Annotated in this window: 55 protein-coding genes and 1 tRNA gene (2 of these 56 cut by a window edge); 31 read left to right on the forward strand and 25 right to left on the reverse strand. The window is 45.7% G+C overall.

What is annotated here, in order from left to right; translation table 11 throughout:
- On the reverse strand, positions 1–514 hold the 5' portion of the coding sequence (locus I5M27_RS17095) for an NUDIX hydrolase (RefSeq protein WP_200507602.1). 167 nt of this gene lie to the left of the window's left edge; only the first 514 of its 681 coding nucleotides appear in the window; the start codon lies at positions 512–514; the stop codon falls past the left edge of the window.
- A gap of 108 nt (positions 515–622) precedes the next feature.
- Between I5M27_RS17095 and pyrE the strand changes: the two genes are divergently transcribed.
- Positions 623–1,261, forward strand: a complete 639-nt coding sequence (gene pyrE, locus I5M27_RS17100; protein ID WP_200507604.1) for an orotate phosphoribosyltransferase — start codon at positions 623–625, stop codon at positions 1,259–1,261.
- A 140-nt stretch (positions 1,262–1,401) separates the two neighbouring features.
- Here pyrE and I5M27_RS17105 read toward each other — a convergent pair whose 3' ends face one another.
- Positions 1,402–2,067: an MCP four helix bundle domain-containing protein gene (locus I5M27_RS17105; protein WP_200507605.1), complete on the reverse strand. Its 666-nt coding sequence runs from the start codon at positions 2,065–2,067 to the stop codon at positions 1,402–1,404.
- 65 nt (positions 2,068–2,132) lie between these two features.
- A complete protein-coding gene (locus tag I5M27_RS17110) occupies positions 2,133–2,513 on the reverse strand; it encodes a hypothetical protein (RefSeq protein WP_200507606.1) in 381 nt (126 codons plus the stop codon).
- Positions 2,514–2,665: 152 nt separating this feature from the next.
- On the opposite strand from I5M27_RS17110, the gene I5M27_RS17115 reads away from it, so the two are divergent.
- Positions 2,666–3,163, forward strand: a complete 498-nt coding sequence (locus I5M27_RS17115; protein WP_200507607.1) for a metallophosphoesterase family protein — start codon at positions 2,666–2,668, stop codon at positions 3,161–3,163.
- A 290-nt stretch (positions 3,164–3,453) separates the two neighbouring features.
- On the opposite strand, the gene I5M27_RS17120 is transcribed toward I5M27_RS17115, so the two are convergent.
- A complete protein-coding gene (locus tag I5M27_RS17120; RefSeq protein ID WP_200507705.1) occupies positions 3,454–3,723 on the reverse strand; it encodes a hypothetical protein in 270 nt (89 codons plus the stop codon).
- Between the two features lie 77 nt (positions 3,724–3,800).
- On the opposite strand from I5M27_RS17120, the gene I5M27_RS17125 reads away from it, so the two are divergent.
- Positions 3,801–4,823, forward strand: coding sequence for a threonine aldolase family protein (locus I5M27_RS17125; protein WP_200507608.1), 1,023 nt, complete (start codon positions 3,801–3,803; stop codon positions 4,821–4,823).
- 77 nt (positions 4,824–4,900) lie between these two features.
- Complete coding sequence (locus I5M27_RS17130) at positions 4,901–5,515, forward strand: DNA-3-methyladenine glycosylase family protein (protein WP_200507609.1); 615 nt, start codon at positions 4,901–4,903, stop codon at positions 5,513–5,515.
- A 592-nt stretch (positions 5,516–6,107) separates the two neighbouring features.
- Here I5M27_RS17130 and I5M27_RS17135 read toward each other — a convergent pair.
- Complete coding sequence (locus I5M27_RS17135; RefSeq protein WP_200507610.1) at positions 6,108–7,022, reverse strand: DUF58 domain-containing protein; 915 nt, start codon at positions 7,020–7,022, stop codon at positions 6,108–6,110.
- A gap of 168 nt (positions 7,023–7,190) precedes the next feature.
- On the opposite strand from I5M27_RS17135, the gene I5M27_RS17140 reads away from it, so the two are divergent.
- From I5M27_RS17140 to I5M27_RS17150, 3 genes are all read left to right on the forward strand, one after another.
- Entirely contained in the window at positions 7,191–7,520 is a 330-nt protein-coding gene (locus tag I5M27_RS17140; RefSeq protein WP_200507611.1) for a DUF3276 family protein, read from the forward strand.
- Positions 7,521–8,039: 519 nt separating this feature from the next.
- Positions 8,040–9,137 carry a redox-regulated ATPase YchF gene (gene ychF, locus I5M27_RS17145; RefSeq protein ID WP_200507613.1) on the forward strand — a complete coding sequence of 366 codons (1,098 nt, stop codon included), beginning with the start codon at positions 8,040–8,042 and terminating at the stop codon, positions 9,135–9,137.
- A gap of 59 nt (positions 9,138–9,196) precedes the next feature.
- Positions 9,197–9,270: transfer RNA gene (locus tag I5M27_RS17150), tRNA-Pro, on the forward strand.
- Between the two features lie 193 nt (positions 9,271–9,463).
- On the opposite strand, the gene I5M27_RS17155 is transcribed toward I5M27_RS17150, so the two are convergent.
- Positions 9,464–10,804 (reverse strand): type IX secretion system plug protein, encoded by a 1,341-nt coding sequence (locus I5M27_RS17155; protein WP_200507615.1) that lies wholly within the window; start codon positions 10,802–10,804, stop codon positions 9,464–9,466.
- A gap of 217 nt (positions 10,805–11,021) precedes the next feature.
- Complete coding sequence (gene abc-f / locus I5M27_RS17160) at positions 11,022–12,962, reverse strand: ribosomal protection-like ABC-F family protein (protein WP_200507617.1); 1,941 nt, start codon at positions 12,960–12,962, stop codon at positions 11,022–11,024.
- Positions 12,963–13,225: 263 nt separating this feature from the next.
- Between abc-f and I5M27_RS17165 the strand changes: the two genes are divergently transcribed.
- Together I5M27_RS17165 and I5M27_RS17170 are read left to right on the forward strand one after the other, a co-directional pair.
- Positions 13,226–13,774 (forward strand): 2'-5' RNA ligase family protein, encoded by a 549-nt coding sequence (locus I5M27_RS17165; RefSeq protein WP_200507619.1) that lies wholly within the window; start codon positions 13,226–13,228, stop codon positions 13,772–13,774.
- Positions 13,775–13,904: 130 nt separating this feature from the next.
- Complete coding sequence (locus I5M27_RS17170; protein ID WP_200507621.1) at positions 13,905–14,258, forward strand: YciI family protein; 354 nt, start codon at positions 13,905–13,907, stop codon at positions 14,256–14,258.
- Positions 14,259–14,494: 236 nt separating this feature from the next.
- On the opposite strand, the gene I5M27_RS17175 is transcribed toward I5M27_RS17170, so the two are convergent.
- The 13 genes from I5M27_RS17175 to I5M27_RS17235 form a co-directional block, all read right to left on the reverse strand.
- On the reverse strand, positions 14,495–15,466 hold the full coding sequence (locus I5M27_RS17175) for a deoxyhypusine synthase family protein (protein ID WP_200507622.1): 972 nt from the start codon (positions 15,464–15,466) through the stop codon (positions 14,495–14,497).
- 223 nt (positions 15,467–15,689) lie between these two features.
- Complete coding sequence (hslV, locus tag I5M27_RS17180) at positions 15,690–16,235, reverse strand: ATP-dependent protease subunit HslV (RefSeq protein ID WP_200507623.1); 546 nt, start codon at positions 16,233–16,235, stop codon at positions 15,690–15,692.
- 223 nt (positions 16,236–16,458) lie between these two features.
- The gene (locus I5M27_RS17185) at positions 16,459–17,955 is read right to left on the reverse strand and encodes a carboxypeptidase regulatory-like domain-containing protein (RefSeq protein WP_200507624.1); all 1,497 of its coding nucleotides are present in this window, start codon (positions 17,953–17,955) and stop codon (positions 16,459–16,461) included.
- 117 nt (positions 17,956–18,072) lie between these two features.
- Positions 18,073–18,471 (reverse strand): curli-like amyloid fiber formation chaperone CsgH, encoded by a 399-nt coding sequence (gene csgH, locus I5M27_RS17190; RefSeq protein ID WP_200507625.1) that lies wholly within the window; start codon positions 18,469–18,471, stop codon positions 18,073–18,075.
- Between the two features lie 89 nt (positions 18,472–18,560).
- On the reverse strand, positions 18,561–19,139 hold the full coding sequence (locus I5M27_RS17195) for a hypothetical protein (protein ID WP_200507626.1): 579 nt from the start codon (positions 19,137–19,139) through the stop codon (positions 18,561–18,563).
- A gap of 613 nt (positions 19,140–19,752) precedes the next feature.
- Positions 19,753–20,574 carry a hypothetical protein gene (locus I5M27_RS17200; protein WP_200507627.1) on the reverse strand — a complete coding sequence of 274 codons (822 nt, stop codon included), beginning with the start codon at positions 20,572–20,574 and terminating at the stop codon, positions 19,753–19,755.
- A gap of 474 nt (positions 20,575–21,048) precedes the next feature.
- A complete protein-coding gene (locus I5M27_RS17205) occupies positions 21,049–22,524 on the reverse strand; it encodes a CsgG/HfaB family protein (RefSeq protein ID WP_200507628.1) in 1,476 nt (491 codons plus the stop codon).
- 62 nt (positions 22,525–22,586) lie between these two features.
- Positions 22,587–23,015, reverse strand: coding sequence for a curli production assembly/transport component CsgF (locus I5M27_RS17210; protein ID WP_200507629.1), 429 nt, complete (start codon positions 23,013–23,015; stop codon positions 22,587–22,589).
- Between the two features lie 79 nt (positions 23,016–23,094).
- Positions 23,095–23,712 carry a CsgE family curli-type amyloid fiber assembly protein gene (locus I5M27_RS17215; RefSeq protein WP_200507630.1) on the reverse strand — a complete coding sequence of 206 codons (618 nt, stop codon included), beginning with the start codon at positions 23,710–23,712 and terminating at the stop codon, positions 23,095–23,097.
- Positions 23,713–24,010: 298 nt separating this feature from the next.
- Positions 24,011–25,747, reverse strand: a complete 1,737-nt coding sequence (locus I5M27_RS17220; RefSeq protein WP_200507631.1) for a pyruvate dehydrogenase complex dihydrolipoamide acetyltransferase — start codon at positions 25,745–25,747, stop codon at positions 24,011–24,013.
- Positions 25,748–25,897: 150 nt separating this feature from the next.
- Positions 25,898–26,461 (reverse strand): hypothetical protein, encoded by a 564-nt coding sequence (locus I5M27_RS17225; protein ID WP_200507632.1) that lies wholly within the window; start codon positions 26,459–26,461, stop codon positions 25,898–25,900.
- 180 nt (positions 26,462–26,641) lie between these two features.
- Complete coding sequence (locus I5M27_RS17230; RefSeq protein WP_200507633.1) at positions 26,642–27,250, reverse strand: hypothetical protein; 609 nt, start codon at positions 27,248–27,250, stop codon at positions 26,642–26,644.
- A 146-nt stretch (positions 27,251–27,396) separates the two neighbouring features.
- Positions 27,397–28,017 carry a histidine phosphatase family protein gene (locus I5M27_RS17235; protein WP_317193619.1) on the reverse strand — a complete coding sequence of 207 codons (621 nt, stop codon included), beginning with the start codon at positions 28,015–28,017 and terminating at the stop codon, positions 27,397–27,399.
- Positions 28,018–28,077: 60 nt separating this feature from the next.
- Between I5M27_RS17235 and I5M27_RS17240 the strand changes: the two genes are divergently transcribed.
- The 9 genes from I5M27_RS17240 to I5M27_RS17280 all read left to right on the forward strand — a co-directional run bounded on the left by I5M27_RS17240 (position 28,078) and on the right by I5M27_RS17280 (position 38,447).
- Positions 28,078–28,497, forward strand: coding sequence for a hotdog fold thioesterase (locus I5M27_RS17240; RefSeq protein ID WP_200507637.1), 420 nt, complete (start codon positions 28,078–28,080; stop codon positions 28,495–28,497).
- Between the two features lie 5 nt (positions 28,498–28,502).
- Positions 28,503–29,756 carry a chorismate-binding protein gene (locus I5M27_RS17245; RefSeq protein WP_317193620.1) on the forward strand — a complete coding sequence of 418 codons (1,254 nt, stop codon included), beginning with the start codon at positions 28,503–28,505 and terminating at the stop codon, positions 29,754–29,756.
- Positions 29,734–31,425, forward strand: a complete 1,692-nt coding sequence (gene menD, locus I5M27_RS17250) for a 2-succinyl-5-enolpyruvyl-6-hydroxy-3-cyclohexene-1-carboxylic-acid synthase (protein WP_200507638.1) — start codon at positions 29,734–29,736, stop codon at positions 31,423–31,425. Before I5M27_RS17245 ends, menD begins: the two co-directional genes overlap by 23 nt.
- 234 nt (positions 31,426–31,659) lie before the next feature.
- Positions 31,660–32,127, forward strand: a complete 468-nt coding sequence (locus I5M27_RS17255; RefSeq protein WP_234462580.1) for a DoxX family protein — start codon at positions 31,660–31,662, stop codon at positions 32,125–32,127.
- A 194-nt stretch (positions 32,128–32,321) separates the two neighbouring features.
- Positions 32,322–33,146, forward strand: a complete 825-nt coding sequence (gene menB, locus I5M27_RS17260) for a 1,4-dihydroxy-2-naphthoyl-CoA synthase (RefSeq protein ID WP_200507639.1) — start codon at positions 32,322–32,324, stop codon at positions 33,144–33,146.
- A gap of 114 nt (positions 33,147–33,260) precedes the next feature.
- The gene (gene crcB / locus I5M27_RS17265; RefSeq protein WP_200507640.1) at positions 33,261–33,635 is read left to right on the forward strand and encodes a fluoride efflux transporter CrcB; all 375 of its coding nucleotides are present in this window, start codon (positions 33,261–33,263) and stop codon (positions 33,633–33,635) included.
- A gap of 126 nt (positions 33,636–33,761) precedes the next feature.
- Complete coding sequence (locus I5M27_RS17270; protein WP_234462581.1) at positions 33,762–34,934, forward strand: AMP-binding protein; 1,173 nt, start codon at positions 33,762–33,764, stop codon at positions 34,932–34,934.
- 501 nt (positions 34,935–35,435) lie between these two features.
- Positions 35,436–37,571, forward strand: a complete 2,136-nt coding sequence (locus I5M27_RS17275; RefSeq protein ID WP_234462582.1) for a dipeptidyl peptidase 3 — start codon at positions 35,436–35,438, stop codon at positions 37,569–37,571.
- Positions 37,572–38,105: 534 nt separating this feature from the next.
- A complete protein-coding gene (locus I5M27_RS17280; protein ID WP_200507641.1) occupies positions 38,106–38,447 on the forward strand; it encodes an STAS domain-containing protein in 342 nt (113 codons plus the stop codon).
- A 173-nt stretch (positions 38,448–38,620) separates the two neighbouring features.
- Here the strand turns inward: I5M27_RS17280 and cphA are convergent, their stop codons facing one another.
- The gene (gene cphA, locus I5M27_RS17285; protein ID WP_200507642.1) at positions 38,621–41,248 is read right to left on the reverse strand and encodes a cyanophycin synthetase; all 2,628 of its coding nucleotides are present in this window, start codon (positions 41,246–41,248) and stop codon (positions 38,621–38,623) included.
- Positions 41,249–41,613: 365 nt separating this feature from the next.
- Between cphA and I5M27_RS17290 the strand changes: the two genes are divergently transcribed.
- The 3 genes from I5M27_RS17290 to I5M27_RS17300 all read left to right on the forward strand — a co-directional run bounded on the left by I5M27_RS17290 (position 41,614) and on the right by I5M27_RS17300 (position 45,746).
- Complete coding sequence (locus I5M27_RS17290; protein WP_394369095.1) at positions 41,614–43,242, forward strand: CTP synthase; 1,629 nt, start codon at positions 41,614–41,616, stop codon at positions 43,240–43,242.
- A gap of 15 nt (positions 43,243–43,257) precedes the next feature.
- Positions 43,258–45,090, forward strand: coding sequence for a membrane protein insertase YidC (gene yidC, locus I5M27_RS17295; RefSeq protein WP_200507643.1), 1,833 nt, complete (start codon positions 43,258–43,260; stop codon positions 45,088–45,090).
- Positions 45,091–45,248: 158 nt separating this feature from the next.
- Positions 45,249–45,746 carry a DUF6438 domain-containing protein gene (locus I5M27_RS17300; protein WP_200507644.1) on the forward strand — a complete coding sequence of 166 codons (498 nt, stop codon included), beginning with the start codon at positions 45,249–45,251 and terminating at the stop codon, positions 45,744–45,746.
- 75 nt (positions 45,747–45,821) lie between these two features.
- Here I5M27_RS17300 and I5M27_RS17305 read toward each other — a convergent pair whose 3' ends face one another.
- A complete protein-coding gene (locus I5M27_RS17305; protein WP_317193621.1) occupies positions 45,822–47,378 on the reverse strand; it encodes an ABC transporter substrate-binding protein in 1,557 nt (518 codons plus the stop codon).
- 190 nt (positions 47,379–47,568) lie between these two features.
- On the opposite strand from I5M27_RS17305, the gene I5M27_RS17310 reads away from it, so the two are divergent.
- The 6 genes from I5M27_RS17310 (at position 47,569) to lepB (ending at position 52,522) form a co-directional block, all read left to right on the forward strand.
- On the forward strand, positions 47,569–48,249 hold the full coding sequence (locus I5M27_RS17310) for a metal-dependent hydrolase (RefSeq protein ID WP_200507645.1): 681 nt from the start codon (positions 47,569–47,571) through the stop codon (positions 48,247–48,249).
- A gap of 22 nt (positions 48,250–48,271) precedes the next feature.
- Positions 48,272–49,048: a ParA family protein gene (locus I5M27_RS17315; RefSeq protein WP_200507646.1), complete on the forward strand. Its 777-nt coding sequence runs from the start codon at positions 48,272–48,274 to the stop codon at positions 49,046–49,048.
- A gap of 91 nt (positions 49,049–49,139) precedes the next feature.
- On the forward strand, positions 49,140–50,048 hold the full coding sequence (locus I5M27_RS17320; protein ID WP_200507647.1) for a ParB/RepB/Spo0J family partition protein: 909 nt from the start codon (positions 49,140–49,142) through the stop codon (positions 50,046–50,048).
- A gap of 6 nt (positions 50,049–50,054) precedes the next feature.
- Positions 50,055–50,690: a DUF5683 domain-containing protein gene (locus tag I5M27_RS17325; RefSeq protein WP_200507648.1), complete on the forward strand. Its 636-nt coding sequence runs from the start codon at positions 50,055–50,057 to the stop codon at positions 50,688–50,690.
- Positions 50,690–51,406 carry a 4-hydroxy-tetrahydrodipicolinate reductase gene (gene dapB / locus I5M27_RS17330; protein ID WP_200507649.1) on the forward strand — a complete coding sequence of 239 codons (717 nt, stop codon included), beginning with the start codon at positions 50,690–50,692 and terminating at the stop codon, positions 51,404–51,406. Before I5M27_RS17325 ends, dapB begins: the two co-directional genes overlap by 1 nt.
- Positions 51,407–51,421: 15 nt before the next feature.
- A complete protein-coding gene (lepB, locus tag I5M27_RS17335) occupies positions 51,422–52,522 on the forward strand; it encodes a signal peptidase I (RefSeq protein ID WP_200507650.1) in 1,101 nt (366 codons plus the stop codon).
- A 292-nt stretch (positions 52,523–52,814) separates the two neighbouring features.
- On the opposite strand, the gene ung is transcribed toward lepB, so the two are convergent.
- A complete protein-coding gene (gene ung, locus I5M27_RS17340) occupies positions 52,815–53,477 on the reverse strand; it encodes a uracil-DNA glycosylase (RefSeq protein ID WP_200507651.1) in 663 nt (220 codons plus the stop codon).
- 119 nt (positions 53,478–53,596) lie between these two features.
- Between ung and apaG the strand changes: the two genes are divergently transcribed.
- Genes apaG through I5M27_RS17355 form a run of 3 tightly spaced genes read left to right on the forward strand, consistent with a single transcriptional unit; the run spans position 53,597 to position 55,491 of the window.
- Positions 53,597–53,983, forward strand: a complete 387-nt coding sequence (apaG, locus tag I5M27_RS17345) for a Co2+/Mg2+ efflux protein ApaG (RefSeq protein WP_200507652.1) — start codon at positions 53,597–53,599, stop codon at positions 53,981–53,983.
- 6 nt (positions 53,984–53,989) lie between these two features.
- Positions 53,990–54,775 carry an O-methyltransferase gene (locus I5M27_RS17350; RefSeq protein WP_200507653.1) on the forward strand — a complete coding sequence of 262 codons (786 nt, stop codon included), beginning with the start codon at positions 53,990–53,992 and terminating at the stop codon, positions 54,773–54,775.
- A gap of 8 nt (positions 54,776–54,783) precedes the next feature.
- A complete protein-coding gene (locus I5M27_RS17355; RefSeq protein WP_200507654.1) occupies positions 54,784–55,491 on the forward strand; it encodes a YqjF family protein in 708 nt (235 codons plus the stop codon).
- A 139-nt stretch (positions 55,492–55,630) separates the two neighbouring features.
- On the opposite strand, the gene kdsA is transcribed toward I5M27_RS17355, so the two are convergent.
- Positions 55,631–56,440 carry a 3-deoxy-8-phosphooctulonate synthase gene (gene kdsA, locus I5M27_RS17360; RefSeq protein WP_200507655.1) on the reverse strand — a complete coding sequence of 270 codons (810 nt, stop codon included), beginning with the start codon at positions 56,438–56,440 and terminating at the stop codon, positions 55,631–55,633.
- 162 nt (positions 56,441–56,602) lie between these two features.
- Positions 56,603–57,196, reverse strand: a complete 594-nt coding sequence (locus tag I5M27_RS17365) for a methyltransferase (RefSeq protein ID WP_200507656.1) — start codon at positions 57,194–57,196, stop codon at positions 56,603–56,605.
- 120 nt (positions 57,197–57,316) lie between these two features.
- Between I5M27_RS17365 and I5M27_RS17370 the strand changes: the two genes are divergently transcribed.
- A protein-coding gene (locus tag I5M27_RS17370) for a hypothetical protein (RefSeq protein WP_200507657.1) crosses the window boundary here: on the forward strand, positions 57,317–57,374 show its beginning. The gene runs 884 nt beyond the window's last position; only the first 58 of its 942 coding nucleotides appear in the window; it begins with the start codon at positions 57,317–57,319; its stop codon lies beyond the right edge, outside the window.

A 57,374-nucleotide genomic window follows, 5' to 3' on the forward strand; every position in this document is an offset into this window, starting at 1 on the left:
TTAAAAACCAGCTCGTTTTCTTTAGAATTTTGTTGCCTTTATAAGCGTAAGAGTGCCAGGTGTTGGGTAATTCATCTATTACCTGCACCTTTATGCCGCATTCCTCTTCCACTTCGCGGATGGCGCCTTCGCGCACGTCTTCCACTTTTTTCATTTTGCCTTTCGGAAGATCCCATTTACCCAAACGGTAAATCATCAGGATCTTGCCGTCTTTTATAACCAGGCCGCCGGCCGCTTTCACGATCTTGAACTGGTCTTTCAGGTGCTGAATGATGCGGCGTTTTTTGTCGGTAACCAGCGTTAGCGAATCGAGTTTTTTTAGTTTTTTTACTTCCAGCAACCGGATGATTCGGTCGATCAGGCTTTCGTTCACATCCCGGATCAGCACATCGCCAAGCAGGGTTTTAGAATTAAAATATTCGTCCGCATCTAAAACCAGGTCGTAGTGGTGCTTGTATACTTTATCACCAGCTTTCTTGAGAATTAACGGAATGTCGTTTATAAAGACGTTCATTGGGTAATGATTTTGCGGAGTTTGTAATTTTTACAAATCAATAAAAAAAAATGGAAACAAAAACGCTTCATGGTAAAAATACGGAAATAATATTTTCTAATTTTGGCCATGGAAAAAGACGAAACTGCCCGGAAAATTGCGGCTTACCTGCTCGAGACCGGCGCTGTAAAACTGCGCCCGGAACAACCTTTTAAATGGAGTTCCGGCTGGAACTCTCCGATCTATTGCGACAATCGTGTTACGCTTTCGCATCCCGCTATACGTACATTTATCAAAAAGGCTTTAGCTACGGCCATAAAAAATAATTTCCCGAAGGTGGAAGTGATTGCTGGCGTAGCCACAGCCGGCATTGCCCAGGGTGCTTTGGTAGCGGAAGAACTGGGTTTACCGTTCGTGTATGTGCGTCCGGAACCGAAAAGCCACGGCATGGGCAACCAGATTGAAGGCCACCTGGAAGCCGGAAAAAAAGTGGTGATGCTGGAAGACCTGATCTCTACCGGCGGAAGCTCCTTAAAATCGGCTAAAGCGGTGCAGGCTGCTAACGCTGAAGTTATTGGCATGGCCGCGATCTTCACTTACGGCTTCGCCAAAGCCGACCAGAATTTTGAAGAAGCCCATATTCCATTGGTGACGCTCAGCAATTACAACGTTTTAGCCGAAGTGGCCCAGGAAAAAGGAATCATCAAACCCGAATCATTCGAAAGCCTGAAAAGCTGGCGCGAAGCTCCGGAAGTTTGGGGAGTTTAGTTTTACTTTTAAAAACGCTACCATTTTTAATGCAAAAAGTGCAGCCTGAAAATTTTCGGGCTGCACTTTTTTAGTTTTAAGGCTAGTTTATTTTCTGAAGAATTAAAAATCAAAAACGCTATGATTTCAGGCCCAAAAAGTCAGTTCAAACTGAAATGCTGTTGCGGTTTTTTAGGTTTGGCCGATTTGGCCGCAAAGATCAGTCCCTGGATCAGCAAACCGACCCCGATCAGGATTGCCAGCTCAAATTGGGTTAAAAGCGAAGAACCCGCGATCATTTTCTTAGACTTTTCGCTCAGCAGTCTGCCCTCCGCTACCTGAATTCCGGAAAGTTCGTGCAGGTTTTCGGCAGCCGATACATAAGAAGCATCCAACGTAACTTTTTTTTCCGGCAGCGCCTGACCAACTCCGGCCATATATTGGCTTTCCAGTTTTTCGATCGTTGCCACGTTCTCCTTAAAATCCTGGAAGCTAACTGCTTCTTTTTCGGTGAGCCTGGTTTTTTCGTAATGCAGAATCAGTGAATGGATCGCGGAATTTTGCGCCCCGATCTTAGCCTGCAAATTCCCCAGATTCTCCTGGCTGCTGCAATTATCGAGCATGATCTTTTTCTGGTACAAATGGTCGGAAAGCTGATAAATGTAGCTTTCTACCACCAGGCGGTCTTCATAAACTGAAGCAAAAGAATTTCCCAGCTCCGCCACCTTGCGTTCGTCGTAGCAGTTCTTTGCGAATACCAGCAGAAAAACCACGCCCAAAATAAGCGCTGCCCGGGTTTTCTGCTGAATGGTGAATGCCCATTTCATGATAATTTATAAATTAATGTGAATCAGAGTAATATAAGCAATTTTTATTATAAAAAGAAGTTCAGTCAAGCAAAAATATCTTTGTCCTTCTTATTACTTTTATAATAGAAGATCATAGAAAGGGCAAAGCAAACTATCCATGCTAAGCCTTCAGTAGTCTTTTGATAATAATCATTATGCTTCCAATTATTAATGGCAAAATAAAATAAAGGTGTGGTAGAGGTTAGTAGAAAACCAGTTATAATTAATCTAACCCGCCGCTCTTTTTTTATCAACTTATTTGTAAAAAAAACGATGGGAAAATAAGTAATGATACTAACTGTCAGTGGAAACATATTATAAAAAAATGCCCCTCCAATCATTTCTATAAAGATTAGTTCGGGTGCCGCTGGGAAATATCTTATTGTATCAGGTAAATATGTTTCATTTGTTATGTTGTATTTCATGAGAATGAAATAAACTACCATGAAAGACAAATCCTTAATTAATATATGAATAACCGCTAATCGCATAGGAATAGTTTGATTAGAAATTTCAAACTAGTTTGAAATCTCCTGAAAGTAAAAACCTAACTTTACAATTCCAATAAGAACCACCAATGAAAATCGGCCTCCTCTCCGACACCCACTCCTACCTCGACGAACGCATTCTGCACCACCTCAGCACCTGCGATGAGATCTGGCACGCCGGCGATTTCGGCAACGTAGAAGTTTCGGATACGCTGGCCAATTTAAAGCCCTTACGCGGCGTTTACGGCAACATCGACGATCAACGCATCCGTCTGATCCATCCGAAGGTAAACCGCTTTAACGTAGCCGGTTTGGAAGTTCTCATCACCCACATCGGCGGCTACCCCGGCAAGTACCATCCCGATATCAGAACGGAAATCCAGCAGAACCCGCCCGGTCTGTTCATCACCGGCCATTCGCACATCCTAAAAGTGATACCCGATAAAAAACTAGGGTTACTGCATTTAAACCCGGGCGCGGCCGGCAAGCACGGGTTTCATACCATGCGCACCATGATGAAATTCGACATAAACGCCGGGAAAATTGAAAACCTGCAGGTTATAGAATTGGGTAAGAGGGCCGGATAAAAACGGTATCCTTTCGGGCCTGAAAACTATTTTAACCCTTCAGCTCAACACAAACTAAAAACCACAGGCAAAAACATAAGCATTGCCTGTAAACTCCGTTTCTGCCGTTACCCAAGCAGGTCCAGCCACAAAGCAATACTTAAAAAACTTTTAAATCACCGACAAAACAAAAAAGTGTGCCCGATAAACAGGCACACTTCTAATATTATGAAAACAGTATGGTAATTACACTAAAAACTGCTAAAGCTATATAATCAGACTAAAACGACCAGGAGCTTTAACAGTAAAAATTACTCAGCAGATTTTGCTTCGTCAGAATGCAGTGCGCTGTCAACTTTTTCTTTTACAGCTTCTACTACGTCTTCCACTTTGTGAGCTACTTCAGAGATGGCTTTTTTTACAGTGCCAACAACGCCTGGTTTGCCGAACTGGGCTTTCAGTTCTTCCGGATCAACGTTTTTAATAACCGGCACGCGCAGTAATTGTTTAATTACGGTCTGCTTGTTATTCGCTCTTGCTTTATTTTTGCGGTCTTTTCTTTTTAATCTTGTAATAGCCATCTTTCAATAGTTAAAATTGGAACGCAAAAGTAACAGAATATTTTTAATTTTAAAACAAATTCTCAGCTAAATATCGAATGAATACTATAGATCTCCGCTCCGACACCGTTACCAAACCCTCCAAAGCCATGCTGGAAGCCATGTTCCAGGCCCAAACCGGCGACGATGTATATGGCGAAGACCCAACCGTAAACATGCTGGAAAAGAGCTGTGCGCAGTTTTTTGGCAAAGAAGCTGGCCTTTTCTGCCCTTCCGGTACCATGACCAACCAGATCGCCATCAAACTGCACACCGAACCGCTATCGGAAGTGATCTGCGACCTTACGGCTCACATTTATAATTACGAAGGCGGCGGTATTGCATTTAATTCGGCGGCTTCGGTTTGCGTGATTCCGGGCGAGCGCGGCAAAATCAACGCAGATCAAATAGCCCAATGCATTCGCCCCGACAATATTCACTACCCCATCTCCAAATTGGTTTCGCTCGAAAACACCAGCAACAAAGGCGGCGGTTCTTATTATACTGCGGCGGAAATTGCCCCGATCGCTGAACTATGTCGCAGCCAGAATCTGGCGCTGCACTTAGACGGCGCCAGAGTTTTTAACGCCTTAGTTGCCGCGAAGGAAACCCCGGCGCAGCACGGCCAGTATTTCGATACCATTTCGGTTTGCTTATCGAAAGGCTTAGGCGCACCCGTAGGATCGGTTTTATTAGGCACCGAAGCCAACATTAAAAAAGCCCGCCGGATCAGGAAAGTTTTAGGCGGCGGTATGCGACAGGCGGGTTATCTGGCCGCAGCCGGCATATATGCCCTGCAAAACAACCTGGACCGCCTAACTCAGGACCACACCCGCGCCAAACAACTGGAAGAAAGCCTGAAAACCTGCGCTTTTATAGCCGAAGTGCTGCCCGTAGAAACCAACATTGTTATTTTCAAGCTTCAGAACGGCATCGATCCCGACACTTTCCTGGCTAAACTGGCCGAACAAAATATCCTGGCTTCCGGTTTTGGCCCGCAGCAGATCCGTTTTGTTACGCACTTAGATTTTACTGACGATATGCTGGAAAAAAGCATAAAGGTTCTGAAAGCAATCGCGTAAAACCAGTACTAACACATTACTGATTAACATAATTTTCAAACTGCAGCAAAACGCTATCTAATTTCTGCTCAAAACACATGCCCTATCAAAAAGCCATTGCCCATTTAAATTCCGATCCGGTTATTGCCGAACTTATAATTTCGCTTCCGCCAATCCCACCGAAACCGAAAGAACCGGATTTTTACCTGACTTTACTCCGCTCTGTTGTTGGCCAGCAACTTTCGGTTAAGGCAGCGGCTACGATCTATGCCCGCTTCATAAATCTGTTTCCCAGCACGTACCCGAACCCGGAAGAAGTGCTTTTGCTTTTAGATGAACAATTGCGCGGCGTAGGGTTATCGGGCCAGAAAAGCGGTTATGTGCGGGCAGTTGCGGAATTTAAGAAAAGCGGAAAACTGGAGCCGGAAGTGATCAGTCACCTGGATGATGAAGCGCTAATAAAGCATCTTACCAGCATAAAAGGCGTCGGTCGCTGGACCGCCGAAATGCTTTTAATGTTTGCCTTAGATCGTCCCGATGTTTTTCCGGCAGATGACCTCGGCATTCAAAACGCCATGAAAAAGCGCTATGGTTTAACTTCCGAAAAAAAAGTACTCCGCCAACAAATGTTCGAAATAGCCGAAAACTGGAAACCCTATCGCACACTGGCCAGCAAATATCTATGGAAGAGTTTGGATAATATGCCGGGATAAAATTTGCCCAAAGCCATGCCGCTTTTATCGGGTAATGTGATTAATCACCCCAACCCTCCCCTGAAAATCTCCAAGATCTGCGACTGTCCAGGTGGGGAGCTTAAAACCATCAGCAATGATTTGAACACGATTTTAGGGATTTATGAGATGGGCAGGATTATTTGTCTGAATTTGGATTTATCAGATTAGGGGATTTAAGGATTCTTGTCAGAGTCCGAATTTTCTGAATTCAAGAATTTTCAGAATCAACAAATAGAATTTACCGGTAGGGTTACCTCTCGTGAGTGCCTTTTTACATTCCAATATCACCCCTATCGCCAGCGCAGCGTACCTTGAAAATCACGTTATCCAGGAAACTAAAATAAAAAGAAGCTCACTACGAAGGGAAACAGACACCAGTTTCTGTGCGAGCGGCCTCCAAGACTTCCGGTGCCGAGGAACGAGGCAGCCCGCCAGGGCAGGAAGGGTTGCAGCCGCGAACGCAGAAACGAAGCCACCCGGCTTGAGGGAAAAAGTAAACTATGAAAGTAAACCATTATAGGTTAAAAGTAAAAAGCAGACTATGAAAACGGTATGCTTTTGACCTAAAAAACTAAACCCTCATTTTCCCCCGCTTCACCAGATACCCATAAAGCACCTTATCAAAAGGCTCGTTTATATCTACCGGAATAAAATCGATCTTGTATTGATGGCATTTCAATTCCAGGCTGTGTTTAAATTCTTCAATCGCTTTTTTATAACTTTCCCGTACCTGACTAGGCTGTAATTTCAATTGCTCACCGGTTTCCACATCCACAAACACATAAGGCCGTTCGGTAAATTCAAAGGCTGCTTCGGTTTTCTGATCCATTACGTGAAAAAGCAACACTTCGTGATTCTGATGTTTTAAATGCTGCAAGGCCGCAAAAATGGCATCGGCATCTTCCTGACGGCTGAACATATCGGAGAAAATAATAACCAAAGAGCGCTTCGGGATCTGCGCCGCGATCTGGTGCAGAACTTTGGCTACATCGGTTTGCCCGGTTGGTCGCGGCTGGTTAAGCAGATTCTGCAACGTCATCATTAATGTATGCACATGCGAACCCGTAGATTTTACCGGCGACTGCTCCAATATCTTATCCGCAAAAGTGATCAGCCCCACGGCATCGCGTTGCTTTTGCAGCATAGTAGTTAAAGCTGCCGCCGCCAAAGCACTGAAGGTTAGTTTGCCGTTCGTGGCTTCGGGGTAATACATACTCGGTGAAACATCGAGCAGAATATGGCAGCGCAGGTTGGTTTCCTCTTCGTAGCGTTTTACAAATAATTTATCGGTACGGGCAAAGACTTTCCAGTCGATGTGGCGCGTGCTTTCGCCGCTGTTATATAAGCGGTGCTCCGAAAATTCTACTGAAAAACCGTGGTACGGCGACTTATGAAGGCCGGTAATAAAGCCTTCCACCAGCTGCCGGGCCAGAAATTCCATGTTACCAAACTGCCTCACGGTTGCCAGATCTAACTGTTGTGCCATATTATCTTTTTGAAAACGAACCACTTAATCTAAAACGCTATGCTTCTAACGTTAAAAACTCAGATAAATTCTTGTTAAATAGTGTTTAAATTTCCGTTAAAAATTTTTATTGTTCAAACTAAACTTTTATTTTTAGCAGATAAAATAAATGTATCTAACTAAAGCCCTGTGGAAGAGAACAACGAAAAAGCAGAAATTTATTCGCAACGAATAAGAGCCGGCAAACGCACCTATTTTTTTGATGTAAAATCAACGCGTTCCAACGACTTCTATCTGACTATTACGGAGAGTAAGCGCAAGTTCAACAACGATACATACTCTTACGAGAAACACAAAATTTTCTTATACAAAGAAGATTTTGCCAAGTTCATGGAAGCCCTGCAAGGCACCATCGATCACGTAAAAACCAACCTCCTTTCCGAAGAAGACCTCGCCGAACTCGAACGTCTGGAAAATGAGCCCGTAGCCGTTCTGGACGAAGAACTGAAATGGGAATAAGTTGAAATAAAACTATGAAGTAAATTTTTGAAAGCCCCCGGAAAATTCCGGGGGCTTTTTTTTGATCAGGATTTTGATCAGGATTTGTTGGATGAAAGGATTTACTTAATAAATTGTCTAAACAAGATTTTTAGGATTTTTTGGGATGAACAGGATTTTTGTTTGAATTGGGATTTGCAGGATTAGGGGATTAAAGGATTCAAAAATTCTGAGTACTACCCTCGAACGCAAAAGCGGAGCACGATTAACGAAAGCGATGAAAAGCAAGTATAATTTGCGTTTACGGCAGCTAATTATGTGAGCTATAAAACAGCTTCAGAAACTGAACAAAGTGATAAAGCCAAAAATGGAAAATGGTATCCTTTTAAAGTAAAAAAGTATAATTGTCGGTAAAAAACCAAACAACGGCCAAAATACCTGCATAATTAACAATTAGCAATTATTAAATAAACCGTATCTTTGCGGCCGGTTTCAAAACCAACTAAAACCAATTCAGAAAACAATAAATAAATATACATTATGGGACTTCGCTGCGGAATTGTCGGGCTGCCGAACGTAGGAAAATCTACCTTATTCAACGCCATTTCCAGCGCCAAAGCTGAATCTGCCAATTATCCGTTCTGTACTATCGAACCGAACGTAGGCGTGGTAACCGTACCAGATGAGCGCCTGCAGATCCTGGAAGAACTCGTGCACCCCGAGCGCGTACTGCCAACCATTGTAGAGTTTGTGGACATTGCCGGTCTGGTAAAAGGGGCTTCCAAAGGCGAAGGCTTAGGCAATAAATTCCTGGCCAACATCCGCGAAGTAGACGCCATCATTCACGTGATCCGCTGCTTCGACGACCCCAATATTGTGCACGTAGCCGGCGGTGTAGACCCGGTTTTCGATAAAGATGTAATTGATACCGAGCTTCAGATCAAAGATTTGGAATCGGTAGATAAAAAGATCCAGAAAGTGGAGCGTACCGCCAAAGCCGGCGATGCCAAAGCCAAAAAAGAACTGGCCAGCCTGCTGAAATTCAAAGAAAATTTAACGGCCGGCAAAAACGCGCGTTCGCTGGAAGCCTCTGAAGAAGACCTGGAAGCCATAGACGACCTGAAACTGCTTACCATTAAACCGGTAATTTACGCCGCTAACGTAGACGAAGCTTCGATCAATTCGGGTAACAAATTTGTGGATGCGCTGAAAGAACACGTAAAAGACGAAAACGCTGAAGTAGTGGTAATTTCTGCCGCCATTGAAGCCCAGATCGCCGAAATTGAGGATCCGGATGACAAACAAATGTTCCTGGAAGAATATGGTTTAACCGAATCTGGTTTAAATAAACTGATCCGCGCCTCCTACTCTATCCTGAACCTGATCACGTATTTCACAGCCGGCGTAAAAGAAGTACGTGCCTGGACGATCGAAAAAGGCTGGAAAGCCCCTGCTGCCGCTGGCGTAATTCACACCGATTTCGAGAAAGGCTTTATCCGCGCCGAAGTAATTAAACTGAAAGATTACCAGGAATATAAATCGGAAGCGAAAATAAAAGAAGCCGGTAAAATGGCGGTGGAAGGTAAAGAATACGTGGTGCAGGACGGCGACATCATGCACTTCCGTTTCAACGTTTAATTTTCAAAAATGCTATTGTTCCGGAGCATAAAACTCATTTTATTTGCACCGGAAACCTTCGGGATGTAGCGTAGCCCGGTATCGCGCCAGCATGGGGTGCTGGAGGTCGTCGGTTCAAATCCGGCCATCCCGACTAACCAAAAACGGTAGCCTGTAAAGCTAAAAACTAAAAAGCCAGCTTCAGAAATGAGGCTGGCTTTTTAGTTTTAATAATTGAATGTGAGAATTAGTGATTGACTTTTCTGTCTGATGCAAGTGTTAAGCCGCAGTTGTCACTTGCACCTGGCAAATTTCTAATTCACGAATTCAAGCATTCAAGCATAACCTTACCGGTCTCCATTCACTTGCTGCGCCACGTAAGAGATCAGCAGATCAGCGCGGCTTCCCGGCGGGCGATAATACACCAGCAGATCGTAGAAATTTTCAGTATCGGCAAAAGAGTTTTCGAAATAACGTTCGTCGAGCGTGCCATCGGGCATTTTTACGGCCAGCATAAAATTATAATAGCCTTGTTTCAGTAAAGCCCGGCCGGTATACGCTTTTTCGGTGGGGTGATACGTGAGTTTGAAATTTTCCTGCGCTTTCCATTCGCTCAGCTGGCCTAAAACATAAACCGGTCCCGGCGCTTCCGTTTCGGCTTTCACCTGAAAATTTACCCATGCATAATCGCCTTCCGTATCGCCGTTTCCGTATTCGCGGTTATCAATTATGAACTTGCCATTCACATCCGGATAACGGGCATAAACATCTTTTCCGCGGCTTTGCTGCACAGTTAAAAGAACTTCGGTCGGGTTTACTTCGCGGTTTATAGAAGCCAGGTTGAAACCGGTGTAACGCAAGCTCCGGGTATCAAAAACGCGGAATTCATTCAGGCCTAAAAAATTATTGCGCGCATCGTAGAACGTATATTCCAGGCGCTGCTGCGCGTCGTGCACGTAGGTTGGCCGGATATTGAATTTGGCATTATCCCAGCGCTGGTTCTGGCGCAGAACGATCTTCACTTCCTGCATCGGATTAACCAGTTCGTATTTGCCGTACATGATATTGATGTTGAGTTGCTGCATGGAATACCGCTCGCCCACGCCCGCCGAAAAAGTGGGGATCAGGCTGGCCGCCACCACGTTCTCGTATACCATAAAGCGGCGCGTCATCACGTAATTGCCCTGTTCATCCGAAACCACCAGCAGATAATTACCCGAAATTTTTACCCTTGGCACCCGAAAAGCATAATGAAAAAACGGCACTTTCGTGTTTCCGTTCGGGCGGATATCGGTTATGTAATACTCGTTATAATCGTTGGCATACTGAATTTCCGAAAGCGTAGACGGGGCCCAGTTATAATCGCAATGCACCAGTTTTACCCGAAAGCGTTTCTGCACCTCGCTCAACTCATCGAACTCTAAAATAACCGGCACACTTTGCGCAAAAGAGATCACGGGCGCAGTCAGTACATCTTCGGCTGTGTTGGTTCCGGCATAGAACTGCACCGTTCTGATGGCATCGGAATAAATATGATCGGAGTATTGCAGGGTGCGTTGAGCGTAGTATTCAGGGGTTTTGGCAACAGTCGTATTTTCACCGGTAATGGGTTCGCCGAGCGGTACACATCCCAGCAAACTCAAACTCAGCAAAGCAAAAATGGTATGGTTTCGGAAGGAAAAAGTCATGCAGAAGGTTTAAGTGGCAGCAGTTTTAACGCAGGGAAATTACTCAATATTTTAAAAAGTTCGGGCGTAAATAAAACTTATATCAAAAAGAAAGCCCCCGGCAAAAACCAGGGGCTATTCAAAAACCTGATAAATTATAAATCAGACACTAATACTAAATGCTTTCAATTTAACAATTAAACAATTAAACAATTAAACAATTTAACAATTCAAGCATTTAACCTCTCAACTGACCCTCCAGGTTTTCTACCTGTTCTGCTACTGTTTCCCATTCGCTGTTTTTAGCGTCCAGTTCTTTTTTCGTTTTCTCGAATTTCAGGGTAAAATCGGTAAGCGAACTCACGTTGCCATATACTTCCGGCTCGGCCAGTTTTGCTTCGTAAGCGGCCAGTTCCTGTTCCAGTTCCTGCACTTTCATTTCTACTTCCTGCAATTGTTTGCCGGCTTTTTTCAAGTCATTCTGCAGCTGCTGGAAATTGTTCGGGTTTACTTCGGTTTTGGGTTTTGCTTCCGTTTTTATTACCGTTTTTTCCGGCTTCGGGGCGTTCTTCTTCGCTTCTTTTTCTTTGCTTTCCTGGAACATTTCGAACTCGTGGTACGTGCCCGGATATTCTTTCAGCTGATAATCTTCAATGTACCAGATCTTGTTCGCCACGTTCTCTACAAAATACCTGTCGTGGGAAATTACCACGAACGTGCCTTCGTATTGGTCCAGCGCCTGGATCAGAATATTTACCGATTGCATATCCAGGTGGTTCGTAGGCTCATCGAGCAGCAAAAAGTTGGCTTCCGAGATCAAAGTCTTGGCCAAAGCCACCCGGCTTTTTTCACCGCCGGAAAGCACTTTTATTTTCTTAAAAACCTGGTCGCCGGTAAAAAGGAATGAACCCAGAATGGTGCGCAATTCCATCTCGTTGCGCTTGCTGCCGGCTTCGGTGAGTTCCTGCAAAATTTCGTTCTCTACCGTTAAGCTTTCCAGCTGGTGCTGTGCGTAAAACGCCATGATCACGTTGTGGCCGAGCTGGTGTTTGCCTTCTACCGGTTCGGTACCGGCTACAATCCGCATGAGCGTAGATTTACCTTTTCCGTTCGCCCCGATCAAGGCAATTTTATCGCCGCGCTCAATGTGCACGTTCGTATCGCGGAAAATGATTTTGTCGCCGTATTTTTTGCTCATGTGCTCCAGGCGCAGAATGTGCCGGCCCGGCTCCACGCTGAACTGGAACTTGAAATTCACTTTCGGCGCATCGGAAGCTACATCCTCGATCCTATCCATGCGTTCCAGCGCTTTCATGCGGCTTTGAGCCTGCTTGGCTTTGGTGGCTTTAGCCTTGAAACGCTCAATAAAGCGCTCCGTTTGCCGGATCGCGGCCTGCTGGTTTTCGAAAGCACCTTTCTGAATTTCGTTTCGCAGCTCTTTTTCCTCTAAATAAAACGAGTAATTACCGGCGTAAATGTTGAGTTTCTGCTGCGCCACTTCCACGGTCATGTTCGTGGTTTTATCCAGGAATTCCCGGTCGTGCGATACGATAATAACCGCGCCTTCGTAGCCTTCCAGGTAGTTTTCCAGCCATTTAATGGAAGGTAAGTCCAGGTGGTTGGTTGGTTCATCGAGCAAAAGTAATGAAGGTTTCTGCAAGAGAATTTTGGCCAGCATCACGCGCATGCGCCATCCCCCGGAAAACGTTTTGAGCGGACGCTGCAATTCTTCGGTAGTAAAACCAAGGCCTTCCAGAATTTCTTCGGCTTTGCTTTGCATGTTGTAACCGTCCAGGGCATCGAATTGATCCTGTAGTTTGGCCAGTTTTTCTACCAGCGCATCCTCGTAATTGGTATCCATCTGGTGCAGCACTTCGTCTATTTCCTTCTGGATCTGCAAAGCCTGCTCAAATGCCTGCATGGCCACGCTCAGAATGCTCTCGTGCGTGTCGTAGCTGAGTAGATCCTGGTTCAAGAAACCGATGGTGGTATCTTTACTCATCTGAATGCTGCCGGCATCGGGTTTGTATTCGCCCACCAGCACGCGCAGCAAGGTAGATTTTCCGGTACCGTTCAGCCCGATCAGGCCGATCTTATCTTTGGGTTTTATATGTAAACTGGCATCCTCGTAAAGCGTGCGGCTGCCAAAATGAAAGCTAAGGTTATTAATGGAAATCATAATTGCCCTGAAATGAAACCGCAAAGGTACGGATTTTCGTCCGGATTGCCCGAAGCCGCTAAAACGCCGCCCAAAACGCTATGCTTTAGCACTAAAAAACCTGAAAACCGTAAAACTGCTTTTAAAACCAACCGAAATAAAGGAAAGAATCCGGCCGAAGAGGTTAATCCTACCTTTCAGGCCGTGAAACAAAAAAATAATCTGCTATTTAAAGCGGCGTTGAATCTTTATTGCTAACTTAAAGTTTTAAACCTAAAAAGAATATGTTAGCTGTTGCTTCCCTCCTCGACCAGGAACATACCGATAAAGTAAACGAGATCGTTTTTCAACTCGATCATATTTTCGGGCTGAAAGGGGTACAGCTTACTCCATATCCACACCTTACCTGGCTTACCACCGATGTGGCCAAGATGTCGGACCTGAAAGATTATCTGCAGAAAATTTCGGTGCAAACCCAGCCCATAACGGCGCGCACCATGGGTATCGGCATTTTTCCCGGCGATAAACCAGTCATTTATATTCCCATTCTGCGTACCCGCGAGATCAATCGTTTTCACGCGCGGCTTTTCCAGGAGATCAGCGAATTCAGCGAGCAAACGGGCCATTTCTACGACCCCAACCTCTGGATGCCGCATTTAACCCTGGCTTTAGGCGATACCAGTTCCTGGAGCCTGGCCCCGGTGCTGCACTACCTGAACCAATTCCGCTTCGACTGGAACATGACGCTTGACAATCTCTGCATTATTAAAAAATCGGGTGATAAATTCCTGAAAGAAGAAGTGTATAATTTTAAGGAGTTTGTGGAAGGGTAATCTTAATCTTTGCCGGCAGCAGCTTACTTTTCAATGATAAGCTATTCCGGTTTAATTAAAAAAAATCGGAAGGAAAGCGGTTGTAAAATCTCTATCTTTGAGATCTGTTTAATCAAAAAAATCTTATCTCATGGAAAACCCAAACTTCCAGTTTGTACCGCAGGATATATTGCCGCAAATGGCGAATATGAAACCTTACACCATTTTGTTGCTGAAAAAAGGTCCGGAATTTTCTTCGTCTGAGGCGCAAAAAATTATTCAGGCAGAGCATTTGCCGCATTTATTCAAGTTACGCGCCGAAGGCAAAATGCTGCTTTCTATGCCGGTAATGGATAATACCGATGTGGCTGCCGTTGGCATTTACAATTCCCTGGATAAAGCAGCATTAGCGAAATTAACGGAAACTGATCCGGCTGTGCAGAAAGGCGTTTTCACCTACGAGCTGCTGAATTCCGTAGGCATGAAAGGCGATACTTTGGTTTAGTTTTTAAGCCCAAAACCATACCGTTTTTAAACAAAAAAGCGCTGCAGTAATGCGGCGCTTTTTTATTCCTCTTTTGCCAGGATTTGCAAGTGTTTTCTTTCATCAATGAACTTTAAAACTATACAGCAGAAGGCGATGAAGAGAAAAAATTCAGAATCTGAAAAACAAAAAGGCACCGCAGATTTGCAGTGCCTTTTTGTTTAAAAATACCAGATACTTGTTACCTGATACCCAAATTACATATCCAATACCATCGCAAAGATCAATGGCGCTACGATCGTAGCATCACTTTCGATCACGTATTTCGGCGTATCGATTCCTAATTTGCCCCAGGTAATTTTCTCGTTTGGTACCGCGCCGGAGTAAGAACCGTAGCTGGTAGTAGAATCGGAGATCTGGCAGAAGTAACCCCAAAGCGGCACGCCAGTACGTTGTAAGTCCTGGTGCAGCATCGGCACTACGCAGATCGGGAAATCGCCGGCAATACCGCCACCAATCTGGAAGAAACCGATCGTAGATTCTTCCTTAGCGGTCTTGGTGTACCAATCTGCCAACTCGATCATGTACTGGATACCGGTTCTCATGGTATGTACATTCTTGATGTCGCCGGAAATTACGTGGCCGGCATAAATGTTACCGAGAGTAGAATCTTCCCAACCCGGGCAAATGATCGGCAGGTTTTTCTTGGCTGCTTCCAGCATCCAGCTGTTCTTCGGATCGATCTGGTAATATTGCTCCAGTTCGCCGGAAAGCAGGATCTGGTAGAAAAATTCGTGCGGGAAATAAGATTTGCCTTCCAGATCAGCTTTTTCCCAGAATTTCAACACTGTATTTTCCAAACGACGCATAGCTTCCATTTCCGGAATACAGGTATCGGTTACGCGGTTCATGTGGCGCTCCAGAAGGTCCTGCTCATCCTGCGGCGTTAAGTCGCGGTAATGCGGAATGCGCTCGTAAAAATCGTGAGCCACCAGGTTAAAAATATCTTCTTCCAGGTTGGCGCCGGTACAGGTAATGGCATGCACTTTATCCTGACGGATCATTTCGGCTAAAATAATGCCCAACTCAGCGGTACTCATGGCACCGGCCAGCGTGATCATCATTTTGTTGCCATCAGCTAAATGTTTTTTATATCCTTCAGCAGCATCTACTAACGAAGCTGCATTGAAATGTTTGAAATGTTTCTTTAAGAAATTACTTACTTCCATGCTTAATAAATTTGAAAAATTTAAGATTTGGAGATTTGAAAACGGATCTGCCGGAGCAGGTTGATTTTCAAATTTCCCACTGTTATTTACTTCCGGCTTTCAACCGAATCTAATAGATAAAAGTTTTATTTCCGACTGTTTTATAAACGCCTGACCAAACACTTTTAAGGCCCAAAACCCTGGCGTTTTTCCAATCAGCAATTAACAATCAGCAATTTAACAATTAAACCGGCTTTTCAACCATCAGGTTATGGTTGGTGAAAACGCAGATGTCGGCGGCAATGTTCAAACTTTCGCGCACCATTTCTTCGGCCGTTAAATGCGGCGCGTGTTGCTTTAAAGCCGTAGCGGCGGCCAGCGCATAATTGCTTCCCGAGCCTATGGCTGCGATCTGGTTATCTGGCTCCAGAACATCGCCGGTGCCGGAAATGATGAGCAGTTCGGTTTTATCGGCTACCACCATCATGGCTTCCAGTTTGCTCAGGTAACGGTCGGTGCGCCAGTCTTTGGCAAGTTCTATGGCGGCGCGTTTCATATTCTGGCCGTAAGCGTTCAGTTTGGCTTCAAAACGCTCCAGTAAGGTAAAAGCATCGGCGGTAGAACCGGCAAAGCCCGTTACAATTTTGCCGTCGAGCAGTTTACGGATCTTTTTTACGTTGCTTTTGGCAATGGTATTTCCCATACTGGCCTGCCCGTCGGCGCCCACGGCCATTTCGCCGTTATGGTAAATACCCACCACCGTGGTAGATCTTATTTTTACTTTGGTCATTTCTTCTTCAAAAAACGGTATGGTTTTACCCGGAAAAAGTCGGAAAGAACATGTTACCGGGTTGCCCAAAGTTAGCTTAAAATCACGAATTAGCCGAATATATTTCAAATCGCCAACTTGGGCCGAGCCGGCAGTTCTTTCAACTTAAAACCCTACCCTTTTAAGTTCCGGAAATAAAAAAAGCCTTCCGGTTAAGAAAGGCTTTTTAAAGTGAGAGTAAGTATTATTTCCAATCGGGCATTTCACCTTCGTTAAAGAGTTTCCTGCGGTTATTGCCATCCAAATCCATGATCCAGATCTCTCTCGGGCTACCCACGGCATTGCTGGCCTGTTCAAAAATTACCTGCGCACCGTTAGGCGAAAACCTTGGGTTGGTATCGTTAAAGCCTGCCGGTTTTTGTAGCGAAAGATCAATGGTATCGGATTTATTGAGCCGCATCAGGAAAATGTGAGAATTCAATTGTCTGCCGTTGGCGGCATTAAAACCTTCCACATCGCGGGTAAAAAGTACGTTCTGCCCGTTAATAGAAAAACTCGGGCTTTCGATCCGGCCCGGCATGTTTCCTAAAAACTGGGTCATGCCCGTTCCGTTGTCGTTCATCAGGTAAAGCTCCGAGTCGAAAATTTCGGTTCCCATGGTTTGGGCAATGATCTTGTTGCCCTGGTCAGTCCAGTCGAGCTGCCGAAAGTGGCGGTTGGCCGGGGCGGTAGCCAGTAATTGATTGCCGGTGCCGTTGCGGTTTATTTTGTAGATCTTATCGTAATGCGCATAAATGAGCTGCGAGCCGTCCGGCGACCAGGCATAGCCCAAACCGTCGTTGTGGTAACCGGTAACGGGAAACGACACAGTAACCCGTCTTTTATTCGAGCCGTCGCGGTTCATGGTAAAAATATGCCATTGCCCGTATTCATTTGTGGTAAAGGCAATTTTATCGCGCAGCGGACTCAGCAATGGCTGGTTTTCCTGGTAAGCAGTATTGGTAAGGCGCACCTGGCTGATAGAATCGGCAGTAAAAACTTCGCGCGAGCCGCTCATTTCTTTTACGAAAAGGTATTTGAAGTTCGGCATATCAAGGGTCCGGAAACTCCAGATATCGCTTTTGGTTTCCAGGCTGAAAGGATCCTGCGCAGTTACCTGCCAGTAATAAACCGTATTGTATTTTAAGCCGTCGGCTACAGCGCTGGTATCTTTGCTGTTTTGCGCAATCAGGCGTTTAGCAGCCATCCCCGATTCAAAAAGCTCAACCGTATAAGTTAAACTATCTTCTTCGTCCGGATCGCTGCCCGACCAAACCAGTCGTACCGAAACCGGTTGCTTTTCGCTTTGGTTACCAGGCAAGGCAAGCATTGGTTTATTTGGCGCTTTATTGGTACCATCGCTTTTTTCAAGAATAATCCGAATGTCGGAGATCTTATCGCGGGCAACCAGAATATTTACCGACGTGGTGCGGTAACCCACTTTTTTAGCCGTAACGCTGTAATTACCCACGGTAACTTCATTTATCTGGAAACGCCCGGTATTATCGGTAGCAATGGCACTGGAAGCGGGATTGGAAGTAATGCTTACATTTTCCAGCACCGCATTGGTTTCTGCTTCTACTACTACCCCGGTTATGGTGCCGGAAACATGAGGCTCTACGGTATCTTCTTTACACGAATACCAGAAAAGCGGCAATGCAGCAAGCAGCAGCAGCCTTAGGGAAACAAAATTTTTATACATGATTCGGAAGTATAGGATTGAGTTTAGGGCGGTGGCAATTTGCCGGGTAAGCGTAAGCGGTACTCAAAAACGGTATGGTAAAACGCACTAAAACCCTGACATCAGGGTGCTGCAATTTTAATTCTTCTTGCCATGATACGCCACCGAATCCTGCGATACCACTTCGCCATTCCGGTAGATCATCAATTTAATAGTATAAGCATCTTCGGGATTTACGCTGATGCGGGTTTGAGCCAGCAGTTCTTTTTCGCCGGCTTCCACTTCAAAACTTCCTCCCTGCATATTGCGGCTGCTGCCCGATCTTCCTCTTTTAGTCGTATAGAGCTTATAGCTCAGTTGCTGCGAACCGGTGCCGGCATTTTGGTAATAGCTCATAATTTGCAGCATATTTTCCTGCTGGTCGAGCACAATTTTAGCCTGGCCGTCCGGGCTTTTTTCATAAGGGGTATTTATAAAGGCCAATAAACCGAAAGCAGGCAGTAAGAGCAGGATCTTAGAGAAGTTCATAGGCTTCATTTTTTATTTTTATCAGGCAAAATAAAATGCTGTTGCTTGGTCACTAAAAAGTAAAAGGCGAAACCGCTATTGCCTGTTTCACCCGAAATTTAAAATCCGTTGGTAATGGTAATATTCATTCCGGAGCCTTGCTGAATTACTTCATAGCCCTTATTCTGAGTTCCATTCTCGTATTGATTGATCTGGTTATTATTGCCCTGCTGCGTAAGCCGGTAATTCATGCCCTCGCCCTCCAGGTTCTGGTTTATGCTATTGTTGTTTCCAAACTGGTTTATGGCAGTTTCGTTATTCCGGCCATTCATCCGTCCCTCATAATCGTTGCCTTCACCCAGCTGGCTTACCTTCGCTTTATTATTTTCACCGGTTTGTTCCAGGCTGGCATTATTCAGGTTACCAGATTGCATGATCACGACCACGTTCGGATTGCGGCTGCTTCCGGCATTAACCTGCTTTCCATCAAAAGTATTGCTGTTGCCATCCTGCGCTACCAGCGCCACATTTCGGGCATTTGCCGGCACATTTTCCTGTACAGAATTATTCAGAATATAGCGTTCGCTGGCTAGTTGCTGGCTCGTGAGGAGTTCTTCCTCGTATTTACCAGATTGCGCCACGCACAAAACCGGTATAATTGCCAGAAAAGCAATTATCAGGGTTATAAATTTTCTCATCTTGGTTCGGCAGCTTAATACTTTGGTAAAGGGATACGAATAAAATTCAATTTAATCTTACATAAAAGCAATTATTGCCTCATAATTTCAGTCAACAACATTGTATTACCCGCCAATTCACTTAAAAAAGCGGTAAAAGTGAATAATGTTTTCAAAGGAGCCTCGCTCTGCTCTCAACTTTAAAACGGTATCTTTTCCCAGGGTAAAACTCATATTTCCACTTGAGAACTTTATTAAAAAATGGAAATGAGAACAGTTTAAAATATTGTGAAAACAAATTCCCGGAAAGCATTATATTCATAAGTTACAACTGCACTAGTCTGGCAAACAAATTTTCCTCCGGGTTCCGCTGATTTTAATGTAAAACCTGAGAAGTTATCTCACCAGTTTTCATTTTAATTGCGCAGGGTTTTAAGGAAGGATCAGACAAGATCATAAAAACCGCCTGCCTAAAAACGCTATGGTTTAAGAGCTAAAAAGTCTTCTTAAAATAAAAATGCCTACCAAAAAATTCAGATCCGGAAGCAGCTTTGAATAAAAAAACACCGGCAAACATATGTCTGCCGGTGTTCTGAAATTATTCCATTAAAAGGTAGTTAGTCTTTGTGGATTCTTAGTTAGTCTGGTGAACCATGCTTGAGTTGTCATCGCCAACCTGCAGTACATTGCTAGAGTGGTAAGAACCAGTCTGAATTACAGAAGAAGTGTTGTCGTCGCCGTACTGGCTTACGCTTGACCAGTGGTCATGACCAACCTGTAAAACCAGAGAGCGGTTATCGTCGCCATCCTGCTCAACACGGGAGCCATTGTCGTCACCCAACTGAACCACTAAAGATCCATTGCGCTTACCTTCCTGGTCTACTCTTGACCAGTTATCTTCGCCTAACTGAGCAACCAGAGAGGAGTTATCACGGCCATCCTGGTATACAGCAGAGCGGTTGTCTTCGCCAACCTGGGCTACAAGAGAGCGGTTATCACGACCTTCCTGTTCTACCCGCGATACGTTGTCTTCGCCGAGTTGTAAAACCAGGGAGCTGTTTCTGCTTCCGCGTTGCTCCACGTCAGATCTGTTATCTACCCCTAACTGAGCAACCAGCGATTCGTTACCACTGCCGTACTGATCTACATCTGAATCATTGCTGTGCCCCACCTGGAACACCAGCGATCCGTTGCCTGTACCGACCTGGTCTACGTGAGATTCGTTTTTGTTACCGATCTGAACAACCGTAGATTCGTTGTATCTGCCATACTGGTCTACAGTAGATTCATTATCATCTCCGGCCTGAATAACCCGGGAGTCATTTCTCCGGCCATCCTGATCTACTTTGGAGGTGTTATCATCCCCAAATTGTATTACATCGCTGTCATTGGACTGTGCGAAGGAAGTTGTTACTGCGAAGAACGCAGCGGCGGCAGCTAGCATTACTTTTTTCATAATAGTTTTGGTTTTTGGTTAGAAATAAAGATTTATATGGACTTATACTTTAAAGAAGCACCAAGGTTATAATTATTTTTATATTTTTTTATGGTTTTGGACAATTATTAACCTAAATTTTTATACGTAACCAATTTTCTATAGAATAATTACCATTTTTCTATTAATTTTTACAATATATTTGCACTGAAATAACAATGATTTATTTGTATTTTATTTATTATAAAATATTGTTTTTTCAATTATTAATACAAAATAAGCTATATAGTATAATTTTTCTTTTTTATTGTTTAAATTATATTTATTAATAATAATTCGCATCGTGTTTAACGACTATTTTCTCCTGAAATTCAAAAGAAAGGCGAGAGCTAATACTGATCCGCTTTTTACATTTTGAGACTGGAAATTCTGTATTCCAGGATAAAAAAAATGGCCTTCGGAAGAGGCCATGAAAACAGGTGGAGCAAGAAATGATCAGCGGGGCGCAGATTTATTTTTATTTACAAACAGCGGCCCCAGGTACCAGTTAATACCCACTTTACCGCTCCAGTAATAATCATTATACCTTCCCTGTTCAACTCCGTCCAGGTTATCGCTGAAAAGGAAATGATTCTGCACGGACAGGTTCAGGCCAAGCCGGTCTTTTACCAGAAATTCCAGCCCCACCCCGACATTTACCGAAGGAAACAATTCATAATCCGTAGCCGAAAGCAGATCTTCCTGCGTTGCGATCACGCCAAGGCCTCCTATTGCGTAAGGCGTATAGCGGTCTTTCGGGAAAAGCCGGTAAAGCAAACCGGCTTCCGCAAAGGATAGATCTGCATTAAAGGCATTGGTAGCAAAGAGTTTCCCCCGCCCTACCTTCATGTAATACCCCAGATAATTCCGCGAATTTAAAGTCAGCATGATATCGCCAATGGGCCTGATCTGGGAATTCGCAAAATCGCCGCTGTAATCTACCCCGCCGGCATTAAAGCCAATGCTCAATAAACTTCGCCGGTCCACCAGTAAACGGCCCAGCTCATCGGTAAACCGGTTTTCGTTTTTCTCGGCTAAATATTTATTAACTACAGATTTATTAATTTCGGCGCGGATACTGGTGGCATCTATTGTATCGCTTCCCAAAGATTTGGAGCGTTCGCCGGCTTTAAATTGCCACATTCCTTCAATTACGCCTTCAATAATCAGGCTTTGTACGGCTTTCTCAATCGCTTCTTTCACCGCCATTTCCGAGGGTTCGTTATAGGTAAAACCGGTTTCGGTTTCGAGCAGGCGCTTGAATTTCACGAACCGGAACAAACCCACATCTACCTGTTGCGAAAGCACGGTTTTAGAAGTATAAACCGTTTTTAAAACCCGTCCGTTGCTGGTAGAAATAGCCCGCAGGTAAATGGTAACCCGGTCTTCACGGTACTGCCCCGAAGCCCCGGCCCCGAAATACCGCAAACCGGCCCCGCCCGTCATCATGTTGGCATCGTAAGAAATAATCCCCCCTTCCAGCACAATGCCCGCAAAAAGCAAAGGCGGCAGCATGGGTTCCTTGCGCCCGGTCTGCTCGGCATATTCGGCCCGGCTGGAGCGAATAATTTTGCGTTCGTTCAGTAAATTACCCAGGTTTTCTCGTTCAATAACAGTAAACCAGCCAGACTCTTCGAGCGCCCGCAGCAAAACCGAAGTGGCTCCCTGCGTAACGGCAGTAGAAAAACTGGAGCCTGCAACAGAAGGTTTGTACTGCCCGGTCTGGTCGCGGAATTTGTAAACGGCGGCCACTATTTTTTCTTCCGGAGCCGGCAGGTCGGTTAATTCGTCGTGACCGGGAGCTTCTGCCCCAAGCCGGGCTTTGGAAGTTTTCAGGGGCTGGTGGAAATAAGGCGCACAGCCATAATTTAATCCGGCCAATACCACAAAAATAAACAGTTGTCGGAAGTAATTTCTACTGGAGTTTTTCATCGGGCAGTTTCGGAAGTTTATCGGATCGGGTTTAGATTAGAAGCTTGCTTTCAGAAAATACGCTAAGGCATTTTAGGAATAGAAATCGTGGTCTGGTTGCCGGTCAGAACATCCTGCACCACCACATTTACCCCATCCGAAGCCGAACTGATATCGATCTCATAGTCCCCGATCGTGAATTTACCTTCTTTCAAACCCGATTCCCCGAATTGCTGCGCGATAAGCCTCCTCGATAATTCATTGAGGATCTGCTGGTTGAGCCGCTCCTGGAAACTTTTCAGCGGATCGTTGTTTAAGAGTTCTTTAAACTGGTCGTTTTCGTCTTCGAGCTTATTCTGCGACGTAGCCGAACTCAGCATCCACTGGTAATTAAAGGTATTGCCGCCGAAGGAAGGGTTTTTGGGTTCGTACACAAAATCCTGGGCAGAAACCTTTTGGGCGAGTAAAATTAAACTGATCAGGCCGATCAGGATACAGGCGAGCTTTTTCATAATTTCTTTTTTTCGGAAGATTGATTAACATATAAACAAGCGTGGTTTTTACAGTTTTCGGGCCTGAAACCAAAGCGTTTTAAAATATCCCGGTTCCCATCTGGTCGTCGCTTTCTATCTGGTGTTTCAGGTTTTCGTAATTTAAAAGGTATCCATGGGTTGTTTCTACAGCTCTTAAAGCAGCTTCTTCCAGCATGTCGTAGCGCGGTTGCAGATTTTCTTCAATAATTTCCACATCGTTTACCGATACGATGATCTGAAAACCCCTTCCGCGTAAAGGCCGCTCCAGGATCCGGACCGTGTAATTGGTTACCTGCTCCGGTGCATCCCAGCTGCTGTAAAAAATATCGTAGAAATCGTGGCCGGTTTTAGTAATCGTTTCGTCTATCAGCAAGCCGTCTATTTCAAAGCTGAGCGTATTTTCCGCTTTTTGCTGTCTGTCTTTTAACACATCGGCGAAGATCTTCTGGAGGGCTGCCGGAGCCGGCTGCGCTGTTTTTTTATTATTCTTATTTGTTGGCTGCGCTTTCTTATTTCCGGACTTTTGGGGGGGGGCGCCTTTGGCAGATTTACCGGCCGGCTTTTGCTGCACCTTAGTTTTAGGGGGATTTTTACTACCGTTTTGCTGGCTGAATACCCGGAACGGCAACAGCATAACCAGTAAAAGGCATACAACGGTAGCTTTAAAAGGAAACATAATAAAAATCTGGAAGTTGAAGCGCGTAATTCTAGAGCAAGTCAGGAGTATACGAACGGGTAGTAATATTATGTTTCCAACAATTTATTTAACTTAACAGGTAAAACTAAGTTTAAGTGGTAGTTGGCAGGCACATTCCGGACGTTCACCTGCGCCGACAGGTTCTATACAAAAAATCCAGTTTTTTTATTTATTTGAAAGCAGATTGGTCCAGTTCGGAGTTAAGCTCTGGGTATAAAAAACAAAAAAGCCTTTCCGTGGCAGGAAAGGCTTTTTTATTATAAAACAATAGCGTTTTTTAAACGAGCATCCGGATCGGATCTTCGAGCAGGTTTTTGAAGGTTTGCAGGAAAGCTGAACCCACGGCGCCATCTACCACGCGGTGATCGCAGCTCAGGGTTATTTTCATCACGTTGCCAACTACAATCTGGCCGTTTCTTACCACCGGCTTTTGCGCGATCGCGCCCACAGCCATGATGCAGGCATCCGGCGGATTGATGATGGCGGTAAACTCCTCGATGCCAAACATACCCAGGTTGGAAATGGTAAAGGTATTGCCTTCCCAATCGCTTGGCTGCAGCTTTTTCGATTTGGCTTTACCACCCAGATCTTTCACTTCCGCGGCGATCTGGCTCATGGATTTAACGTCGGCGTTGCGCACAACCGGTACCAGTAAACCTTCTTCTACCGCTACGGCTACCCCAATGTTGATCTGCTTGTTTAAACGGATCTTATCGCCGAGCCACGAAGAATTTACGTATGGATGTTGCTTTAAAGCGGCAGCAGCAGCTTTAATTACCATATCGTTGAATGATATTTTAACCGGCGAAATCTCGTTCAGGCTGGTGCGCGCAGCTACTGCCTTATCCATGTCAATTTCCATGGTGAGGTAGAAATGCGGCGCAGAGAATTTGCTTTCGGCTAAACGCTTGGCAATGATCTTGCGCATCTGGCTTACCGGAATTTCCTGGCCCGGTTCGCCGGCCGGCGCAACTCCAGCAGGCGCTTGTGCCGGAGCTGCCTGTGGCGATTTGGCAGCCGATGGCTGGAAGTTTTCTACGTCGCGGAGCACAATGCGGCCATTATCGCCGGAACCTTTGATCTCGGTTAAGTTGTAGCCTTTATCTTTCGCTACTTTTTTAGCTAACGGCGAAGCTTTCACGCGGCCGCCTTCTTCAGTAGCGGCAGTTTGCGGTGCATTTCCGGTTGGAACGGAAGTTTGGGTTTCCTGCGTTTCAGCGCCTTTCTGGGCTTTGTTGTCGGTCTGTGCGTTTTCTACTTCGGCTTCAGATTTTACAGGTCTGGTTTCCGTTTTTTCTTCCGAAGCACTGGCATTACCGCCGTCTAATAATTGTTTATAATCAGCCCCGGCTTCACCAATAATAGCTAAAATGCTGTCGATTGGTGCAGCACTGCCGGCTTCAACGCCAATGTATAATAACGTACCGTCTTCGTAGCTTTCCAGGTCCATGGTGGCTTTGTCGGTTTGCACCTCGGCCAGCACATCGCCCGATTTCACTTTATCACCTACTTTCTTGTTCCAGCGCTCGATCACGCCTTCCGTCATGGTGTCGCTCATTTTCGGCATCCGGATCACGGTGGCATTTACGTTGGCAGCCGGTTTCTTTTCAGCAGCAGGCTTGCTTTCGGTTTTGTCTTCTTGTTTCGGTGCTTCTTCTTCAGCAGTATCGGCTTTGGGAGTCTCTTCTTTCGGGGTTTCGGTTTTAGGTGCTTCTTCAGCTTTTACTTCTGCTTTAGCATTGCCGCCTTCTTGCAGCAAACCGGAAATATCTTCCCCTTTTTTACCTACAATTGCCAGAATACCGTCTACGGCAACGGCCTCGCCTTCTTTGGGGCCAATGTATAACAGGGTGCCGTCTTCGTAATTTTCTAGTTCCATGGTGGCTTTGTCGGTTTGCACCTCTGCCAGAATATCGCCAGATTTTACGGTATCTCCCTCTTTTTTCAGCCAGGAAGAGATAACACCTTCAGTCATGGTGTCACTCATCTTAGGCATTCTTATTATTTCGGCCATAAGTTTTGTATCGCTTTTAAATTGCCCCAAAAATAGGCCGAAAATTAGTTTATTCAAACTTCCGGCCCGCTTTTGTTCAGGTTTAACTATTAGGTCCCGTTTAAAACAGTTTTTTGGATTAAAAGGATAGCGTTTTTTGATAAAGAAAAATCATTTCTTTGGTTTATCCTGATGCCGCTTCACAATGTTTAAATAATATTTTCCTACTTTTTCAGGAATAATTAAGATTTCCGGTTTGGAACCGGGTTTCTTTCCCAAACTAACTTCTAAATATTTGGCGTCAGCAGTTGAGGGTGTAATTTTCAAACAATGTTGATCAGTACCATTCAGGCAAATTTTAACTTCAGAAACCGGGTATTTAAAATTCAATTCCTGATAAGTTAAAGGAAAAATTTCAGCATAAAGACTATCATTCACATACAGCGAAAGCTTTTCACGCGCCTGTTTGCTGGCTTTCCGGTAAACAAAGATTTTTGCAGCTTTATTAATGTCGGCCTGCGGATTATAATCCTGAATTCTGACAGGCTTTCCAGTAATCATATTTATGGCAAAATCCACTTCTTCATGATTTGCAGTCAAAGCATGGGCAACCAGTCCGCCAGCCAGGCCACCAACTACGCTTCCTGCGGCAATGGCACTTTTATTAATGGTGGGCAAATAAGCTTTAAAGGTATAATAATCGTCTTTTTTGGTTAAAGGAAAATAACTTTCCATAAACAAAACATAAGCAGTTTCACCGTCTGAAAAGCCCCATAAACCATCCAGGTTGTTTCCTAATTTCAATAATTCCAGGGCTTCTTCCGCACTTAACTTAGGACCTTCTGTAGAACCGGGTGCATTGTTTATGAATTCACTAAAAGAATTATAAACTCCTTTTTTTAAGTTTTCTTCTTTTTAAATGGGAAGGTTAAATTGCGAAAGCTGGTAATAGCTGTTCACTCTCAGATGATCAGCACTTATAATTTCTGCTGTTCTAATCTTTTCCGGGATATTAACTGCAGCAAATTTCAGCAGGCATTCTTCCAGCGCCTTAACAATATTTTCTTCGTGGTGGTTGGTTACATCTACACCGGATGAAGTCTGAACATAGCTGCTGACTTCGGCCAGTTTAACGTAGCCTGAATCTTTTTTGGCGAGAAACTCTAATGCGATACTGGCAGTTGCATATTGCTTGGTAGTTTCGATTCTTTCCGAAATTATGAACTTATTCACTTTCAGAATTACCGGTAAAGGTTCTTGCTTTAAAACAGTATTATGGGTTAGAAAAGTATCGAAAGCCTCAAAGAAATTACTTTCAAAATCAGCCGGCATTTTCTTGCTCCTTATTCCGGCCTGAACCATACCAATACAGCTCTGATCAAACCGTAGATCAATAAACTCGTGAATTTTAAAATCCCTGATTGGCTGCTTTAACGAATAATCTTCTAAGCTGATCGCATAATATTGGGCGTTGGCCTTAAAGCTGAAAAGTATAACGAGCAACGTAATAACTCTGGTGCGCATATTCAATTTTTGCGCAAAGGTAGACTATAATCATTATTCCAACATAAAACCACCATGAATTGCCTAAAAAAAATCTACAGTTTTCAAAAACCTTGAGGGTTAAAATAGCCTCTCCCCGACTTTTTAAGCCCCAAACCCTACCGTTTTCAGGCTTCGTTTTCCTTTAAATGCTCCAGGTTCAGGTAATCGGCCACCCGGAAAAAGCTTCCGGTATAATGCAGCACGTACAGGCCCAGGTTTTTATGTTCAAAGGTATCCATGCAGCGGAGCGGATAATTCAGGATCTGGCACAGGAAAACCCGCATGGCGCGGCCGTGCATGCAAACGAGCACGTTTTTTTCTTCAGGCCGGGTTTTGAGCATTTCCAGCACCGGTAACTGGCACCGCGCAACATCTTCCGGACTTTCGCCGCCCGCAATAGGTACGTGGGTGTTGCCGGCCTGCCAGGTAGCGATCATGTTGTGGTAATACAGGTCTTCTTCCAGGGTAATTTTGGTGCCTTCGCGGCTGCCCCAGTTTATTTCGTTCAAACCTTCATAAGCTTCGTGCGGAATTCCATCCTGAATAAAACCGGAAACCGATTGCTGCGCGCGTTGCAAAACGGAGGTATACACTTTATCGAAAGGAAGATGGCGGTAATGGTTATAAAATTGTTCGGCCTGCCAGTGCCCGGTGGCGTTTAGTGGCGCATCTACCCCGCTGCCCTGCACAATATTCTGCAGGTTGTAGTCGGTCTGGCCGTGGCGGATGAGGTAAACTTTTTTCACAGGCAATTTTCTTCTACTTTTGTCTTGAATTACAATATTACGGTTTTTACGGCCCTACCCATGGAAAAAGCAGCAAATACCCTGGAAAAAATTAACGCCTGGCGCAAAAATACCATGGTAGAACACTTGGGCATTGAGCTTACCGAAGTGGGCGAAGGTTATTTGTGCGGCAAAATGCCCGTAGATCACCGCACGCACCAACCCATGGGTCTGCTGCACGGCGGCGCTTCCGTAGCGCTGGCCGAAACGCTGGGCAGTATTGGTGCGCAACTTCAGGTAGACCAAAGCAAATACGCCTGCGTAGGTCTGGAAATTAATGCGAACCATATTAAAGGCGTGCGTTCCGGGTTTGTTTACGGCAAAGCTACCGCGCAACATTTAGGCAGAACGACCCAGGTTTGGGAAATCCGCATTACCAACGAAGCCGAGGAACTGGTTTGCCTGAGCCGCATTACCATGGCCGTAATCGAGAAAAAATAAATACTGTGCCCAAGCTTTTAATCGAATCTTTTTATACGGAATTTTCTGTTTCAGAAATTATTGCGGCGCTGTTCAAAACGGCCGTTTCGAAACAGTTTTCATTTTCCGCCTGGCGCTTGCCCTTACAAGACACCCTGCAGCTCAGCGTTACTTTTGAAAAGGAAATTATCCCGGAAAATTTCCCTCTTGAAAACGCGCCGGCCGGTTTTATCATGCATCCGTTTTCAGTTTCCGGAAAGAATTTAGCTTATTTTTTAAAAGCAGACCTTTTATTTGAAGCCGATCTGAAGGCCGAGGAAATTTCCGGAGATAACCTGACGGATTCTAAATTTGCTGAAGAATTTTTGTCGACATTAAAGACTGAATTACTAACGCCGGAAACAGATTCCAATTGGCACGTTGCTGATTCGGATATCCAGGCAACTTCCCGTTCTGATTTCGAAGCTCTGGTCGAAAACGCTATCCTTTTCATTAAAAAAAGTGAGGCCGAAAAAATTGTTCCTTCGCGCACGGCGCAGCAGCCCTTACCGCCGCATTTTTCGCCGGTAGCCGGTTTTATTAATCTTACGCAGCAGTATCCGCTGGCTTTTGTTTCACTGGTTTCGGCTTCGAAAATCGGCACCTGGCTGGGCGCTTCGCCGGAAATTCTGGTGCAGAAAGACCGCCATAATATTTTTAAAACCATGGCCCTGGCCGGCACGCAAAAACTGGTGTCGGGGCAAAACGCGGCCGATGCGATCTGGCGGCAAAAGGAAATTGAAGAGCAAAGCATGGTGGTGCGTTACATCATCAGTTGCTTTAAAAAGATCCGCCTGCGCGAATACGTAGAAACCGGCCCCAGAACGGCGGTTGCCGGCAACCTGCTGCACCTGCGCTCCGACTTCTGCGTGAACCTGAACGAACAACCCGATTTCCCGACGCTGACTTCCGACATGCTGCATTTGCTCCACCCCACTTCGGCGGTTTGCGGGCAACCAAAAGCGGCGGCTTTAGATTTTTTACACGAACACGAAAACTACGACCGGAAATACTACAGCGGTTATCTGGGTCCGGTAAATGTGAACGCCGAAACAGCCATTTTCGTAAACCTGCGCTGCCTGGAACTGCAAAAGAACGAAGCCATTTTATATGCCGGTGCCGGCGTAACGCAAGATTCCGATCCGCAGAAAGAATGGCTGGAAACTGAATTGAAAATGCAAACTGTAGCCAAAGCGCTGCAAATTTTACCCCTGCCCGATGATACTGCAACCGGTTACTGATATTGCCGAAATCTGCGCCCGCCTGGGTTTGAAAAACGTAGTGCTTTCGCCGGGTTCGCGTTGCGCGCCGCTTACCATAGCCTTTGCCCGCCACCCTGAAATGCTGGTAAAAACCGTTTCCGACGAACGCGCCGCCGCTTTTACTGGTCTGGGAATGGCGCAGATCTCGAATAAAGCTACCGTGTTGGTTTGCACTTCCGGCACGGCGGCTTACAATTACGCCCCGGCCATAGCCGAAGCTTTTTACCAGCAAATTCCGCTGTTGATTTTAACTGCCGACCGTCCGAATGAATGGGTGGACCAGCAGGACGGCCAGACGATACGGCAAACGAATATTTACCAGAACCACATCAAGCAAAGCTTTACTTTTCCGGCCGACTTTACGCACCCCGATGCCGTCTGGCACGCGCACCGGCTGGTTTCGGAAGCCATTAACCTGGCGCATACCTTTCCATTCGGGCCGGTGCACATCAATATTCCCTTGCGCGAACCTTTTTACCCGAATCCGGACGAAGTTTTTAGCTACACCAAGAACCTGAAAATCATCCGGGAAACGGAACCTGCCTTGGAACTTTCAGATAAACAATCGGAGGTTTTGAAAGCGGAACTGCAGCAGTTTAATAAGATCCTGATCGTGGCTGGGCAGCAAATGCCGGATGAGGAATTACAGGAAGCAGTTACGAGTTTTTGTGCCGGAAACCATAGCGTTTTGGTAAGCGATGTGATCTCGAATTTCAACGCTGAAAACACTATTAAGCACCAGGATGTTTTCCTGAACGCCAAAAACCCTGCCGCGCAAAACCTGCACCCGGACCTATTGATCACATTCGGCAAATCGGTTATTTCTAAAAACCTGAAATTATTTCTACGGAAGTCGCCGAACTTGCAGCACTGGCATATTCAGCCCGCCGGACAAGTGGCCGATACGTTTCAGGCGCTAACCAAAATTATCCGCTGCGAACCTGTAAGTTTTTTCCGGAAAATCGCTACCGTTTCAGGCATAAAAACTACTCCGGAATTTGCCAAAAACTGGCAGCAACAGGACGCGCGCGCGGCAAACCATTTAACCAATTTCTTTCAGAATAAACCTTTTAACGAATTTTCGGCTTACTGGCTGGCCCTCCAACATTTGCCGGAAAACAGCATTTTGCACGTAGCCAACAGCATGGCGGTGCGTTACGCTAATTTAATTGGATTACCGTCAGGAAAGAAGATTCTGGTAACGGCTAACCGCGGCACCAGCGGGATAGATGGCTGCACCAGCACAACGGTGGGAAATGCCTGGGAAAGCAGAAAATTAACGACCATTTTCACCGGCGACCTGGCTTTCTTCTACGACCGTAACGGCTTATGGCACAATTACCTGCCAGCCAATTTACGCATCATCGTTTTCAATAACCAGGGGGGCGGCATTTTCCGCTTAATCGACGGCCCGAGCAATCAACCGGAGTTAGACGAATACTTCGAAACGCGGCAAGTGCTGCAGGCTGAAAATACGGCCCGGGATTTCGGGATGAAGTATTTTAAGTCTGCAACCGAAGCGGAATTGGTAAAGATCCTTCCGGAGTTTTATGAGCAAAACGGCGCTGCAATTCTGGAAATAATGACCGAGAATTTAGCCAACGCCACCGTTTTCAAGGAATTTAAAAACAGTTTCGAAACGAACTAAGCGTAATCCGGAAGCATAAAACGCGATTTTCCCCAACCCTTATTTACATTTCCTGAATAGCAAGCTTCCCGGTTTTAACATCCATGGAGCTTGCTGTTTTTATTTAAAAGCATTTCCCTTCGCCGGTTCAAAAACCCTTTTTACTAAAAAAACACTTTTATTCCGGAAGTTTTTCTGCATAACCCGTACATAATAATCAGTGAATCATGGTGTTAAACTTAAATTTTATTGGTTATGCATGTTACCGACGATATCAACCACATGACCCGGAATATTGACCGGTGGGCGGTTAAACATCACCCATACGTGCTCGAATATTTACGCATTGCGCTTGGGATTTTTATTTTTATTAAAGGCGTTATGTTCATATCAGATTACCGCAGCCTGCAGCACATGATCGAGATCAGCCACTTCCAGGGTTATGCTATGGGAATTGCGCACCTGGTTGCTTTCGCTCATTTGGCCGGCGGACCGATGATCGCCCTGGGTTTGAAAACGCGTTTTGCCTGTCTGCTTCAAATTCCGATCCTGATCGGGGCTGTACTGTTTACCAGCTTTGGCAAAGGCATTTACGCCGAAAATTATTACCTGGTAGAAGCTTCCATTACCCTTATGCTACTGATCTTTTACGCTTTTTACGGCTCCGGTTATATATCTTTAGACCGTAAACTCCGCGACAATACCAAAGACATTTTATATTGAGCGCAAAAGGTGCTCTTCCCCGATAGCCCGGCCCCCTAGGAACCGGGCTATTTTTTTTCCCTTTCCGGCGTAGTTGTGAATTTCCGTAGCAGTTGTGAAAGCGCAGCAGAATTGCTTACTTTTGAGGCTGAAATTTTCGCTTGCAAAATGGTAGGGTTTTGCAGCTAAAAACTCCAAACTTCAAAAAAAAGAGCATGGAAAGTAAATACAACTGGCAACCGCTGAAAGAGTACAAAGAAATTCTGTTTTCTTATTACGAAGGCATTGCCAAGATCAGCATCAACCGTCCGGAGGTGCATAATGCCTTTACCCCGCGCACCGTTTCTGAAATGATAGATGCCATGGAACTGGCGCGTCAGAACCCGGATGTGGGCGTAATCATTTTAACCGGCGAAGGTGGCAAAGCATTCTGCAGCGGCGGCGACCAGAGCGTGCGCGGCCACGGTGGCTACATCGGCGAAGATACCGTTCCGCGTTTAAACGTGCTGGATTTGCAAATGCAGATCCGTCGCATTCCGAAACCCGTAGTTGCCATGGTTGCCGGCTGGGCTATTGGCGGCGGCCACGTTTTGCACGTAGTTTGCGACTTAAGCATTGCCGCTGAAAATGCCCGTTTCGGCCAGACAGGACCTAAAGTTGGTTCCTTTGATGGCGGTTTTGGTGCTTCTTATTTAGCCCGGATCGTAGGTCAGAAAAAAGCCCGCGAGATCTGGTATTTATGCGACCAATATAACGCCGAAGAAGCCCTGAATATGGGCTTGGTAAACAAAGTAGTTCCGCTGGTAGACCTGGAAGAAACAACCATGGAATGGTGCCGTAAAATGCTGGCTAAAAGCCCGCTGGCGCTACGCATGCTAAAATCTTCTTTCAACGCCGAGCTCGACGGTCAGGCCGGCATTCAGCAATTAGCCGGCGATGCCACGCTGCTTTATTATCTATCGGATGAAGCCAAAGAAGGCAAGAACTCCTTCCTGGAAAAACGTCAGCCAGACTTCTCGAAATACCCGAAATTCCCTTAATGGTTGTGGGTTGTTCGTTTTTGGTTCTTAACTGAAGAACGGAAGGGAAAATGTTTTTCAAAAGCTAAAAACAAATAAAAAAGCCTTGCGCAAACCTGAATTTCAAAGCTATTTATGAAAGAAATAGTAGCCGTTTTTATTGGCGGCGGTTTAGGCAGCCTTGCGCGCTATGGCTTGGCTCGGTCGCTGAACACGGTTGCCGGGCTCGGATTTCCGGCTGGTACCTTTCTCGCCAATGTGCTCGCCTGCCTTATATTAGGTTTCGTGGTCGGTTTGGCAGAGCAGCGATTGGTTTTTTCGCCGGTTATGCGCATTTTCTGGGCAGTTGGTTTTTGCGGCGGTTTCAGCACGTTTTCTACTTTCAGTTACGAAAACCTGTTGCTGTTTCAAAACGGGCAAAACGGCACAATGCTTATCTACCTGGTACTGAGCCTGGTGCTTTGCGTGATTGCCGTTTTTAGCGGGCAGTTTTTAGCTGCAAAACTATAGCCTTTTTTAGCAAAGAAATTCCGGAAAGAGCCGCTGACATTTTCAGCGGCTCTTTTTATTTCAGTTAAACTGCTTTTTAAAATTTAGCTTAAACCCACTGCCGCCGTAACTTTACCGGTTAAAAACTTGTACCAACAACCAACAACCAACAACCAACAACCAACAACCAACAACCAACCAATGCAAAGCCTGCTGCTGAACGGAAAAGTTTTTTATTACGATGAAATTGCGGCCTATTCTTTCCGCAATAGCATTCCGCTGAATGGTTACGAAGCCAAAACCCTGGAACTTTGCCGCGACTGGCTGAACGGGGTGCAGGAATTTTCGATCCAGACTTCCGGTTCTACGGGGGCGCCTAAAGTCATTACGCTCACGCGCCAGCAACTGGAAGCCAGCGCTCAGGCAACCATCAAAGCCTTAAACGTTCAGCAAAAAGACCGCGCCTTAGTTTGTTTAAATACCGAGACGGTGGGTGGCTTAATGCTGCTCGTACGCGGTTTTTTAGGCGACATGCAACTAACGATCATCGAACCAACCGCCAATCCGCTTGCTGTTTTACCTCCTGAATGTTCGTTTGAATACGCTTCTTTCGTACCGATGCAAATGCAGGAAATGCTGGTTTTTAGCACCGAAAGCATAGCGTTTTTTAACCGGATGAAAGCCATATTAGTCGGCGGTGCGCCAGTTTCGTATAATTTACAGCAGCAGATTTCCCAGCTTTCCGTGCCGGTTTCCCATACCTATGGCATGACAGAAACGGCCTCGCACGTTGCGCTGAAACGCCTGAATGGCCCGGATGCCTCGCCTTATTTTAAAACCCTGCCGGGCGTAGAAATTTCTACCGACGATCGCGGCTGCCTAATTTTAAAAGGCGCGCAAACCAATTTTGAAACGATCATTACCAACGACTTGGTAAATATTATTGATTCTGAAACCTTCGAATGGCTGGGCCGTGCGGATTTTGTGATCAATTCCGGGGGCGTAAAAATCCAGGCCGAAAAAGTGGAAATGACCCTGGAAACAACCCTGGCCCAACTCGGAATTACCACCAACAGCTTTATTACTTCCCTTCCGGACGAAAAATTAGGCGAAAAAGTAGTGGCCGTGCTGGAGCATCATTTCCTGGATCAGGTGCGGGAGGCGCAACTCCGGGAAAAACTGCAAAGTGTGCTTTCCCGCTACGAAATTCCTAAAATCTTTCTTTTCCTGCCGGAATTCAAAAAAACCACTTCCGGAAAACTCGACCGCCGCCAAACCCTGCAAGCTGCCTTAACCTTCAGCAAAACCCACCGGTTTTAAGATTTGAAGATTTGAAGATTTGAAGATTTGGAAATTGGAAAAATGGAAGGTTTAGAATCTTTTGAAAATTTCAAAAGGCAGAATCGAACGCTTTTAAAATAAATAAGGAAGCATTTTTACCTTCAATTTTCCCTCAACTCATCAACCTCATTCTGTGGTGCAAAGGCCAAGCAGTGGCGTTTCCATTCAGCTCTTTAGCATAGCGGCTTTTCCCGCAAAGCAAAATCAATAAGAATCCTTCAGCTTTAATAAAACGCTAAGGTTTCAGCGCTACAAAGTCAGAAGAACAAAAGCAATCTTTTCCACCATTTCATAAATTCCCTCATTTTCTAATTCAATCACTCAATCATTCTCTCATTCAACCATTCCTCCGCCTAAAAACCTTTAAAAACGGTATCATTTCCGGGCTAAAAAGTCAGAAATTAAAGATGGCTTTGTATAATAAATTGCAAAGTGTTTCATTTGTATAGTTAATAGAATTCTTCTGACTTAAAACAAATTATGAAGTTCACCAAAAATTCTGCCTCCGCGCTCATTATTGCAGGAATGCTTTTAGCCGGTTGCACCAAAGCTACGGCCCCAACGGCTTCCGATAACCAGCGTGTTTCCAAAGACATGCGCGTTGAAATAGCAGATAAACCCGGAAACCGTGCTCTTACCCTTGATCAGGTCCCCAACTTCGAATACATTACCGATCAGTTTGCCGACGTGCGCATTTTGCGTTACCAGGTTCCGGGTTTTGAGCAACTTGAACCGCAGCAGAAAGAATTGCTGTATTATTTATACGAAGCCGCCCTTTCCGGCCGCGACATTATTTACGATCAGAATTTCAAGCATAACCTGCGCATCCGTCGCACCTTAGATGCCATTGCCGAAAATTATAAAGGCGACCGCAATTCCGAAGATTTCAAAAAATTCATGACCTATACCAAACGGGTATGGTTCTCGAACGGAATTCACCACCACTACTCTACTGCTAAGTTTTTACCGGAATTCAGCCAGGCGTACTTTGCGGAGCTGGTAAAAAATTCACCGAATGCTAAATTCCCTTTGCAGCAAGGCGAAACGACCGACCAGCTGGTAAAAACCCTTACGCCGATCATGTTCGATCCGAAAGTAGCTGCTAAACGTGTTAACCAAGCTTCCGGCCAGGATCTGGTTGCTACTTCGGCAAACAATTTTTATGAAGGCGTAACGCAGAAAGAAGTAGAAGCTTTTTATACGAAAAAAGAGAACAAGAACGATCCAACCCCGGTTTCGCACGGCCTGAACTCCAAGCTGGTAAAAGAAGGCGGCGTGGTAAAAGAAAAGGTTTGGAAAGTGGGCGGCATGTACGATCCGGCCATTGTAAAAATAGTTTACTGGCTGGAAAAAGCGCAGGCAGTAGCAACCGATCCGGCTCAAAAAGAATCCTTGGCGAAATTAATTCAGTACTACAAAACCGGCGACCTGAAAACCTGGGACGAATACAATATTGCCTGGGTGAACGACGTAAACTCTCCAATTGACGTGGTAAACGGCTTTATTGAAGTGTACGGCGACCCGCTGGGCATGAAAGCTTCTTACGAATCGGTAGTTTCTTTCAAAGATATGGAAGCCACCAAACGCATTAAAGCCATCGGCGATCAGGCGCAGTGGTTCGAAGATAACTCTACTTTGTTGCCGCAGCACAAAAAGAAGAACGTAAAAGGCATTACCGCCAAAGTTATTACCGTGGTTGTAGAAGCCGGCGATGCCGCCCCCACTACCCCGATCGGTATTAACCTGCCAAACGCCAACTGGATCCGCAAAGATCATGGTTCCAAATCGGTTAACTTAGGCAACATTGTAAATGCCTATAACCAGGCTGGCTCTAAAGGCAGCGCCTTAAGCGAGTTTGCCTGGAGCCCGGAAGAAATTGAGCGTTCTAAAAAATACGGCGGTTTAGCCGGCGATCTGCATACCGACATGCATGAGGTTATCGGCCACGCTTCCGGACAAATTAACCCCGGAGTTGGTACGCCAAAACAAACCCTGAAAAGCTACGCCTCTACCATAGAAGAAGGCCGCGCTGACCTGGTAGCGTTGTATTATGTAATGGACCCGAAACTGGTTGAGATTGGCGTAATGCCAAGCCTGGAAGTAGGTAAAACCGAATACGACGGGTACATCCGCAACGGCCTGATGACGCAGCTATCGCGTTTAGCGCCGGGCGAAGACGTAGAAGAAGCGCACATGCGTAACCGCCAGATGGTTGCAAAATGGGCTTATGAACTTGGTAAAAAAGAAAACGTGATCGAGAAAAAAGTACGCGATGGCAAAACCTATTTCGTAGTGAACGATTACAACAAACTGCGTGGCATTTTTGGTCAGCAGCTCCAGGAATTACAGCGCTTAACTTCCGAAGGCGATTACAAGGCGGCTGAAAAGCTGGTAGAAACCTACGGCGTGAAAGTGGACCAGGAACTGCACAAAGAAGTGTTGGCCCGTTACGCAAAACTGAATATTCCGCCTTATTCCGGTTTCATTCAGCCTAAATTAACGCCGGTAATGCAAAACGGTAAAATGGTAGATGTTAAGATCGAATATCCGGCCGACTTCACCCAGCAAATGCTTGAGTTTGGTAAAAATTATTCGCACCTGCCCCACGTAAACTAAAAAACGCTATCGTTTTCAGCTAAAAAAGTAAAGCCCTGAAAGACTTCTTTCAGGGCTTTTTCATTTTTAATACCCGAAGAGCCTGCACCACAACAGAAAATCTGAAACCCGCCTGTTCTGGAAGCTGCATCCTAATTACCGGCACCTAAAATTATGCGCTTTATGTTAATATTCAATTAATACAATACAAGTTTCCTGGAAACAATCCGTAATAAAGTCGGATCAAACTAAATCTTCCATTTTCATAACGCGGGGAATTAAAAACACCCCGGTACAAATGCCTGATAGTAAAACAGTATAAATTGATTTTCCATTAAATATTAGGATTTACCATATAACGAAATAGGCAAAATTATTCCTTTAACACCCAAATTTATTCAGTTGGCGGAAAAAATTTCCCGGTAAAATATAATACTGTCATCTTTGTATCAGTAAAGTATCCGAGTAAACCAAGATCGCCTGAAATATTCTGAAACGATCTGTTGCACGTTACTACTTTGAAAATGGATCTTAATTTTTTTGAATTCGATGAGTATGGATATCAAGACCCAAAATCAAGCGGAAGTAAGCATCATAAAGTTATGCGGCGAATTAGATGCCAGCAATGCTGTGCTGGTAGATCACGAATTAGTTCGCCTTACCCAGAAGCACCCAAAACAGATTTGGATAGATGGTTCCGAGATCAGCTACATTTCATCGGCTGGCCTGGGCGTGTTTCTTTCGCATTTAAACAATTTTAAACTTTTAAATATAAACCTGCTTTTCTTTGGATTAAATTCAAAGATCAGAAATGTTTTTACCATTCTGGGCCTCGATGACTTGGTACGGATAGTGCCTAATTTAGAAACCGCCCTGGATCAGAATTCGCAGGTCTAAGCCCGGTAAAGAAATATTTAAACTAAAAAACGCTAGGCTTTTCAGGCAAAAAAGTATCGCGCTTAATTAAAATAAAGATTTGCGACAGCTGCCTTCCGGTTATTAGTGTAATGAAATAAAAAAGCTGCTCCAGGTTTCTGAAGCAGCTTTTTTATCGGTTTATATCCTGAATCTTAATCTACCAGCACCCGCCGGTCCTGGATGGTTTTAAAATTCTCTACCATTTTTACCGCTTCGGTTACGTCGTCTGTAAATATGGAAATGAACGATCCGCGGCGGGCATGTTCCAGGCTGAAAGCAATGGCGCGCATTTCGTTATCAATTTCGATCACTTTTTTGTTCGGATCCACGCTAAAAATGCCTTCTTTCAGTAAGCCATTTATTTCTTCGCCGGTCCGGCCCCGCAGATCACGGTCCTGCCGGATGATGATCTCATCGAAATATTCAGCCGCAAGTCTGCCAAGTTCGCGGGTATCTTCGTCGCGGCGGTCACCAATTCCAGATATAACGCCTATTTTTTTATTGGCTTCGGTCCTTTTCAGGAATTCCCCTACGGCTTGCAAACCAGCCGCATTGTGCGCGTAATCTACCAGCACTTCAAAGGTAGGGAACTGGAATAAATTCATCCGGCCCGGCGTTTTGCTGGAAGACGGAATAAACGTGCGCAAAGCCATTTTTATATCGTCTACGCTGAACTTGTTTACGTAACCTGCCAGCACAGCTGCCAGCACATTCTGGATATTGAACGTAGCGCGGCCGCCAAAAGTAAGCGGAATATCGGCTGCCCGGTCTATGCGGATCTTGTAAGTATTTTTGTAGATACTGATGTAGCCATTTTCATAAACAGCCGCCAAACCGCCTTTGGCAATGTGGCGCAGTATCCGCGGATTCACGTCGTCCATACTGAAATAGGCAACTTTGCATTCCAGTCCTTCGGCCATTTTGTAGGTAAAATCATCGTCGGCATTCAGAATAGCGTACCCATCTTTGTGCACCGTGCGCGGTATAACCGATTTCACCAAGGCCATTTCTTCTACCGAATTAATGCCGCCCAATCCTAAATGATCGGCGGCAACATTCGTTACAATACCCACATCGCAGGTCCGGAATCCTAAACCGGAACGCAGCATACCGCCCCGGGCGCATTCCAGCACGGCAAAATTCACGCTCGGGTCGCTGAGCACAAATTCGGTGCTTTTCGGGCCCGTAGTATCGCCTTTAACCAAACGTTTCTCCTGGATATAAATGCCATCGGTAGTGGTAAAACCAACCCTGAAACCCATGTATTTTACCATGTGTGCAATTAAGCGGGAGGTGGTGGTTTTGCCGTTCGTACCCGTTATAGCCACGATCGGAATACTCGGTTTACTTCCCGGCGGGAAAAGCATATCCACAACCGGTTCGGCCACATTGCGGGCCAAGCCGTCAGTCGGTGATATATGCATCCGGAAACCAGGCGCAGCATTTACTTCAATTACGGCACCGCCGGCTTCATCTAAAGGAATGGCAATATCGGAAGTCATCACATCGATGCCGCAAATATTGAGGCCAATAATGCCCGCGATCCGCTCGGCCATTAAAATATTGTATTCGTCGCACAGATCCGTCACATCGGTGGCTGTTCCGCCGGTGCTCAGGTTGGCCGTGGTTTTAAGATACAGAATTTCGTCCTTCCGGAGTACGCTTTCGAGCGTCAGGTTTTTATTTTCCAGAATGGTGTAAGTATCCTTATCTAAGTGTATCTGGGTCAGCGCTTTTTCGTGGCCTACCCCTCGACGCGGATCTTTATTAACTTCATCTATCAGTTCTTTGATCGTCGATTTTCCGTTGCCGGTAATGGCGGCCGGAGTGCGTTTGGCAGCCGCTACAAATTTGCCGTTTATAACCAGCAACCGGTAATCGAAACCCTTGATGTATTTCTCCACGATTACCGCTTCCGAAATTTTTCGGGCTTCCTGAAAACCTGTTAACACATCCTTCCACTGCGTAACGTTAATGCTGGCGCCTTTTCCCTGATTTCCGTCTAAAGGCTTAATAACTAATGGGTAACCTATCTCTTCTACGGCTTCTTTCAGTTCTTCTTCAGAATGAATGATTACGCCTTTCGGGACCGGAACGCCGGCATTGTCGAGCATCCGTTTGGTCAGGTCTTTGTCGCCGGCAATGGCCACGGCAAATTCGCCGGTGCTGCAGGTCATGGTGCCTTTTATGCGTTTCTGGTTTACGCCATAACCCAGCTGAATAATGGAAGTATTAGGAACGGTAAGATAAGGAATCCCGCGGCTAACCGCTTCGTCTACAATAGATTGGGTGCTTGGCCCGAAATGTTCCGATTCGCGGATCTGGTGCAATTCGTGTATGTCCTGGCTTACGTCGTAAACCTGGTTGTGGTACAGAGCCTCGGTAATGCGCATGGCCGCCTTGGCCGCATATTCGCCCGCACGTTCTTCCTGGTACGAAAAAATGACGGTATAAACGCCCGGAATATCGGTTTTGCAGGAACGGCCGAAACCGCTATCCATTCCGGCCATGGTTTGCAATTCCAGGGCAACGTGCTGAATTACTTTGCTGAAATCGGTGCCTTCGCGCACTTTTTTAAAGAAACCGCCTACCATTTCTTCGCTGGAGCGGTGCTTGTACATGGCCGGGAACCAGGCCTCCAGGCGCTCGGCAAATCCAGGAACTTCGTTGGTTTTTACTTCTGCTAATTCCTCCAGATCAACTTTAAGAACAATAATTTTAGGGTGTTTAACCGACCAGTAGTTCGGCCCGCGCATAATGCGCAATTCTGCAACTTTCATGAAAGAGCGTTATGTAGTTTTTTAAGATGTGATGCGTTTGTAAGTACGTTTGCACCGCCGTACGGCAGCGTGGCATTTCAGGTTTCAGGTTTTCAGCGCGAAAATGATAGCGTTTTTGGAAAAATCGGGGACGTTGCTAAACTGCGTAAGATGAATAGGCGGCCTTTCTTTTAAGTTTGAAATTCAGATAAACCCAGTTATTGCCTATACGCAATACCGAGGCCTTTAAGTTATTCTTATTTCATGTAAGGTCTGTTTATGTTAGCAGACGGTAAAAACGGTAGGTTTAACGAAGAAAAAAGTATTTCGGGGGTTTTTCCAATATAAACGTTACCTTTGCAGTCCATAAGACTAACAGCAAACTTGTGGCTTCAAAATTCATCTTCGTAACCGGCGGCGTTACCTCCTCTTTAGGAAAAGGCATCATTTCAGCATCCCTGGCTAAACTTCTGCAAGCCAGAGGCTTTTCCGTAACCATCCAGAAATTCGATCCTTATATCAACATCGATCCGGGAACCCTGAACCCGTATGAACACGGCGAATGCTTTGTGACCGACGATGGCGCGGAGACAGACCTGGACCTGGGACATTACGAGCGTTTCCTGAATACGGCTACTTCGCAGGCCAATAACGTTACTACCGGCAAAATTTACCACCACGTAATAACCCAGGAACGCCAGGGCGCTTACCTGGGCAAAACCGTGCAGGTGGTTCCGCATATCACCGATGAGATCAAGCGCCGCATGCTGCTTTTAGGTGAAAGCGGCGAATTCGACGTGGTAATTACCGAAATTGGCGGTTGCGTGGGCGATATCGAGTCTTTGCCGTTCATTGAATCGGTACGGCAGTTGCGCTGGGACCTTCCTCCTTCCGATTCGCTGGTAATTCACTTAACGCTTCTGCCTTACCTGAAAGCGGCCGGCGAACTGAAAACCAAACCCACCCAGCATTCCGTGAAAGCACTTTCGGAAGCCGGCGTGCAGCCCGATATCCTGGTTTGCCGTTCCGAATACCCAATCCCGATGGAAATGCGCAAGAAAATTGCCTTGTTCTGTAATGTGCAGATCAACTCGGTGATTGAAAGCTTAGACGCTGAGACCATTTACGACGTGCCGCTGCTCATGAAAAAAGAAAAGCTGGACGAACGCGTAATTAAAAAACTAAAACTGACCGGTGGCACTACCGATCCGGATCTGGATGCCTGGAAAGAATTCCTGGGCCGCCTGAAAAACCCGACCGAAGAAGTTACCATTGGTTTAGTTGGTAAGTATGTGGAACTGCCCGATGCCTATAAATCCATCATCGAGGCATTTATCCATGCCGGCGCGCAAAACGAATGCAAGGTTAAACTTAAGACCTTCCAATCGGAACACATTGACCGCGAAACGGTAGCTTCGCAGCTTAAAAATCTGGATGGTATTCTGGTTGCACCGGGCTTTGGCCAGCGTGGTTTCGACGGTAAAATAGAAACCATCCGCTATGCCCGCGAAAACAACATTCCTTTCTTCGGGATCTGTCTGGGCATGCAGTGCGCCGCCATTGAATTTGCCCGTAACGTACTGAATATCAAAGATGCAACTTCCACCGAAATGGAACCGGAAACCAAAAATCCGGTTATAGATATGATGGAAGACCAGAAAGAAATTACCCAGATGGGCGGCACCATGCGTTTAGGCGCTTACGTTTGTGAACTGAAGAAAGGCTCCAAAGCGTTTGCTGCGTATGGCAAGCCAAAAATTACCGAACGCCACCGCCACCGTTACGAATTCAACAACAAGTACTTAAAGGCTTTTGAAGAAAACGGCATGATAGCATCGGGAATTAACCCGGATACCGGACTGGTAGAGGTGATCGAGTTGCAGAACCATCCGTGGTTTGTGGCGGCACAATACCACCCGGAGTTGAAAAGTACGGTGCAGAATCCGCACCCGCTGTTCGTGAAATTTGTTCGGGCGGCCATACAATACGCCAAATCGAAAAAGAATATTGCTTAATTTTAAATTTAACTAATGGATCGTAACCAGGCAGTCGGATTATTTCTGATATCCGCGCTCTTACTTATTTACCTTTTTGTTTTTCCGCCTGAAAAGGAGGTGAAACCAAAAACTGATACCAAAGCTCAGCCAACCGCCAGTACTACTGCTTCTACGGTGCAGGAAACCGGGGCGCCGCTCGATTCCGCTACCATGGCGCAGCAACGGGCCGCTTTAGGATCTTTCGGCGCCGCAGCAACCGGCGAAGCCAAAACGGTATTGCTTCAGAACGAAAATCTGAAAGTTACTTTTACCACCAAAGGCGGCGCGGTAGAAGAAGTATTGCTGAAGAACTACAAAACCTTCGATAAGAAGCCGCTGATCCTGTTCGACAGAGTTAGCAGCCACACCGACATTGCGTTTAAAACCCGTGAAGGCAAGGAAATAAAACTATCGGACCTTTATTTTTCTCCGGGCCCGGTAAATACCATTTCGGCAAAATCCGGCAAAACCCAGGTACAGACCTTCCGTGCTACCTTGGGTGAAGGCCAATATGTGGAGCAAACCTACAGCCTGACCGACGGCACTTTCCTGTTGGGTTACGAGCTGACCTTTAAAGGCGTGGAACAATTGCTGGCAGCCAACCAGCCGTTAACCTTTACCTGGAAAGACCGCCTGAAAAAGCTGGAAATGGACCTGAGCCAGAACCGTAACCATTCTTCCCTGAACTTTATGACCATGGACGAAGACGTTACCAAACTGACCGGGAACAGCACGGAAGAAGAGGAATTGCAGGAGCCGGTAAAATGGATCGGCAATAAGCAGAACTTCTTTACCGCCGGTATTATTGCCAAAAACCAGTTCGAGAATGGTAAATTTACCAGCTCCCTGAATGAGGCCGATTCTACCGAAGTAAAAACGTTTGCTACTGCGCTTACTATCCCGCAGAAAGATGTGTTGAGCGGTGCAGAGTTCACGTATTATTTCGGTCCGAACGATTTTTCTGTTCTGAAACACGTTTCCGATAAATTTGAGCAAAACCTGGAGTTAGGATGGGGTGTATTTGGTTACATAAACCGTTTTGTGGTAATTCCGGTGTTCCATTTACTGGAAAATCACATTGCCAGCTATGGCATTATCATCGTGATCCTGGTATTGCTGATCAAACTGATCCTGACGCCGCTTACCTACAAGTCTTATCTTTCGATGGCGAAAATGAAGGTGATGAAGCCGGAAATTGATGCCATTAAAGAAAAATATCCGGACGACATGCAGAAAACGCAGTCGGAAACCATGAAGCTTTACTCAAGCGTGGGCGTAAACCCGATGAGTGGCTGTATCCCGATGCTGTTGCAGATCCCGATCCTGTTTGCCATGTTCAGTTTCTTCCCGAACTCGATCGAACTCCGCCAGGAAGCATTCTTATGGGCGCATGACCTTTCTACCTACGATGTATTTGCCAAACTGCCATTCACCATTCCTTTTTATGGCAGCCACGTAAGTATGTTCACCCTGCTGATGACGGCTTCTACCATTCTCTATACCTGGGGAAATAACCAGATCAGCACCATGCAGGGCCCGATGAAATTCTACAGTTATTTGATGCCGTTCATTTTCATGTTCATCATCAATACCATGCCGGCTGGTCTGAGTTTCTATTACTTTGTTTCCAACCTGGTAACCTTCGGTCAGCAGGCCGTGATCCGTAAGTTTGTAGACGACGATAAGATCCGGATGAAACTGGAAGAAAACAAAACGAAGCTGAAAGATAAGAAGCCCGGTGGTTTTGCCGCCCGGATGCAGGATGCCATGCGCCTGGCCGCTGAAAAAGAAGCAGAGAAAAACAAGCAGAAGAAAGCAAAAAAATAGTTTTGCATTATTCCAACCAAAAAAAGCCTTCCTGGAAGTTCGGGAAGGCTTTTTTATTGATTTACTGTTTTAAGGTATAGTTTTTGTGCCTGAAAGTATAGCGTTTTGCTAATAAATGATTTTATTTGTAATCTCACTCTTGCTAAAAACCTAACACTATGAAACAGTTCCGGACCGGATTGGTAATGTTCACATTACTGTTCACCCTGCTCATCATCGGAAAAAACGGCAATACCAGCGCCCAGGCTTCCCGAAAACAAAGCCCGGCTAAAACACTCCTCATTTTCGAAAAGAAACAGTGTTTCGGCTTCTGCCCCGTTTACCGGGCTGAATTCAAAACCGATGGCAATGTGCTGGTAACCGCGCAGCCGCCCGCCAAACCGAAGGTGCAACGAACCTTCCGGATCTCCCGCAAAGAAGCGCAGGAACTCTGGAAACGCGGCGAACAGCTGGGCTTTTTCCAACTAAAAGACAACTATGAATCACTTATTCCCGATTATCCGGCAAGAGAAATTACGCTCTACAAAAACAATAAACCCAAAAAAGTAACCTATACCGAAGGCGGGCCGCAGGCGCTGGATGCTTATCTGAACGATCTTGCGCAACTCGTAGAAAAGAACCTGGACGTAAATTTCGGTCCGCCGAAAGAAGAGTAAGAATATAGACATAATAAAAAAAGCCGCTCAGATCTGAGCGGCTTTTTTTATTGCTGAGTTTTCCGGGCTCAAACCCTAGCGTTTTTTAACGGCTTCCAGCTTCAGGGTATTCATCGGGTTAGCGGTTAAGCCTTCAATATTATTCTGAGTCAGCATCAGCACTTCGTCGTAGAAGAGCACAATTACCGGGCATTCTTCAACCACGATCTTATCCATTTCCTGGTAAAGTTTCCAGCGGGTCTGCAGGTTTTGCTCCAGTTTGGCTTTTTCATAAAATTCGTCGTAGCGGGCGTTTTTGAAGTGTGTTTTATTGGGCCCGGCCGGCGAAAAGTTCTTGCTGTAAAAAAGTGCCAGGTAGTTTTCCGCATCCGGGTAATCGCCGAGCCACGATTTCATAAAGAAAGTGGAGCGGCCGTTATCAACTTGTTCCTGGTGCGCCGGCGCCTGATTAATCTCGATTTCGCATTTCACGCCCACGTCGCTCCATTTCTTCTGAAAATACTCGGCCAGTTCTTTGTGCTCGGCCACGGTACTCAGTTTTATTTCAAACGGATTCTTAGAATCGTAACCGGCAGCTTTCAATAATTCCCGCGACTTTTTCGGATCAAAACCATAGCCTTTTACCAGGCTGTCGTTAAAACTGGGCAGCGAAGGCGGCACCATGCCCGAATTGCCCGGAATTCCCAAACCATTGCGGTAATACCGGATCATCTCCTTTTTATTGATGGCATAATTCAAAGCCTGCCGCACGCGTTTATCCGAAACCGGCTTGGTTTTAAGGTTTTGCGGATCGAGCTGAAAACCGATGTATTCGGTATTTAAATAAGGGGCTTTCTGAACCGTGAATTTCCCTGAAAAATCGGGCTGTAAACTGCCGTCAGGTTGCAGAATAATATCGCGGGTACCTTCTTTAATCCCGGAAAGGAAATCGAGCTTCTTTTGCTGGAAATTGATGAACTCCATTTTTTTATCGGTAATAAAGGAAATATGCACCGCGTCGAGGTATGGTAATTGGTTTCCGGCTTTATCTTTTTTCCAGTAGTTCGGGTTTTTATGAAAGACCAGCGCATTGCCTTCGTCCCAGAGTTTAAACCGGAAAGGCCCCGTGCCTACCGGATGCTCCCGAAAATCTTTGCCGTATTGCTGTACTGCCTCCTGTGGCACCACAAAGGCATAAGGCATGCTCAGAATCTCAGTAAAGGCAATAAAAGGCTCGGTCAGATAAACCAATAAGGTGCTGTCGTTTAACGCCTTAAAAGCGGTATCCGAAACTATTCCTTTAGCACTTTCCAGCACCTTTCCGTTAAAGATCCAGGCGCCGGTACTGGCCGTGGCCGGGTTTAATATACGGTTAAAGCTATATACAAAGTCTGGAGCAATAACCCGGCGCCCTTTGCCGTTGGGGAAAACAGGACTGTCGTGAAAATAGACATCCGACCGCAGATGAAACGTATACCGTAAACCATCCGGCGAAATGTCCCAGCTTCGGGCAATGGCCGGAGCGGGCTTCAGGCTATCGTCGAGTTCTACCAGGCCGTTATAGAGTTGCGTGATGGCGCGGATGTTAGCCTGGTTCCGGGCAAAAGCCGGGTCGAGCGAACTCAGGGCTTCGGGTTGGTTGTAGCGAAACACGCGTTTATCATTTTCAGCCTCCTTTTGGCTGTTACAGGCCGAAAAAGCGAGGAAAAGGGCGCCACTTAACAAGGCACTTATACCCCGTTTGTTGAAAACTTTTGTTGAAAACTTTACTTTCAATTGTCTTAACTTTGTGCAAGTTTAAAGCATATTCCCGTAATAACGGTGGAGCAACGCTAAAATTTTTATGGAACTAACGTACTACGGCCATTCCTGCTTTTTATTGAAAACCGGCGACACCGGGATTCTCTTCGACCCATTCATTTCCCAGAATCCGCTGGCAAAAGACATCGACCTGAAAAGCATTAAAGCCGATTTTATTCTGCTTTCACATGCCCACGGCGACCATCTGGCCGATGCTGCAGCGCTGGCCAATCAAAACAACGCCAAAATTGTAGCCCAGCCCGAAATTACCGGTTGGTATGCAAAACAGGGCATTACGGAAGCCATCGAGATGAACATCGGCGGCACGGTAAAACTGCATTCAGCCACGGCTAAAATGGTAGTAGCCATTCATTCCAGTTCCCTGCCCGATGGTACGTATGGCGGTCATCCGGCGGGCTATGTGGTGCAAGCCGAAGGAAAAACGGTTTACTTTGCCGGCGATACGGCGCTAACCTACGATATGAAAATAATCGGGGAACAGTTTGCCATAGACTACGCATTGTTGCCAGTGGGTGGCCATTATACCATGGATGCTTCGGATGCGATGGTCGCGGCACATTGGGTAAAAGCCAAAAATGTGATTGCCATGCATTTCGATACCTTCCCGCCCATTAAAGTTGAAAAGGAAACGGTATCAGAAACGGCGAAAAAGTCGGGCAAAGCTCTGCAGTTTATGGAGATCGGCCAGACCATTACTTTATAATTAAAGCGAGTAGAAGATTAAGATGGGAAAAATAATTGCTGTAGCGAACCAGAAAGGCGGTGTTGGCAAGACAACTTCAGCTATCAACTTAGCAGCCAGCCTGGCCGCTTTAGAATACAAAACGCTGCTGGTTGATGCCGACCCGCAGGCGAACGCAACTTCCGGTATTGGTTACGACCCCGGCGACATATCCAAAAGCATTTACGAATGCATGGTAGACGGCGTAAACATCGACGACATCATCGTTCATTCCAATATCGATTACCTGGACCTGGTGCCTTCGCACATAGACCTGGTAGGTGCTGAAGTGGAAATGATCAATCTGCCGAACCGCGAGGAAAAAATGCGGGAAGTTTTGCGTGCCGTAGCCGACCGTTACGATTACGTGATCATTGACTGCTCTCCTTCCCTGGGTCTGATCACGGTAAATGCTTTAACGGCAGCCAATTCGGTAATTATTCCGGTGCAGTGCGAGTATTTTGCGCTCGAAGGCCTGGGTAAATTACTGAACACCATCAAGATCATTCAGTCGCGTTTAAACCCGCAGCTGGAAATTGAGGGCATTCTGTTGACCATGTACGATGTGCGCCTGCGCCTGAGCAACCAGGTGGTGGAAGAAGTAAAACTGCATTTCCAGCAAATGGTGTTCGATACCATCATTCCCCGGAACGTAAAGCTAAGCGAATCGCCGAGCTTTGGTTTGCCGGCCATCATGCACGATGCCGACAGCAAAGGCGCAATCAGCTACCTGAACCTGGCCCGCGAAATAGCCGAGAAAAACGCCGTGTTGGCGAAGTAATTTTAATGGTTAAATGGTTGAATTGTTGAATGGTTAAAATTTGTTAACCTAAAAACAGTTAAGCCATTTAGCCATTTAACCATTTAATTCAATGTCTGAGAATAAAGTAGTACCAGTTAAGAAAAAAGGCGGCCTGGGCCGGGGTTTGAATGCCCTGATCGAAGGCAGTTACGATAAAAAAGTAGATCCGCAAATCCTTCACGAAGTAAATACCATCGCAGAGATCAAATTATCCCAGATCGAAACGAACCCGTTTCAGCCCCGCTCCCACTTCGACCAGACTGCTTTAGAAGAACTGGCCGAATCTATTAAGGTTCAGGGCATTATCCAGCCGATCACGGTCCGTCAGTTAGACGCCAACACCTTCCAGCTTATTTCCGGGGAACGCCGTTATCAGGCTTCCAAGCTGGCTGGTCTGGAAACCATTCCGGCTTATATACGCAAGGCCGATGACCAGCAGATGCTGGAAATGGCCCTGATCGAGAACATTCAGCGCGAACAATTAAACGCCATTGAAATTGCGTTAAGCTACCAGCGTTTGCTTTCGGAATGTAACCTGAAACAGGAAGAACTCGGTGACCGCGTAGGCAAAAAACGTACGACGGTAACCAATTACCTCCGTCTGTTAAAGCTTCCGCCGGATATTCAGATCGGTTTGCGCGACCAGCAGATCTCTATGGGGCACGCCCGCGCCTTGATCAACATCGATAATATTGAATTGCAGCTGGAAGTTTACAACAAAACGGTAGCCGAAGAACTTTCGGTGCGAAAAGTGGAAGAACTAGTTCGTAACCTTTCCAAGCCGAAAAAAGAAACTGTTGACCGCGCCGATATTCCGGCGGAGCACCAGGCAGAATTAAAAAAGGTAGAATCGCGGCTTTCGAGTCACTTCGGAACCAAAATTTACGTTAAAACCTCTAACGCCGGCAAAGGCGAAATTAAAATCCCGTTCGTATCTACCGACGACCTGAACCGGATCCTGGAGCTTTTAAACTACTAAGAATCTATGCGGCTGAAAGCAGTACTGTTTGGTTTTATTACTTTTTGCGGCTTAAACCATAGCGTTTTTGTTTCCGCGCAAACGGTTACTGCCCGCACTGATTCTGCCATTGTAGCTACTCCTAAACCAGATCCGGATAAAGACCGCATTATAAAAACCGAAAAAGACAAAGGCTTGAGCAAACCCGGCCGGGCAGCTTTGTTTTCGGCAGTACTTCCGGGCTTAGGTCAGGTATATAACGGACATTACTGGAAAGTGCCGGTAATTTATGCTGTGGGCGGCACGCTGGGTTATCTAATTGTCTGGAACAATGACAGGTACCAGGATTATAGCCAAGCCTATCTTTATTCAATAGATAATAACACGGAAACTGAACCTACCATTAAGGACGAAGCAACTTCTTTAAGTACGAATGCTTTGCGTAATGGCCGTGATCTTTATCGCCGCAACCGCGACCTTTCCGTTATTTTACTGGTGCTTGCTTACGGGCTGAATATTATGGAAGCTAATGTTGGTGCGCATTTAAATGAATTCGATATTTCCGATGACCTGAGCATGAACTGGCAGCCTTCCATTCAATACGCTGCTTTCGGCACGCAACCAACTCCCGGCCTTTCCCTTCACTTCAGACTAAAAAAATAATGAAAATATTGCTTATCGGCTATGGCAAAATGGGCAAAACCATTGAGCAATTAGCTTTAGCCAAAGGCCACGAAATTGTAGGCAAAATAGATCATGCATCAATTGCCCAACTTTCCGATTTCAATGCTCAAAACACCGAGGTAGCCATTGAATTTACCCATCCCGAAGCGGCGTTTGGCAATATTGCTTATTGTCTGGAAAACGGCATTCCGGTAGTTTCGGGCTCTACGGGATGGCAGGAGCGGATGCCGGAAGCCAAAGAACTTTGCGAAAAACACGCCGGAAGTTTCATGTATGCTTCAAATTTCAGCATTGGAGTTAACCTTTTTTTTCATTTTAATGAATATATTGCTTCCCGAATGCAGCAATACCCGGAATATGCGATTGGGATCCGGGAAATTCATCACACTCAGAAAGTGGATCACCCAAGCGGCACGGCTATTACCACGGCCGAAGGAATTCTGAAAAGCTATCGGAACCTGGATGGTTGGGTGAATGAAGAAACGGAAACCGAAGGCAAATTACCGATCGTTTCGGAACGCACCGACGACGTAATAGGAACGCATATTGTGCGTTATGCTTCTGCAATAGATGAAATTGAGCTGAGCCATGTGGCGCATTCGCGGACCGGTTTTGCGGCCGGGGCTTTAATGGCTGCCGAATGGCTTCCGGGTAAAAAAGGGGTTTTCGGTATGAAAGACCTGATGAACTTATAACAAACTACTGAAACTATGAGCGTAACTTTTTGGAAGAAAAAAGAAACCAAACCACAGGAAAAAAAAGGCTTCTTCCGGGAATGGGGCGATGCCATCTTGTTTGCCGTGGTGGCCGCTACGCTTATTCGCTGGGCTACTTTTGAAGCCTATACCATTCCCACCCCTTCCATGGAAAGTTCGCTTTTAGTGGGCGATTACCTGTTTGTAAGCAAACTCCATTATGGTCCGCGTACGCCAATAACGCCTTTACAGGTTCCGCTTACCCACCAGACCATCTGGGGCACCAGCATTCCTTCTTACTCCGACATTATTCAGCTGAAACAATACCGGTTACCAGGTTTTACCAGCGTGAAGAACAACGATGTAGTAGTATTTAATGTGCCTTTCGAAGACCATCATCCGCCCGATCTGAGAACCAACTACATTAAGCGCTGCGTAGGCATTGCCGGCGATGTGCTGGAAGTACGGGATATGCAGGTTTATATTAACGGCAAACCGGCCGAAAACCCGGAAGGAATGCAGAACCGTTACCTGCTGGAAACCACTACCATGCTGGACGCTGATTTTTTCCGGAACCTGGGCATTAGCCTGGCCGGTATTCAGCCGATACAAGGTGGCTACGTGGTAGATTGCACGCCGGAACAGGCCGAAAAATTCAAGGGTATGAATTTTATTAAGACCGTTCATTTAGATAAAGATGTACCCGGCCGTGCCGATGCAGAAGTTTACCCGCATACCCCGAGCGTGCTGAAATGGAACCGCGATAACTACGGCCCGATCATGATCCCGAAAGAAGGCCAGACCATTAAACTTACCCCGGAAAATGCGGCCATATACGAAACGGTGATCCGGAAATATGAAGGTAATAAAAATGTAGGTTTTGAAAACGGAGTTATTTCTGTAGAAGGAAAGCCACTCTCGGAATATACTTTCAAGCAGGATTATTACTTTATGATGGGTGATAACCGCCATAACTCCGCTGACTCCCGTTACTGGGGTTTTGTACCGGAAGATCACGTGGTTGGCAAAGCCGTTTTAGTCTGGATGTCGATGGATCCGAATGGCGGCGTTTCCGGTAAAATCCGCTGGAACCGTCTTTTTAATCTGATAGACTAATTAAATTGTTAATTGTTAAATGGTTTTATGGTTAAATGGTTTAATTGTTAAATCGTATAATAGAACCTAAAAAAAGCGCTGAATTTCTTCAGCGCTTTTTTTATTGAGTTTTTGGGGCTAAAAGCATACCGTTTTAAAATTTCCATTCTAAAATATTCAAATAAGAATCTATTTAAAATAAAAGGGTACCGAAGACGCTATGGTCGCTGATGTTGATCTTATTAAGAGCAATCAACCATTTAACCATAAAACAATTTAACAATCAAACCATTTAACAATTTAACCAGTAAACCTACCAATCGATTTCTTTTTTGCCGTGGGCTTTTAAATAAGCATTTGCTTTGCTGAAGTGATGCGTACCGAAGAAGCCTTTATCGGCAGCGAAAGGCGACGGATGGGCGGCTTTTAGAACCAGGTGTTTTGTATCGTCAATAATAACGCCTTTCTTTTGCGCGTAGGCACCCCAAAGCATGAATACCAGGTTCTTTTTCCCGTCCGACAATTTTTTAATAACAGCATCGGTAAACGTTTCCCAGCCTTTATTCTGGTGCGAACCAGCCGTATTAGCTCTAACCGTTAATGTGGCATTCAGCAATAAAACACCTTGTTCAGCCCAGCGTTCCAGGTTGCCGCTGGCCGGAATTTCTTTTCCCAGGTCATCTTTAATTTCTTTGAAGATATTGCGGAGCGATGGCGGCGTTCTGATTCCTTCGTTCACAGAAAAGGCTAACCCGTTGGCTTGCCCGGGACCGTGATATGGGTCCTGGCCCAGTATTACCACTTCTACTTTATCGAACGGACATTCTTCAAAAGCGTGAAAGATCTGCTTACCCGGCGGAAAAATCTGCTGCGAAGCGTATTCCTGTTTAACAAATGCGATCAGGTCCCGAAAATATTGCTTTTCAAATTCCGGTTGCAGTGCTTTTTGCCAGCTTTCTTCTATCTTTACAATCATAAGCCAGTTTTACTTTTTCGGATTAAAAGAGTACCATATATTTTTTTCCCGCGTAATATTACGTAAACTTATCCCGGAAAATAGCTGTTTAGAAGACAAATATTTACGCTGCTTTTTATATGGATACCCAGACAACCCAAGGCGTTCAAGTAACGGTTACTACCAACTACCTGCCCGATTATTCGAGCCCGGGCCAGCAGCATTTTGTATTTGCCTACAAGATCACCATTCAGAACAATAGCGAATTTACCGTAAAACTGCTCCGCCGCTACTGGCAAATCTTCGATTCTAACGGCACTGTGCGCGAAGTGGAAGGCGAAGGCGTGGTGGGCCAGCAGCCTACCTTAGAGCCCGGCGAATCGCATCAATACGTTTCGGGCTGCAATTTAAAAACCGGTATTGGTAAAATGACCGGTCATTACACCATGGAACGCCTGGTGGACGGCCGAGAGTTTAAAGTAGAAATTCCGGAATTTGTTTTGATCGTACCTTATAAACTGAATTAAGCTTTCGTGTTTCCTATCCGGCTTGCCGCAAAATACGCGCAGCATTTAACCCGCTCTTTCCGCCTGCACGGCATTCATTCGCCGTTCGTTTTCAATCTGCAGCACCAGGTTATAGACCACAAAGGTACCTTTGGCGCCTACCTGGTAATAGAAGATCTGCGCCATATTCTGCTGGAAGATAACCGGAAAATTACGATCAAAGATTTTGGCGCCGGCTCCAGAACCAACGCCGGTCGTACCCGGAAAGTTAAAGACATTGCCCTCCATTCGGCGAAAGCGCCTAAACATGCCCAGCTGTTATTCCGGCTCGTAAATCATTTCGCGCCCCAGACCATTTTCGACCTGGGTACTTCGCTTGGTTTAACTACGGCTTATTTAGCTTCGGCGCGGCGCGGCAGCACCGTTTATACTTTTGAAGGCTGCCCGGAAACGGCTTCCCTGGCCCGCGAAAATTTCAAAAGCCTGAAGCTGGGTAATATTCAGTTAGCAGAAGGAAACCTGGACGAAACGCTATCCGAAACACTTAAAAAAGTAGATAAAGTAAATTTTGCTTTCCTGGATGGCAACCACCGTTACGAACCCACCATGCGCTATTTCCGGCAACTGCTGGCTAAAGCCGACGAGAATTCCGTTTTTGTGATAGACGACATTTACTGGAGCGCCGAAATGGAACGCGCCTGGAAAGAGATTGCCGCCCTGCCGGAAGTTACCGTAGCCCTGGATCTGTTCCAGATCGGTATCGTTTTCTTCCGGAAAAGTCAGGTAAAGGAATATTTTACGATTCGGTATTAAAACGTTTTATGGCAAATTTCTTAACTGCAGAATGGCGTAAACTGGCTTTTGCTAATTATGTTATAGATCCGGAAATTCTCAGCAAATACGTACCCGCCAAAACCGAATTAGATTTCTGGAACGGTGATTGTTTTGTGAGTCTGGTCGGTTTTAAGTTTTGCAACACCCGCCTTAAAGGTTTTCGTGTACCTTTCCATACCGATTTCGAAGAAGTGAACCTCCGTTTTTACGTGCGTCATAAAAAGAATGGAGCATGGAAGCGAGGCGTGGTTTTTATTAAAGAGATCGTACCTAAACCTGCCATCACGTTTGTAGCGAATACGATCTATAAAGAAAATTACGTAACCGTACCTATGGATCACCTCTGGGAACATTCCGATAATGATCTGAAAGTAGGGTACCGGTGGAAATCCGGGAACTGGAATACGTTTGAACTGCTAGCCGAAAATTCGTTACAGGAGATCGTTACCGGTAGCCAGGAAGAATTTATAACGGAACATTACTGGGGCTATGCGCAAGCTTCCCAGGACAAAACTTCTGAATACGAAGTGACGCATCCCTGCTGGCAGGTTTACCCGGTAAAAAATTATAAAATCGAGGTCGATTTTGGCAAAATTTATAGTCCGGAATTCAGCTTTCTTGCCACCGAAAAGCCCAAAACTACTTTCCTAGCCGAAGGTTCGGAAATAAGTGTAAAACCCGGAATATTCTTTTAAACAAAACAGCCACCGAAATATAGGGTGGCTGTTTTGTTTGATTTACAGGATCATTTGCTAGTAGGAACTTAAACCAGCAAATGCGTTCCGGAATGATTAATAAAGATAGTCAAAGATAGTTCCTTCGATTCAGTAAAAATTACCGGATCGACTGCCGCACTTTCACCAATCTTTCCAATAGGATTTCCAGGTTATCCAATGCCAGCATATTCGCGCCGTCCGATTTGGCGGTTACCGGCGTGGGGTGCGTTTCAATGAACAAACCATCGGCTCCTACGGCAATAGCCGCTTTGGCAATTGTTTCGATCAGGGCCGGTTGTCCACCGGTAACGCCGGAGGTTTGGTTAGGCTGCTGCAAGGAATGCGTTACATCCATTACTACCGGCACTCCAAAGCTTTGCATGATCGGTAAATTCCGGAAATCGACTACCATATCGGAATAACCGAAAGAATTTCCGCGGTCGGTCAGAATGATATTTTCGTTACCTGAATCGCGGAGTTTCCCAACGGCAAATTGCATGGCTTCGCCGGAAAGGAACTGGCCTTTTTTTACGTTTACGGTTTTGCCGGTATTGGCAGCTGCTACCAGCAAATCGGTCTGGCGGCAAAGGAAAGCCGGGATCTGCAGCACATCTACGTATTCAGCCGCCATGGCTGCTTCAGCACTTTCATGAATATCGGTTACGGTTGGAACGTTAAAGGTCTCTCCTACTTTGCGCAGAATTTTCAGAGCTTTTTCATCACCAATACCGGTAAAAGAATCGAGGCGCGAGCGGTTGGCTTTGCGGTAAGATCCTTTAAAAATAAACGGGATCTGCAGGCGGTCGGTAATGGCTTTTATGCGTTCGGCAATTTCCAAAGCCATTTCTTCGCCTTCTATGGCGCAGGGCCCGGCCATTAAAAAAAAATTACCGGATTCAGTATTGCGTAAGTTCGGTATGTTCAGCATTCTAGTGATTAATGAATAATGATTAGTGATTAATATTCCTGAATTAGCAGGTTGAAACGCTAGGGTTTTCGGCCTAAAAAGTCTGTGGCTGGATTTAGAAAAGCAGCGATCCGAATTTGTGAATTTTTTAATGCATTTTCAAAACTTCAAATCTCCAAATTTTCAAATCGCCTTCCTTTCCAGGATCATAAACAATTCGTGACCGGCGCGCGGCTTTACCGAGTTGTAGGCGGGTGCAAAGGTACGGAAATGAAAATAAGGCTCGAAATACGCTCGGTATTCTGCGGCACTTCCCCCAAACGGCGGACCGGGCTTTTCAAAAGTGGTATCAAACAGCAAGCCCACCAGTTTCCCACCGGGTTTTAACAGTTCAGCGCATTTTTTGGCATAAGCAGGCCGCAATTCCGGGTTCAGGGCGCAGAAAAAAGTCTGCTCCAGAATCAGGTCGAACGTGTCCTGGATCTCAAAAAAATTCTGGTACAGCAAATGCGCTGCCGGAAAATCCGGGAGGCGTTGTTTTAAAGTTAGCAAAGGCGCTTCGGCAAAATCGGCCACGTACACTTCTGTGAAACCCTGCTGGTGCAGATATTCGGCTTCGTAGGCATTTCCGGCGCCGGGGATCAGAATTTTTAATTTCTGGCTCGATAATTGGGAAGCGTAGGCCTTCAATGGAGGGGAAACCGCACCCAGATCCCAGCCGGTTTGGGCGTTTAAATAGCGGTTTTGCCAATATTCGGAGCTTAGTTTCGTTTCCATTTTATATTTTTTTTGCAAGCTAATGATTTTTAGCGGCACGTTTGCAATAGCGGCAGATAACCGTATTTTTGCAAACTGCGTAACCGCAACCTGACGATTAAAAACCAAAAACAAACAAGTATGAGTGAGTCAAATTCTGAACGCGACGGCAACCGTAAACTCCTGGTAGTCGGTTTAA

The sequence above is a fragment of the Adhaeribacter terrigena genome, assembly GCF_016623615.1.
GTDB lineage: Bacteria > Bacteroidota > Bacteroidia > Cytophagales > Hymenobacteraceae > Adhaeribacter_A > Adhaeribacter_A terrigena.

What these genes read in the sequence shown, in the direction of transcription:
- I5M27_RS17275 (WP_234462582.1), top strand. Translation starts at nt 35,436, where the DNA reads ATGAAGTTCACCAAAAATTCTGCCTCCGCGCTCATTATTGCAGGAATG.
- hslV (WP_200507623.1), bottom strand. Translation starts at nt 16,235, where the DNA reads ATGACCAAAGTAAAAATAAGATCTACCACGGTGGTGGGTATTTACCAT.
- crcB (WP_200507640.1), top strand. Translation starts at nt 33,261, where the DNA reads ATGAAAGAAATAGTAGCCGTTTTTATTGGCGGCGGTTTAGGCAGCCTT.
- I5M27_RS17205 (WP_200507628.1), bottom strand. Translation starts at nt 22,524, where the DNA reads ATGAAAAACTCCAGTAGAAATTACTTCCGACAACTGTTTATTTTTGTG.
- I5M27_RS17130 (WP_200507609.1), top strand. Translation starts at nt 4,901, where the DNA reads ATGCCCTATCAAAAAGCCATTGCCCATTTAAATTCCGATCCGGTTATT.
- I5M27_RS17310 (WP_200507645.1), top strand. Translation starts at nt 47,569, where the DNA reads ATGGAACTAACGTACTACGGCCATTCCTGCTTTTTATTGAAAACCGGC.
- I5M27_RS17110 (WP_200507606.1), bottom strand. Translation starts at nt 2,513, where the DNA reads ATGAAATACAACATAACAAATGAAACATATTTACCTGATACAATAAGA.
- I5M27_RS17230 (WP_200507633.1), bottom strand. Translation starts at nt 27,250, where the DNA reads ATGCGCACCAGAGTTATTACGTTGCTCGTTATACTTTTCAGCTTTAAG.
- I5M27_RS17155 (WP_200507615.1), bottom strand. Translation starts at nt 10,804, where the DNA reads ATGACTTTTTCCTTCCGAAACCATACCATTTTTGCTTTGCTGAGTTTG.
- I5M27_RS17300 (WP_200507644.1), top strand. Translation starts at nt 45,249, where the DNA reads ATGAAACAGTTCCGGACCGGATTGGTAATGTTCACATTACTGTTCACC.
- I5M27_RS17320 (WP_200507647.1), top strand. Translation starts at nt 49,140, where the DNA reads ATGTCTGAGAATAAAGTAGTACCAGTTAAGAAAAAAGGCGGCCTGGGC.
- lepB (WP_200507650.1), top strand. Translation starts at nt 51,422, where the DNA reads ATGAGCGTAACTTTTTGGAAGAAAAAAGAAACCAAACCACAGGAAAAA.
- I5M27_RS17105 (WP_200507605.1), bottom strand. Translation starts at nt 2,067, where the DNA reads ATGAAATGGGCATTCACCATTCAGCAGAAAACCCGGGCAGCGCTTATT.
- I5M27_RS17115 (WP_200507607.1), top strand. Translation starts at nt 2,666, where the DNA reads ATGAAAATCGGCCTCCTCTCCGACACCCACTCCTACCTCGACGAACGC.
- I5M27_RS17200 (WP_200507627.1), bottom strand. Translation starts at nt 20,574, where the DNA reads ATGAAAAAAGTAATGCTAGCTGCCGCCGCTGCGTTCTTCGCAGTAACA.
- I5M27_RS17165 (WP_200507619.1), top strand. Translation starts at nt 13,226, where the DNA reads ATGTTAGCTGTTGCTTCCCTCCTCGACCAGGAACATACCGATAAAGTA.
- I5M27_RS17240 (WP_200507637.1), top strand. Translation starts at nt 28,078, where the DNA reads ATGGAAAAAGCAGCAAATACCCTGGAAAAAATTAACGCCTGGCGCAAA.
- cphA (WP_200507642.1), bottom strand. Translation starts at nt 41,248, where the DNA reads ATGAAAGTTGCAGAATTGCGCATTATGCGCGGGCCGAACTACTGGTCG.
- I5M27_RS17195 (WP_200507626.1), bottom strand. Translation starts at nt 19,139, where the DNA reads ATGAGAAAATTTATAACCCTGATAATTGCTTTTCTGGCAATTATACCG.
- I5M27_RS17120 (WP_200507705.1), bottom strand. Translation starts at nt 3,723, where the DNA reads ATGGCTATTACAAGATTAAAAAGAAAAGACCGCAAAAATAAAGCAAGA.
- I5M27_RS17215 (WP_200507630.1), bottom strand. Translation starts at nt 23,712, where the DNA reads ATGTTTCCTTTTAAAGCTACCGTTGTATGCCTTTTACTGGTTATGCTG.
- yidC (WP_200507643.1), top strand. Translation starts at nt 43,258, where the DNA reads ATGGATCGTAACCAGGCAGTCGGATTATTTCTGATATCCGCGCTCTTA.
- dapB (WP_200507649.1), top strand. Translation starts at nt 50,690, where the DNA reads ATGAAAATATTGCTTATCGGCTATGGCAAAATGGGCAAAACCATTGAG.
- menD (WP_200507638.1), top strand. Translation starts at nt 29,734, where the DNA reads ATGATACTGCAACCGGTTACTGATATTGCCGAAATCTGCGCCCGCCTG.
- I5M27_RS17210 (WP_200507629.1), bottom strand. Translation starts at nt 23,015, where the DNA reads ATGAAAAAGCTCGCCTGTATCCTGATCGGCCTGATCAGTTTAATTTTA.
- I5M27_RS17220 (WP_200507631.1), bottom strand. Translation starts at nt 25,747, where the DNA reads ATGGCCGAAATAATAAGAATGCCTAAGATGAGTGACACCATGACTGAA.
- menB (WP_200507639.1), top strand. Translation starts at nt 32,322, where the DNA reads ATGGAAAGTAAATACAACTGGCAACCGCTGAAAGAGTACAAAGAAATT.
- pyrE (WP_200507604.1), top strand. Translation starts at nt 623, where the DNA reads ATGGAAAAAGACGAAACTGCCCGGAAAATTGCGGCTTACCTGCTCGAG.
- ung (WP_200507651.1), bottom strand. Translation starts at nt 53,477, where the DNA reads ATGATTGTAAAGATAGAAGAAAGCTGGCAAAAAGCACTGCAACCGGAA.
- I5M27_RS17225 (WP_200507632.1), bottom strand. Translation starts at nt 26,461, where the DNA reads ATGGAAAGTTATTTTCCTTTAACCAAAAAAGACGATTATTATACCTTT.
- ychF (WP_200507613.1), top strand. Translation starts at nt 8,040, where the DNA reads ATGGGACTTCGCTGCGGAATTGTCGGGCTGCCGAACGTAGGAAAATCT.
- abc-f (WP_200507617.1), bottom strand. Translation starts at nt 12,962, where the DNA reads ATGATTTCCATTAATAACCTTAGCTTTCATTTTGGCAGCCGCACGCTT.
- apaG (WP_200507652.1), top strand. Translation starts at nt 53,597, where the DNA reads ATGGATACCCAGACAACCCAAGGCGTTCAAGTAACGGTTACTACCAAC.
- I5M27_RS17315 (WP_200507646.1), top strand. Translation starts at nt 48,272, where the DNA reads ATGGGAAAAATAATTGCTGTAGCGAACCAGAAAGGCGGTGTTGGCAAG.
- csgH (WP_200507625.1), bottom strand. Translation starts at nt 18,471, where the DNA reads ATGAAGCCTATGAACTTCTCTAAGATCCTGCTCTTACTGCCTGCTTTC.
- kdsA (WP_200507655.1), bottom strand. Translation starts at nt 56,440, where the DNA reads ATGCTGAACATACCGAACTTACGCAATACTGAATCCGGTAATTTTTTT.
- I5M27_RS17255 (WP_234462580.1), top strand. Translation starts at nt 31,660, where the DNA reads ATGCATGTTACCGACGATATCAACCACATGACCCGGAATATTGACCGG.
- I5M27_RS17325 (WP_200507648.1), top strand. Translation starts at nt 50,055, where the DNA reads ATGCGGCTGAAAGCAGTACTGTTTGGTTTTATTACTTTTTGCGGCTTA.
- I5M27_RS17135 (WP_200507610.1), bottom strand. Translation starts at nt 7,022, where the DNA reads ATGGCACAACAGTTAGATCTGGCAACCGTGAGGCAGTTTGGTAACATG.
- I5M27_RS17365 (WP_200507656.1), bottom strand. Translation starts at nt 57,196, where the DNA reads ATGGAAACGAAACTAAGCTCCGAATATTGGCAAAACCGCTATTTAAAC.
- I5M27_RS17175 (WP_200507622.1), bottom strand. Translation starts at nt 15,466, where the DNA reads ATGGAAGTAAGTAATTTCTTAAAGAAACATTTCAAACATTTCAATGCA.
- I5M27_RS17125 (WP_200507608.1), top strand. Translation starts at nt 3,801, where the DNA reads ATGAATACTATAGATCTCCGCTCCGACACCGTTACCAAACCCTCCAAA.
- I5M27_RS17355 (WP_200507654.1), top strand. Translation starts at nt 54,784, where the DNA reads ATGGCAAATTTCTTAACTGCAGAATGGCGTAAACTGGCTTTTGCTAAT.
- I5M27_RS17185 (WP_200507624.1), bottom strand. Translation starts at nt 17,955, where the DNA reads ATGTATAAAAATTTTGTTTCCCTAAGGCTGCTGCTGCTTGCTGCATTG.
- I5M27_RS17280 (WP_200507641.1), top strand. Translation starts at nt 38,106, where the DNA reads ATGGATATCAAGACCCAAAATCAAGCGGAAGTAAGCATCATAAAGTTA.
- I5M27_RS17170 (WP_200507621.1), top strand. Translation starts at nt 13,905, where the DNA reads ATGGAAAACCCAAACTTCCAGTTTGTACCGCAGGATATATTGCCGCAA.